Origin of the sequence: [Bacillus] enclensis, assembly GCF_001456935.1 — a bacterium.
GTDB lineage: Bacteria > Bacillota > Bacilli > Bacillales > Bacillaceae_B > Rossellomorea > Rossellomorea enclensis.
Genome location: NZ_KQ758483.1, coordinates 115,344 through 173,014 on the forward strand (window position 1 = coordinate 115,344; position 57,671 = coordinate 173,014).

At 45.7% G+C, this 57,671-nt stretch carries 47 protein-coding genes (2 of these 47 cut by a window edge); 38 read left to right on the top strand and 9 right to left on the bottom strand.

The features are described from left to right. A protein-coding gene (locus AS034_RS08350; protein ID WP_058298187.1) for a hypothetical protein crosses the window boundary here: on the bottom strand, window positions 1–960 show its 5' portion. The gene continues 435 nt to the left of window position 1, outside the view; the window shows 960 of its 1,395 coding nt (coding positions 1–960); its start codon is at window positions 958–960; its stop codon lies off the left edge, out of view. A 229-nt stretch (window positions 961–1,189) separates the two neighbouring features. Here AS034_RS08350 and liaF point away from each other — a divergent pair, with 229 nt between their 5' ends. Genes liaF through AS034_RS08365 form a run of 3 tightly spaced genes read left to right on the top strand, consistent with a single transcriptional unit; the run spans window position 1,190 to window position 3,722 of the window. Continuing rightward, window positions 1,190–1,996 carry a cell wall-active antibiotics response protein LiaF gene (liaF, locus tag AS034_RS08355; RefSeq protein ID WP_058298188.1) on the top strand — a complete coding sequence of 269 codons (807 nt, stop codon included), beginning with the start codon at window positions 1,190–1,192 and terminating at the stop codon, window positions 1,994–1,996. Window positions 1,997–2,031: 35 nt separating this feature from the next. Then, window positions 2,032–3,060: a sensor histidine kinase gene (locus AS034_RS08360; RefSeq protein WP_058298189.1), complete on the top strand. Its 1,029-nt coding sequence runs from the start codon at window positions 2,032–2,034 to the stop codon at window positions 3,058–3,060. Window positions 3,061–3,077: 17 nt separating this feature from the next. Next, window positions 3,078–3,722, top strand: coding sequence for a response regulator transcription factor (locus AS034_RS08365; protein WP_272867399.1), 645 nt, complete (start codon window positions 3,078–3,080; stop codon window positions 3,720–3,722). Between the two features lie 160 nt (window positions 3,723–3,882). Here AS034_RS08365 and AS034_RS08370 read toward each other — a convergent pair whose 3' ends face one another. Then, the gene (locus AS034_RS08370) at window positions 3,883–4,386 is read right to left on the bottom strand and encodes an antibiotic biosynthesis monooxygenase family protein (protein ID WP_058298190.1); all 504 of its coding nucleotides are present in this window, start codon (window positions 4,384–4,386) and stop codon (window positions 3,883–3,885) included. 225 nt (window positions 4,387–4,611) lie between these two features. On the opposite strand from AS034_RS08370, the gene hemE reads away from it, so the two are divergent. The 3 genes from hemE to hemY all read left to right on the top strand — a co-directional run bounded on the left by hemE (window position 4,612) and on the right by hemY (window position 8,222). After that, on the top strand, window positions 4,612–5,643 hold the full coding sequence (hemE, locus tag AS034_RS08375; protein ID WP_058298191.1) for a uroporphyrinogen decarboxylase: 1,032 nt from the start codon (window positions 4,612–4,614) through the stop codon (window positions 5,641–5,643). A gap of 46 nt (window positions 5,644–5,689) precedes the next feature. After that, complete coding sequence (gene hemH / locus AS034_RS08380) at window positions 5,690–6,622, top strand: ferrochelatase (RefSeq protein ID WP_032089258.1); 933 nt, start codon at window positions 5,690–5,692, stop codon at window positions 6,620–6,622. A gap of 178 nt (window positions 6,623–6,800) precedes the next feature. After that, window positions 6,801–8,222, top strand: a complete 1,422-nt coding sequence (gene hemY, locus AS034_RS08385) for a protoporphyrinogen oxidase (protein WP_032089257.1) — start codon at window positions 6,801–6,803, stop codon at window positions 8,220–8,222. 17 nt (window positions 8,223–8,239) lie between these two features. Here hemY and AS034_RS08390 read toward each other — a convergent pair whose 3' ends face one another. Beyond that, window positions 8,240–9,646 carry a LysM peptidoglycan-binding domain-containing protein gene (locus tag AS034_RS08390; protein WP_058298192.1) on the bottom strand — a complete coding sequence of 469 codons (1,407 nt, stop codon included), beginning with the start codon at window positions 9,644–9,646 and terminating at the stop codon, window positions 8,240–8,242. A gap of 339 nt (window positions 9,647–9,985) precedes the next feature. Between AS034_RS08390 and AS034_RS08395 the strand changes: the two genes are divergently transcribed. The 3 genes from AS034_RS08395 (at window position 9,986) to AS034_RS08405 (ending at window position 14,179) form a co-directional block, all read left to right on the top strand. Further along, window positions 9,986–10,561 carry a TetR/AcrR family transcriptional regulator gene (locus tag AS034_RS08395; RefSeq protein WP_032089255.1) on the top strand — a complete coding sequence of 192 codons (576 nt, stop codon included), beginning with the start codon at window positions 9,986–9,988 and terminating at the stop codon, window positions 10,559–10,561. Between the two features lie 124 nt (window positions 10,562–10,685). Continuing rightward, window positions 10,686–12,887 (top strand): YhgE/Pip domain-containing protein, encoded by a 2,202-nt coding sequence (locus AS034_RS08400; protein WP_058298193.1) that lies wholly within the window; start codon window positions 10,686–10,688, stop codon window positions 12,885–12,887. A 551-nt stretch (window positions 12,888–13,438) separates the two neighbouring features. Further along, on the top strand, window positions 13,439–14,179 hold the full coding sequence (locus tag AS034_RS08405) for a FixH family protein (protein ID WP_162266028.1): 741 nt from the start codon (window positions 13,439–13,441) through the stop codon (window positions 14,177–14,179). A gap of 82 nt (window positions 14,180–14,261) precedes the next feature. On the opposite strand, the gene yhfH is transcribed toward AS034_RS08405, so the two are convergent. After that, window positions 14,262–14,396, bottom strand: coding sequence for a protein YhfH (gene yhfH, locus AS034_RS22320; protein ID WP_071616743.1), 135 nt, complete (start codon window positions 14,394–14,396; stop codon window positions 14,262–14,264). A gap of 197 nt (window positions 14,397–14,593) precedes the next feature. Here yhfH and AS034_RS08410 point away from each other — a divergent pair, with 197 nt between their 5' ends. From AS034_RS08410 to AS034_RS08440, 7 genes are all read left to right on the top strand, one after another. Beyond that, window positions 14,594–15,328 carry an MBL fold metallo-hydrolase gene (locus tag AS034_RS08410; protein WP_058298195.1) on the top strand — a complete coding sequence of 245 codons (735 nt, stop codon included), beginning with the start codon at window positions 14,594–14,596 and terminating at the stop codon, window positions 15,326–15,328. A gap of 10 nt (window positions 15,329–15,338) precedes the next feature. Next, a complete protein-coding gene (locus tag AS034_RS08415; protein WP_058298196.1) occupies window positions 15,339–16,325 on the top strand; it encodes a lipoate--protein ligase in 987 nt (328 codons plus the stop codon). Between the two features lie 190 nt (window positions 16,326–16,515). Continuing rightward, complete coding sequence (locus tag AS034_RS08420) at window positions 16,516–18,924, top strand: M14 family zinc carboxypeptidase (protein ID WP_058298197.1); 2,409 nt, start codon at window positions 16,516–16,518, stop codon at window positions 18,922–18,924. Window positions 18,925–19,100: 176 nt separating this feature from the next. Further along, window positions 19,101–20,657, top strand: a complete 1,557-nt coding sequence (locus AS034_RS08425; protein WP_058298198.1) for a fatty acid--CoA ligase family protein — start codon at window positions 19,101–19,103, stop codon at window positions 20,655–20,657. 118 nt (window positions 20,658–20,775) lie between these two features. Continuing rightward, window positions 20,776–21,552, top strand: a complete 777-nt coding sequence (locus AS034_RS08430; protein WP_058298199.1) for an enoyl-CoA hydratase-related protein — start codon at window positions 20,776–20,778, stop codon at window positions 21,550–21,552. Between the two features lie 355 nt (window positions 21,553–21,907). Then, window positions 21,908–22,876, top strand: coding sequence for a nuclease-related domain-containing protein (locus AS034_RS08435; RefSeq protein WP_058298200.1), 969 nt, complete (start codon window positions 21,908–21,910; stop codon window positions 22,874–22,876). A 237-nt stretch (window positions 22,877–23,113) separates the two neighbouring features. After that, window positions 23,114–24,364: a YeeE/YedE family protein gene (locus tag AS034_RS08440; protein ID WP_032089246.1), complete on the top strand. Its 1,251-nt coding sequence runs from the start codon at window positions 23,114–23,116 to the stop codon at window positions 24,362–24,364. A gap of 40 nt (window positions 24,365–24,404) precedes the next feature. Here AS034_RS08440 and AS034_RS08445 read toward each other — a convergent pair whose 3' ends face one another. Continuing rightward, window positions 24,405–24,962: a helix-turn-helix domain-containing protein gene (locus AS034_RS08445; protein WP_032089245.1), complete on the bottom strand. Its 558-nt coding sequence runs from the start codon at window positions 24,960–24,962 to the stop codon at window positions 24,405–24,407. A gap of 104 nt (window positions 24,963–25,066) precedes the next feature. On the opposite strand from AS034_RS08445, the gene AS034_RS08450 reads away from it, so the two are divergent. The 3 genes from AS034_RS08450 to AS034_RS08460 all read left to right on the top strand — a co-directional run bounded on the left by AS034_RS08450 (window position 25,067) and on the right by AS034_RS08460 (window position 27,781). After that, entirely contained in the window at window positions 25,067–25,795 is a 729-nt protein-coding gene (locus tag AS034_RS08450; RefSeq protein ID WP_058298201.1) for an AzlC family ABC transporter permease, read from the top strand. Then, on the top strand, window positions 25,788–26,099 hold the full coding sequence (locus tag AS034_RS08455) for an AzlD domain-containing protein (RefSeq protein ID WP_058298202.1): 312 nt from the start codon (window positions 25,788–25,790) through the stop codon (window positions 26,097–26,099). Before AS034_RS08450 ends, AS034_RS08455 begins: the two co-directional genes overlap by 8 nt. Before the next feature lie 413 nt (window positions 26,100–26,512). Further along, the gene (locus tag AS034_RS08460; RefSeq protein ID WP_058298203.1) at window positions 26,513–27,781 is read left to right on the top strand and encodes a M48 family metallopeptidase; all 1,269 of its coding nucleotides are present in this window, start codon (window positions 26,513–26,515) and stop codon (window positions 27,779–27,781) included. Window positions 27,782–27,802: 21 nt separating this feature from the next. Here the strand turns inward: AS034_RS08460 and AS034_RS08465 are convergent, their stop codons facing one another. Continuing rightward, on the bottom strand, window positions 27,803–28,465 hold the full coding sequence (locus tag AS034_RS08465; RefSeq protein WP_058298204.1) for a DUF421 domain-containing protein: 663 nt from the start codon (window positions 28,463–28,465) through the stop codon (window positions 27,803–27,805). A gap of 108 nt (window positions 28,466–28,573) precedes the next feature. Further along, window positions 28,574–28,813, bottom strand: a complete 240-nt coding sequence (locus tag AS034_RS08470) for an IDEAL domain-containing protein (protein WP_176716087.1) — start codon at window positions 28,811–28,813, stop codon at window positions 28,574–28,576. A gap of 197 nt (window positions 28,814–29,010) precedes the next feature. Here AS034_RS08470 and AS034_RS08475 point away from each other — a divergent pair, with 197 nt between their 5' ends. Continuing rightward, a complete protein-coding gene (locus AS034_RS08475) occupies window positions 29,011–29,544 on the top strand; it encodes a competence protein ComK (RefSeq protein ID WP_058298205.1) in 534 nt (177 codons plus the stop codon). Window positions 29,545–29,580: 36 nt separating this feature from the next. Here the strand turns inward: AS034_RS08475 and AS034_RS08480 are convergent, their stop codons facing one another. Beyond that, window positions 29,581–29,985 carry a YhjD family protein gene (locus AS034_RS08480; RefSeq protein WP_032089238.1) on the bottom strand — a complete coding sequence of 135 codons (405 nt, stop codon included), beginning with the start codon at window positions 29,983–29,985 and terminating at the stop codon, window positions 29,581–29,583. 291 nt (window positions 29,986–30,276) lie between these two features. Here AS034_RS08480 and AS034_RS08485 point away from each other — a divergent pair, with 291 nt between their 5' ends. The 16 genes from AS034_RS08485 (at window position 30,277) to AS034_RS08565 (ending at window position 50,359) form a co-directional block, all read left to right on the top strand. After that, window positions 30,277–32,247: a S9 family peptidase gene (locus AS034_RS08485; protein ID WP_058298206.1), complete on the top strand. Its 1,971-nt coding sequence runs from the start codon at window positions 30,277–30,279 to the stop codon at window positions 32,245–32,247. 232 nt (window positions 32,248–32,479) lie between these two features. Further along, window positions 32,480–33,121 carry a TVP38/TMEM64 family protein gene (locus AS034_RS08490; RefSeq protein WP_058298207.1) on the top strand — a complete coding sequence of 214 codons (642 nt, stop codon included), beginning with the start codon at window positions 32,480–32,482 and terminating at the stop codon, window positions 33,119–33,121. Continuing rightward, window positions 33,118–33,678, top strand: coding sequence for a signal peptidase I (gene lepB / locus AS034_RS08495; protein ID WP_058298208.1), 561 nt, complete (start codon window positions 33,118–33,120; stop codon window positions 33,676–33,678). Before AS034_RS08490 ends, lepB begins: the two co-directional genes overlap by 4 nt. A gap of 143 nt (window positions 33,679–33,821) precedes the next feature. Then, entirely contained in the window at window positions 33,822–37,034 is a 3,213-nt protein-coding gene (locus AS034_RS08500; protein ID WP_058298209.1) for an AfsR/SARP family transcriptional regulator, read from the top strand. 937 nt (window positions 37,035–37,971) lie between these two features. Continuing rightward, window positions 37,972–39,192 carry a substrate-binding domain-containing protein gene (locus tag AS034_RS08510; protein WP_032089232.1) on the top strand — a complete coding sequence of 407 codons (1,221 nt, stop codon included), beginning with the start codon at window positions 37,972–37,974 and terminating at the stop codon, window positions 39,190–39,192. A 103-nt stretch (window positions 39,193–39,295) separates the two neighbouring features. Continuing rightward, window positions 39,296–40,060: an ABC transporter ATP-binding protein gene (locus AS034_RS08515; RefSeq protein WP_411159309.1), complete on the top strand. Its 765-nt coding sequence runs from the start codon at window positions 39,296–39,298 to the stop codon at window positions 40,058–40,060. Further along, a complete protein-coding gene (locus AS034_RS08520; protein ID WP_032089223.1) occupies window positions 40,044–40,751 on the top strand; it encodes an ABC transporter ATP-binding protein in 708 nt (235 codons plus the stop codon). Before AS034_RS08515 ends, AS034_RS08520 begins: the two co-directional genes overlap by 17 nt. Before the next feature lie 13 nt (window positions 40,752–40,764). After that, window positions 40,765–41,625, top strand: coding sequence for a branched-chain amino acid ABC transporter permease (locus tag AS034_RS08525; protein WP_058298211.1), 861 nt, complete (start codon window positions 40,765–40,767; stop codon window positions 41,623–41,625). A gap of 4 nt (window positions 41,626–41,629) precedes the next feature. Further along, window positions 41,630–42,628, top strand: a complete 999-nt coding sequence (locus tag AS034_RS08530) for a branched-chain amino acid ABC transporter permease (protein ID WP_058298212.1) — start codon at window positions 41,630–41,632, stop codon at window positions 42,626–42,628. Window positions 42,629–42,641: 13 nt separating this feature from the next. Beyond that, window positions 42,642–43,652 carry a 3-oxoacyl-ACP synthase gene (locus AS034_RS08535; RefSeq protein WP_058298213.1) on the top strand — a complete coding sequence of 337 codons (1,011 nt, stop codon included), beginning with the start codon at window positions 42,642–42,644 and terminating at the stop codon, window positions 43,650–43,652. A gap of 14 nt (window positions 43,653–43,666) precedes the next feature. Further along, window positions 43,667–44,578, top strand: a complete 912-nt coding sequence (gene phaZ, locus AS034_RS08540; protein WP_032089220.1) for an intracellular short-chain-length polyhydroxyalkanoate depolymerase — start codon at window positions 43,667–43,669, stop codon at window positions 44,576–44,578. Beyond that, window positions 44,575–45,318, top strand: coding sequence for a 3-oxoacyl-ACP reductase FabG (fabG, locus tag AS034_RS08545; RefSeq protein ID WP_058298214.1), 744 nt, complete (start codon window positions 44,575–44,577; stop codon window positions 45,316–45,318). Before phaZ ends, fabG begins: the two co-directional genes overlap by 4 nt. Before the next feature lie 35 nt (window positions 45,319–45,353). Next, entirely contained in the window at window positions 45,354–46,517 is a 1,164-nt protein-coding gene (locus AS034_RS08550) for a thiolase family protein (RefSeq protein ID WP_058298215.1), read from the top strand. A 282-nt stretch (window positions 46,518–46,799) separates the two neighbouring features. Continuing rightward, a complete protein-coding gene (locus tag AS034_RS08555; protein ID WP_244888150.1) occupies window positions 46,800–47,897 on the top strand; it encodes an endonuclease in 1,098 nt (365 codons plus the stop codon). A 380-nt stretch (window positions 47,898–48,277) separates the two neighbouring features. Continuing rightward, window positions 48,278–49,765, top strand: coding sequence for a class I adenylate-forming enzyme family protein (locus AS034_RS08560; protein ID WP_058298217.1), 1,488 nt, complete (start codon window positions 48,278–48,280; stop codon window positions 49,763–49,765). 48 nt (window positions 49,766–49,813) lie between these two features. Continuing rightward, window positions 49,814–50,359 carry a GNAT family N-acetyltransferase gene (locus AS034_RS08565; RefSeq protein ID WP_058298218.1) on the top strand — a complete coding sequence of 182 codons (546 nt, stop codon included), beginning with the start codon at window positions 49,814–49,816 and terminating at the stop codon, window positions 50,357–50,359. A 12-nt stretch (window positions 50,360–50,371) separates the two neighbouring features. On the opposite strand, the gene AS034_RS08570 is transcribed toward AS034_RS08565, so the two are convergent. Then, entirely contained in the window at window positions 50,372–51,547 is a 1,176-nt protein-coding gene (locus AS034_RS08570; protein ID WP_058298219.1) for an MFS transporter, read from the bottom strand. A 170-nt stretch (window positions 51,548–51,717) separates the two neighbouring features. On the opposite strand from AS034_RS08570, the gene addB reads away from it, so the two are divergent. Both addB and addA read left to right on the top strand, forming a co-directional pair. Then, complete coding sequence (gene addB, locus AS034_RS08575; protein WP_058298220.1) at window positions 51,718–55,209, top strand: helicase-exonuclease AddAB subunit AddB; 3,492 nt, start codon at window positions 51,718–51,720, stop codon at window positions 55,207–55,209. Further along, a protein-coding gene (gene addA / locus AS034_RS08580) for a helicase-exonuclease AddAB subunit AddA (RefSeq protein WP_058298719.1) crosses the window boundary here: on the top strand, window positions 55,202–57,671 show its 5' portion. 1,301 nt of this gene lie beyond the right edge of the window; only the first 2,470 of its 3,771 coding nucleotides appear in the window; it begins with the start codon at window positions 55,202–55,204; its stop codon lies off the right edge, out of view. The genes addB and addA overlap by 8 nt, the downstream gene beginning before the upstream one ends.

Genomic DNA, 57,671 nt, shown 5'->3' on the forward strand with positions numbered 1-57,671 from the left:
GGCAATCGGAATGACTGGACCGAAAACCTTAAATCCGAATTGAAATCCGTCTATCAGAAAACTGGTGGAACGCTCCAATCCTTTACCTTTATAAGCAGCCAGGGAAATGATCAACAATATAAAAATGGATGTTCCACCGATTAAAGCTGTCGCATCACCGCCCTGAAGGTCAAACGAAACCATTGCCGCAATGTTCAGTGCGAATAATAGGGGAATCAGAAGGGCAATACCATTTCTCCATCCTGCAGATAGCAGGTTTTTCTCTGATGGCGAGGGTTCATCCTCAAGATAAGTTGATTGATCTACCTTTAAGATTCCTCTTTTCATATCTCTTTTAATAAAGATAAAAGCAGTGATTGTCGTGACAATCCCCATGACGATAACCAGCGGGACACTCGCTGCGATTACATCCCCCACCGGAATCCCCGCAGCATCAGCGGTAAGTTTGGGTGCTGCCTGGATGACATAATCCCCTGATAGGGCAATTCCGTGTCCAAAAAGGTTCATTGCCATTGCGATCCCAAGTGCCGGAAGCCCGACCCTTAGTGCCACAGGAACCAGGACAGCCCCAAGCAGTGCCACTGCAGGCGACGGCCAGAAAAACCAAGAGATAAGCATCATGACAATACCGATCGTCCAATACGCAAGTGCGGGAGTCTTAATGAATTTCGTGAATGGCCGGATCATGACATCATTGACCCCGGTTGCAGTCAGTCCCTTGCTCATAGCCACTATGATCGAAATGACAAGGATTGTCGACAGTAATTCAGTAATGGCAAATATGAAACTGTTAAAAACCGAGCTTATCGATCCGCTCAATGAACCGGTCGCAGTCAGAGCAATACTGAAGATCCCGATTATACATACAATCGTAGTATCCTTCCTGAAAACCATAAATAATATAATCAATCCAATAAACACCAAGTAGATCCAATGAAGAGCCGTTAAGTCGATCCCCAAAAGATTACCCCCTTCGCATATCCTTTCTCAAATTGGGTGAAAGCCCCAATCTGTACTATAGATTATGAAAAATGAATAAAGGTGTGAAACCGCATTTTTCGGTCTTGAGACGGAGAAGGAATCGGGCGGATGCGGCTCTTCTTCACCGTCAATTAGGATTAATATGTAGTCAGGAACAGGATATTTTATCCTTTTCTAGAAACTATATAGTGGTGAAGGTGGTGGAGAAGTGAGCAGCAGAGGAAGAAAGCGATGGTTTTTCTCGCTATTGTTATTAATAACCGGCGTTGTGCTGTTACTGTTGAATCTTGGTGTCATTTCCTTGGAAATAACGATGGATTTTGTCAATATCATCCCAATATTGCTGGTTCTGGTCGGATTGAAATGGCTGGTTGACAGCGTTTCGAATAAAAGTTTCGGTAAATTGCTCTTCGGCTTGTTCAGCCTTGTCTACGGCTCACTTATCCTTCTTGATAAATGGAATAAAGTGAACTTTGACTATGGGGAATGGTGGAAGCTTTGGCCGTTATTCATCATTGCAATGGCCATTCGTGTGGCAATGAATAAGTCTATGAATCTGACTGTTACGGTTGACCGCTCTTCAGATAGTGTTGAAGATACGGCTTTGAAGGGACGGAAGGAAGGCGGTTCAAAAACCCTCAAAAAAAACCATAGGAAAAATTTCATCATAGGGGAAATCAAATACTCTGAACCGAATTGGCCGTTGGAACCGATGAATTTTCAAAACGTGGTAGGCGATTATTATTTCGATTTCAGTAAGGCATTTATCCCGGAAGGTGAAACCCCGATCGTCATTAAGGGTTGGGTTGGAGATGTAAAAGTCATCATTCCGGAAGATATTCCGGTCGACATCGAGATTGATGTGAAAGTCGGGGAAGTGAAACTGTTTGATCAAAAGTCTGCTGAAATCAGATCTGATTTCTATTACCGGTCTCCGGGATATGAAGAATCAAGTAAGAAAATTAAACTGCTTATTGACGTTAAAGTGGCTTCGATCCGAGTGAGTGAAGTATAAGAGATGGATTCGTGCATTTAGAAGGGAGTGGGAAGATGGACCATACATCTGCTATCAGAAATATGATCTTTAAAAGTTTTTTTATGATGGCTGTCATGGCAAGCCTGACTTCATTTGTCTCCCTTCAAGTCTATTTGTTGTTATCACATAATGACGGGGTTTCATTAAGTCTTTCAATTTACCTGACTCTTGCATTGTTGCTGATCCTCCTGTTGCTGAGTGTGTATTTCGGATTTCGTACAAGCTATTCACTTAAAGGACGGATTGATGATCTGTCTACGTTTGTCACGCTGCTTAGAAGCGGAAAGCTCTCCGCAAGGGTGAAATCGGATGAACGTGATGAGCTTGGGGTGCTTGCAGAAGAAATGAATCATCTTGCCACCTATATTCAGGAACAAGTGAAGTCTTTGCAGCGCCTGGCAGATGAAAAATCCGAGCTGGCCGAAAAAGCTCACGGGGCAGCCGTCATGGAAGAACGCCAGAGACTGGCCAGGGATTTACATGATTCGGTCAGTCAGCAGCTGTTTGCACTCAATATGCTTTCCTCCGCAGCCCTTAAAAGCATTGCGCACGATTCAGGCAAAGCGGAAGGGATCATGAAGCAGGTGGCAGAAATTGCTTCCAAGGCACAGGGAGAAATGAGGGCGCTGCTTCTTCATTTAAGACCGGTGGACTTAAAGGGTGAAGATATTCGTGAAGCTTTAATCACTCTCATCAGGGAATTGAAGGAAAAGACGCAGCTTGAAATCGAATCAAGATTCGAGGGAATGGAAAATCTCACAAAAGGGACAGAAACACATCTGTTCAGGATCATCCAGGAAAGCCTTTCAAATATCCTAAGGCACTCAAAAGCAACCAGGGTTGTAATCACGACGGAGAAAAAAGAGGGCTTCCTGACGCTTTATATAAGTGATAACGGTATAGGGTTCAATCCTGTAGAAAGTAAAATGACTTCTTATGGACTACAAACGATGAAAGAAAGAGCTGAAGAAATAGGGGGACACTTTCAAATCAGGTCGAAAGAAAGCGAAGGTACATATATCAATTTGAGAATCCCGGTCTGATGAAGGGGGAGAGCATGGTGGAAAAAATTAAAGTAATGATTGTCGATGACCACGAGATGGTCAGGTTAGGGATGAAAACCTATCTGCTCATGGAAGAACGAATCGATTTCCTTGGGGAGGCAAAGAGCGGAAATGAAGCAGTCCGTCTTGCTAAAATCTATCAGCCTGACGTGATTTTAATGGACCTGTTGATGGAGGATGGCAACGGAATCGAAGCGACAGAAAAAATATTAACCTACCTAAATGGATGCAAAATCATCATTCTCACAAGCTATTATGATGATGAGAAAGTTTTCCCGGCCATAGAGGCCGGCGCACACAGTTATCTGCTCAAAACAGCTAGTGCAGAGGAAGTCACTTCTGCTATTTATAAAGCTGCAAAAGGGGAATCCGTCATCGCCTCCAAGGTTGCTGATAAAATGATGACACGATTCAGGCCGCAGGAGAGAAAACCCCATGAAGATTTGACGGTACGGGAATTAGAAGTATTGGAATGCCTCGGGGAAGGGATGACCAACCAGGAAATATCGGATACTTTATTCATAGGGATCAAAACGGTGAAGACGCATGTCAGTAATATCCTGAGTAAATTGGGAGTGGCTGACCGGACACAGGCGGCGATTTATGCAAACCGGAACGGGATTGTGTATAAGAAAGGGTAGCGCGGAAAAGAGCCGGTACACAATAATTGTTGAGTTCTATAAAAATTAATAACCCCCGCACTGACACCTGTTTCCAGAGTGTGCGGGGGTTATTTGAATTTCCTTGCTTTTATCTCAATCTGCATTGGAGGTCGTACCTCCACTTCCGAGTGGAGAAGACTTATTCTTCACTCACCATATATTCTGTTACATAGGATGCACGGGGGAACAGATCTTTCTTGGCATCGATTCCTTCTTCTGTTCCCCGTTTTTCGTGGGCTTTTTGATATTGTTTGGAGTCCTGCCAGCCTAAAAAGCTTTTACGGTCCTCCCAGATAGTCATGATTACATATGTATCACTGTCTAGCGGGCGCAGCACGCGGATGGCGATAAAGCCGGGGACTTCTTCAATCAGGCCGGCACGATTTTTGAAACGGTATTCGAATAATGGGCGCCCTTCATCGGAAACGGGGATATTGTTGAAAACGGCATATCCTTTCTTCTCCAGTGAGCCCGATTGGTCGACAATTTCATAGCTCCTTGGTGATTCGAACACTGTTTCACCTTCAGTCTCATGGACGAGAAGAGCATCCCCTTCATGCATGAGTACCATCTTTTCATCAGGGTGCTGTTTTTCGATCTTCTTCAGGAATTCAAGAGTGCCTGTTGTCATATACATCTTCATCTTATTCACCTCGTAAAAGTAATCTATATGTTATCTTCCCTGTTTATGTACTTCTGTAACCTGATTTTCGGCAAATTTATGACATTTACTGTTGATAACTATACATTTTATCCATAAAAGTCTATAGTTTATAAGGGTTACAGTTTGTACGGTTAAACAATTTTAGAATTTTATTCTTTTATAATACAATAGAACCAATGGATGAGTGAAAGGTGGCCGTTAGGTATGAAACAATTAAATGATACATTTTTAAGAGCTGCGAGAGGTGAAAAGACTGATTATACACCGGTATGGTTTATGAGACAGGCCGGCCGTTCACAGCCTGAATATAGAAAGATCAAGGAAAAGTATTCCCTGTTCGAAATTACGCACCAGCCTGAACTCTGTGCGTATGTAACAAGACTTCCGGTCGAACAATATGACGTGGATGCAGCGATCCTTTATAAAGATATTATGTCGCCACTGCCGTCAATCGGAGTGGACGTGGAGATCAAGTCCGGCATCGGTCCTGTAATCGATAACCCGATCCGTTCTGCGTCAGACGTTGAAAAACTCGGGGAGATCGATCCTGAAAGCGACGTTCCGTATGTTCTGGATACGATTAAACTCCTCACACAGGAACAGCTTACAGTGCCGCTGATCGGGTTTGCAGGAGCTCCTTTTACAATGGCAAGCTATATGATCGAGGGAGGACCTTCCAAGAACTATAACAAAACAAAATCATTCATGTATTCAGAACCGAAAGCCTGGTTTGCATTGATGGATAAGCTTGCCGATATGACCATCACGTACGGGAAAGCCCAGATCAAAGCCGGTGCTTCTGCATTCCAGATTTTTGACTCCTGGGTTGGAGCATTGAATGTACAGGATTACAGAACGTTCATTAAACCGGTAATGGAAAAAATCTTTACTGAACTCAAGGAAGAGAATGTACCCTTGATCATGTTTGGTGTGGGGGCGAGCCATCTGGCGAAAGAATGGCATGAACTTCCACTTGATGTAGTGGGTCTCGACTGGCGTCTGCAGATTAATGAAGCACGTGCAATGGGAATCTCGAAAACGGTTATGGGGAATCTTGATCCCGCTATCCTTCTGGCACCTTGGGAAGTGATCGAGGAAAGAGCGAAAGCCATACTGGATCAGGGAATGGAACTGCCTGGCTATATCTTTAACCTGGGACACGGTGTCTTTCCGTCAGTCAATCCCGACACCCTTAAACGCTTGACTGCTTTTGTTCATGAATACAGTGCGAAGTAATGAATACACGGTGTAACATAACCGACCACTATAAGAGGTGAATAGAATGACTAAAAAGAAGATGGGTCTGTTGGTCATGGCTTACGGGACCCCATATAAAGAAGAAGATATCGAACGATACTATACTCATATCCGTCATGGCAGAACACCTTCCGAGGAAATGCTTGAAGACCTTCGGGGAAGGTATGAAGCAATCGGAGGCATTTCACCGCTTGCCAAGATTACGATGGATCAGGCAAAGAGCCTGGAAGAGCATCTGAATTCCATTCAGGATGAAATTGAATTTCATATGTACCTGGGATTGAAGCATATTGAACCATTCGTAGAAGATGCAGTGGAACAAATGCACAAAGATGGTATAGAAGAAGCGGTTTCCATCGTCCTCGCCCCTCACTTCTCGACGTTCAGTGTTAAATCCTATAATGGACGGGCGAAAGAAACTGCCGAGAAATTGGGCGGACCGGCGATTACATCAGTGGAAAGCTGGTATGAGGAACCTAAATTCATCAATTACTGGGTTGAAAAAGTAAAAGATACATTTGTACGCATGAGTGAAGAAGAACGCAAAAATGCTGTCCTCATCGTTTCTGCCCATAGTCTTCCTGAGCGGATTCTTCAGTATGGAGATCCTTATCCTCAGCAGCTTGAAGAAACCGCAAAGATGATCGCGGAAGGTGCAGACGTAGAGCATTATGCAGTCGGCTGGCAAAGTGAAGGGAACACCCCGGATCCATGGCTTGGTCCCGACGTACAGGACCTGACACGGGAACTCCATGAGAAGAAAGGTTATACAACATTTGTCTACACTCCTGTAGGTTTTGTTGCTGATCATTTGGAGGTATTATATGATAATGACTATGAATGTAAAGTAGTCACGGACGAAATTGGTGCAAGCTATTATCGTCCTGAAATGCCGAATGCCAAGCCTGAATTCATTGACGCAATGGCGGATGTCATTTTAAAGCATTTGAATAAGTAAATCATCCCTGCTGTCGTTTGTCAGGGATGTGAAGGACTGCAGCTGATGAGGGCATACTCAGGAGCTCAGTCCTTCTATTTATTGAAACGGGATGACATGGTGCATGATCATTTTTCTGAATAATAAGCAAACTGTGGAAATAGAAGAGGATACTATTTAGACAAAGAAGGCGATGTTTATGAGGGGACAGCAAGTTAAAAAGGTTGTGGTCATCGGCGGGGGGATTACGGGTCTCACCGCCGCTTACTACTTGCAAAAAGAAATCAAAGAAAAGAACCTTCCCATTCAATTGACATTAGCAGAGGGATCCCACCGCATGGGCGGCAAAATCCAAACGCTCATTAAGGACGGGTATGTCATTGAAAGAGGCCCTGATTCTTTTGTACCGCGTAAGGCAGGGCCTCTCAATCTGGCAAAAGAAATCGGAATCGATGGTAAGCTTGTCAGCAGTACTTGGGGGAAATCATATGTCATTGCCGGCGGAGAATTATATCCCATGCCTGGGGGCTCCATAATCGGTATTCCGACTCAGATTGCTCCTTTCATTACCACGAACTTATTTTCAATCACCGGTAAAATGAGGGCGGCCGCCGACTTCATTCTTCCACGTTCAGCTGTTGCCGATGATCAATCACTAGGCAGGTTTTTCAGGAGAAGGATGGGGGATGAAGTAGTGGATAACCTCATTGAACCATTATTGACTGGGATTTATGCGGGGGACATCGATCAAATGAGTCTCATGTCGACCTTCCCTGAACTGCATCAAATTGAACAAAAACACCGCAGCCTCATCGCCGGCATCAAAAAAGCCGCTGCCGAGACAGAAGGTGAACAAAAGAATGGCAGATTCATGACGTTTACCAAGGGACTACAAACGCTTGTCGACGGAGTGGAGGCCGCCTTGGAACCCGAAACCATCCATAAAGGGATGAAGGTTTCACGGATCAATAAAGAAGCCGGCCGGGGTTATACGATTGAGTTTACAAACGGAAATGTGCTGGATGCCGACAGTATCGTTATCACTACGCCGCACCACTCCCTTCAATCCATGTTCCCCTCCCATTCATTCATGGATTATTTAAAAGAGATGCCTGCCACTTCAGTCGCTACCGTCGCTATGGGCTTTGATCAGTCAGCAATAAAGAAAAATGTGGACGGCAATGAATTTATCGTCTCGAGAAACAGCGATTATTCAATAACCGCATGTACATGGACTCATAAAAAGTGGCCTCACAGTGCCCCGGAAGGCAAGGTGCTGATGCGTGTTTACCTGGGTAAATCAGGTGATGAAACGATTGTGGATTTATCCGATGATCAGATTGAACAGATTGTGCTCGAAGACCTGGAAAAAATCGTTGAGCTTGAAGGCAAACCGGAATTCACAGTCGTTACCCGCTATAAGGATTCAATGCCACAATATACAGTGGGGCATAAGAAGCGGACAGAAGCTCTTTACCGTAACCTGGAAGAGAGGCTCCCAGGGGTGTTTGTCGCGGGCAGTTCATATGAAGGCCTCGGAATTCCCGAATGCATAGAGCAGGGTGAAAAAGTGGTTAAAAAAACTCTTGAATATGTAAAAGATGAAGAAAGGACCTCCTGAAAAAAGGGGTCCTTCTTCTATTTCTCGACTCGGTATCTGGCGTGCTGCAAGACCCAATTTTGAGGAAAGGCGCTCCCGAGCACCCAATAACTCATTCCTCTCAGTTTATAATCATCCAATACAGTCTGTTTGGCCAGTATGCTTCTGGCATCCTCAAACCAGACTTCGTGCTGCTGACCGGATTCATCCCAATATTTGAAAAAGGGAGCCTGATATTCATTGTTATACTGGATCCGGACTCCGTATCTTCCTGCTAAGTCCACTGCAGCAACGGGTGAAACGGTCTTTGCGAAAGTCCCTTCCTCCCAAGGTATTTTCCAGTCCCGGCCGTAAAGAGGCACACCCATGATAATTTTGCTGCGGGGTATAACTGTAACGGCATAATCGAGCACTTTTTTTACTTCATTGACTGGGGCGATCGCCCACGGTCTTCCGCCTGCCCAGCCCCATTCATAGGTCATGATCACAACAAAATCGACTATCTCCCCGTGTGCTTTATAATCATGGGCCTCGTACAACAATCCTTTTTGGTCGCCCTTTATTTTAGGTGCCAGCGCAGTGGACACTGAATAACCCTTTGGCTTTAATTCCGAGGTTACTTTCCGTAGAAACTGATTATAATTTTCCCGGTCTTCCGGGTACACATATTCGAAGTCGAAATTCACACCCTTGTATCCTTTGGTTTCCATCGTATTTGTCAGGTTTGAAATAAGCTTATTTTGAAGTGTTTCATTCCGCAGAAGATCAGCTGCCAGATCAGAATCAAACATTGAGCCTGAATAGTTCGTCAAGACCAGCAGAGGGTCGACGTTTGTATCATAAGCAGCAGCTATCAACCCTTCGTCATTCAGGGACGTGAGGGTTCCTTCTTTTGTGATGGAATAAGTAAACGGAGACAAATAAGTAAAGTAATTCCCGAGTCCCCTTACTTCTCCGACCCCTTCGCTTCCGGTTTGTGTGATATAGGCATTAATTTCTGTGGTCTTTCTTTTGTTTGGGATGAGGATCTTCTGGCCTGGATAAATGAGAGAAGGGTTGGGTATTTGGTTTGCATTTAAAATATCCTGTAAAGCCACTTTATAGTTATAGGAAATGGTGTATAAAGTATCCCCTGCTTTTACTGTATGAATGAATGAGGGGAGGACGATCAATTGGCCGATGTAAAGCTGGGAAGGGTTTGATATCTGGTTGAAGTCAATCAGTTCGCGCAGACTGACATTGACCTTGGTGCTGATTGTATTGAGTGTATCACCCGGCTGTACGATATATTCTTTATTCGACTCAGGGATGAGGAGACTCTGTCCGATAATGAGTATGTCATTATTTTTCAACTGATTTGCATAAGAGATCTGAGACATGTCAACAAAGAATTGCTTAGATATCGACCAAAGCGTATCCCCGCTTTTGACAACATAGATATTCATTGGGCACCTCCTTGTCAGGGTGTTCTATATAGCTTATTCTTCAGGGCTTATCTAATATGTAAGCTCTTTTCGCAAATTTTGTTGCTTTGCACGCAAGAAAATACCGGAACTTGGGTATTTTCGGCTTGTCCGTCCTTTTGTTATATGAACTGGAGTTCGAAAAGAGCACGGCTACAAGCTTTTTTCAAGCTGCAAGCGCTTTGCGATAAGCAGCAATCTTTTAGAAAACAGCATGTAAAAAGAAAAGAGTTGTTTATTTTTTATGGATATGATAAATTAATAAATGTGATTTTGACTAAAATTCATTTTCGGTCATTCAGTCAAGAGAGGAGTGAGGCAATGGCGGTTAATCGGAAACAACAAATCGTGGAGGCGGCCTCCAAGTCATTTTCTTTATTTGGATATAAAGCCACCACCATGGACCAGGTCGCAAAGCTTGCGAATGTAGGAAAAGGGACGATTTATACGTTCTTTAAAAACAAAGAAGAACTATTTGATGAAATTGTCACTTCCTTGCTTAATGAAATGAAAAAGGAAGCTGAGGAAGTGATTGACCCCCAGGAATCTTTTTCAACAAATGTTCATCGGGCCCTGTTCCGCCTGCTTGAATTCCGGAAAGAGCATCAGCTGACAATCAAGCTCTATCAAGAGGCAAGGGAAATGGGAACGCCTGCTGTTTCGGAAGTAATCGACCGTATGGAAAAAGTGGTCGTCGAATTTTTAAGTCACCGCATTGAAAAAGCGATTGCTTCTGGCGCAATCAAGCCATGCAACCCGGAAATGACTGCTTTTATCATGCTGAAGCTTTATGTCTCATTGATTTTTGATTGGGAACGTCTTCACGGTCCATTGGAAAAAGATGAGATTGCCAATTTGTTCGAGCTCTATCTTATTAAAGGGTTATCTGCCGGATAGTCCTTCATTTTTGGCCGAGAATGACCAATAGAACAAAATGGTCATTTATTTTTTGAAGGTTATTGACCAATTGAGATATTTGGTCAATTATTCTGCATCAAGCAATCTAACGTAGGAGGATAATATGAAGAAATCATTTACAGGTTCAGAATTCAAAGCGATTTTCCGAAATAAAAAACTACTTATTCCGATCCTTGCTGTTCTTTTCATCCCTGTATTATACAGCGGAATGTTTCTTTGGGCGTTCTGGGACCCTTATGAACAGCTTTCCGATTTACCAGTGGCGGTTGTAAACAGTGACCAGGGAGCGGAGTTTGACGGAGATAATCTCCACATAGGGGACGAACTCGTGGAAAAGCTGAAAGAAAGCGAACAATTCGACTTTCACTTTGTAGACAAGGAAGAAGGGTATAAGAACCTTGAGAAGCAGGACTATTATATGCTGGTCGAGATTCCAGGGGATTTCTCGGAAAACGGCACCACCCTTCTTGCGGAACACCCGAAAAAGCTTGCATTGAAATATGTGCCGAATGAAAGTTTCAACTTCCTGTCGGCACAGATTGGTGACACTGCCATGAAAGGAATCAAGTCAAGCCTTTCTAAATCAGTCTCAGAAACATATGCCGAAACGATGTTCGATAAAATCCAGGAAATGGGTGACGGCTATGAGACAGCAAGTGAAAAAGCCGGGGAAATCAACAATGGAGCCCTTGACTTATCCAAAGGGGCTAAGACACTGAAAGATAACTTAACAGTCCTCGCGGAGAAAAATGTTGAAATGACAGACGGCGTTGCGAAAACGAAAGCCGGTGCTGCGGAACTGGCATCCGGTTCTAAGGAACTCTCTGACGGTGTAGGCGTCATGACGGATAAAACAAACCAATTGTATAAAGGCACACAAGATGTTCAATCAGGTGTGGACGCCCTTGCCGGAGGGATTGACAAAAGCAGGGCTGGCCTTGAAGAAGTCGATGCAGGGCTTGACAGTGCTGTTGACAATACAGCTAAATTGTACGCCGGTTCTCAAACACTTGCAGAGAAAATCGGAGAGCTTCAGGCTGGGGCAGATCGTACCCAGGCCGGGGCCAAAGCGATTGGAAGCGGAGCCGCTGAACTGGAAGAACAACTGGCGCCGTTCATGGGCAGTCTTCCTGAAGAAAAGCAGGCACAGCTGCAGGCCGCCATCAATCAGATCAAGCAAGGAGCATCAGGCCTTGAGACAGGCACAGGCTCGCTGAGTGCCGGTGCAGGAGAACTGCAGAAAGGCGCCGGTACACTGGCCGGAGGTATCGGCCAATTGAATGAGGGCCAGAAAAAACTGCAGGGCGGTGTCGACCAGCTTGTTGCCGGTTCAGTCCAGCTTGACGAAGGATCCAATAAGCTCCAGGCTGGCCAGGCTGAAATCGTCAAAAACTTCGGCCTGTTAACTGAAAAAATGGGGGAAGTCCATCAAGGAACGGTCCGCCTAGCATCAGGGGCCGGTGAATTAAATTCAGGCCTCAACAAAGTGTATGACGGATCGGCTCAATTGACGGACGGATCCAAGAAGCTTGCAGACGGTTCAGTCCAATTAGCTGATGGTTCCACAAAACTGGCTGATGGAACAACCGAATATGAGCAGAAGTTAAAGGATGCAGCAAAAGAAGCAAACAGTGTGGATCCAAATGACGAAACATATGATATGATGGCCGGTCCGGTCGACGTGAAGAATGAGAAAATCAACCATGTGCCGAACTACGGAACCGGGTTTGCCCCGTACTTCCTGTCCCTTGGATTGTTCGTGGGTGCACTGTTGATTTCAATCGTCTACCCGCTAAAAGAACCTGCAGATCGCCCGTCCAGCGGAATGAGCTGGTTCATGGGTAAATTCGCAGTACTGACAACAGTGGGGATCATTCAATCCCTCATCGCAGCAGCGATCCTGCTGTTCGGATTGGGACTAGAGGTGGAAAGTGTACCATTATTCCTGCTTTCAACCATCATCACCAGTCTCACGTTCCTTGCATTGATTCAAATGCTCGTTACGATCCTTGGTGATCCTGGACGATTCGTTGCCATCATCATCTTGATCCTGCAGCTGACAACAAGTGCGGGTACATTCCCTCTGGAATTGATTCCGAGTGCCCTGCAGCCGATCAGCGCCCTGCTGCCGATGACATACTCAGTATCAGCTTTCAAAGCGGTCATCTCAAGCGGAGACTTCGGTTTCATGTGGCAGAATCTATTCATCCTGCTGGGATATTTCCTTGTATTCATCGTCCTCACATCCATTTTCTTTGTGGGGCTGTTCAAGAAGCAATATTCAAAAACAGCAGAAGCAGCTTGATAGAAGAAAGGCTATAACATTAGGATTTTTGTTTGAATTAACCCGAACTAATTTGTGTTATTAAATGCAAATTAGTTCGGGTATTTTATTTTATGGTACTGATAATAAGTTTTAGCTTTTTCCAGCGGTTGATTGGAGTGCAAGATGAAGACTCCTGCGGGAAGAGTAGCTTATAAGAAAAGCGGAAGGGCTTCGAATAGAGGCGTGTGGCATAAGACGAATCGACCACGAAGGCGTTCTTTGCCTTCTTGGCCGGTTTGACTTATGACATGTGCCTCTAAGCCCTGCAGCTGGACATGTGAGACCCCGCAGGAGCGCAGCTTCGAGGAGGCTCACGGGCTACCCGCGGAAAGAGAAGTCTTGCACGGAAATCAATAGCGGTGATTTGACTCTACCCCAAGTTTTTCGTCTTTAAAGGAATAGTTTTTAAGTTTTGTCCCGAGATTGTTTTCATTCATAAATTGGACAAACCATTATAGGGTGAGAGGGTGTATACTATGTGGTGAGAAGTTCATAATGGTTAGTAATCAGGAGATTGAAGGAGAATGGTAATGAAAAAGACTCTGTTATTTTTAACAATGGGCATAATTGCACTATTTATCTCGGCTTGCGGAAATTCAAACGGTGATGAGCCAGCTGAAAAAGACAACAACATGGAACCGATCGAAGCAAAGCTTGATGTACCAGAAAAGAGTGGTAAAGGACAAGCCGTGGCGCTGTCCACAAAAGTCACTCAAGGTGACGAAAACGTTGATGATGCAGATGAAGTGAAATATGAAATATGGAAAAGCGGCCACAAAGACGAAAGTGAAATGATCGAGGCAAAACATGAGAAAGACGGCGTGTATACAGCAGAAAAGACTTTTGATAAAGACGGGATAAACACCGTACAGGTCCATGTGACAGCACGGGACATGCATACGATGCCCAAAGCTGAAATTGCAGTCGGCAATACAGAAGGAGAGGATCAGGATCACGGGGGAGACGACGGAAATGACCATCAAGGACATCATGAAAGTACAGTCTCCATTCATCTGAAGAAGCCTGATACTGTAAAAGCGGAAGAAAAAGCCGATTGGAAGGTTCACGTGGAAAATGAAGGTGAAGCACTTGAAGGCGCCGAGCTGCGGCTGGAAATCTACAAAGAAGGCCAGGAAAAGCACGAATGGGTGGATATGACACCCGGCGAACCTGGTGAATACAGTGTAACATACGCCTTCCCGGAGAAAGGTTCATATAACGTCCAGGTGCATGTCACCAAAGGGGAAGAAATCCACGAACACACGATGTAGACAGTGGAAGTCGAATAATATAAAAAAGGATGCTCTCAGTTTAAATAGAGAGCATCCTTTTTATTACCCCTTAATGAACCCATTAATATTCATGATCAGTCGTACATTTTTCGCAATAGATACCGTAGCATTCATGCTGCTCTTCAATGACTTCCCCACATTGTGCACAAGACTTAGGCGGCAAATTTCGAAAGAATTCCATAATATTTTTTACCATGTTCATCACCCTCCGTAATTTTAATTTCACCCGTCATTTGTTCGTGTTATATAACTGGTGTGTTAATTTATTTTATTGTATTATAACAGTATGGAGTTCGTCAACGATTTATTCAAAACTAGGCTCAAAAAATGAAAAAATAGGCAGAATGAAGTATAGTAAGGTTGTAATCATACATTTTCACGGGGAGGTTCAATATGAAGCTGACCATCATCGGTCATTGGGGTGGATACCCTAAGGCAGGCGAAGCCAGTACAGGTTATCTGCTGGAACACAATGGCTTTACATTATTAGTGGATTGCGGGAGCGGGGTCCTCTCCCAATTACAAAAATATATTGATCCCACTGAATTGGACGCCGTACTAATTTCCCATTACCATCCAGATCATATTGCTGACGTCGGGGTGCTGCAGCATGCTTTATTAATACAGTATTTCTTAGGAAACTCAAAAGGGACTCTGCCGGTTTATGCCCATAACGAAGATACACATGGTTTCAAATCGCTTACATATAAGGACTTAGTGAAAGCTCATGCTTACAACGAGCAGTCCAAATTAACAATCGGTCCATTTTCGGTTACTTTTGTAAAGACAAAGCATCCGGTTCCGTGTTACGGAATGAGGATTGAAGCCGATGGGAAATCCATATTTTACACAGCGGATTCAGCCTACAAAGAATCTTTTGTGCCGTTTGGGAAAGATGCAGACCTGCTGCTTTGTGAATGCAATTTCTATGGGGACATGGATGCATCGGGAGCCGGGCATATGACAAGCCTGGATGCTGGGAGGCTTGCGGAAGGAACGGGAGCAAAGAAACTGATACTCACCCATCTCCCTCATTTTGGAAATCTTGACCAGCTGGTTTCTGAAGCAAACACTTTCTTTAAAGGAGAAACGGAGCTTGCAAGACAGGGAATGGAAATCATCATTTAGGAGGAACACGATGTTATTTATTGATAATAAAGGGATCACAGATCCAAGGATCAACCTGGCAATCGAAGAATATGCATTGAAGAATTTTGACATCAACGAAAGTTATTTACTGTTCTATATCAATGAACCATCCATCATTATCGGAAAGAATCAAAATACAATAGAAGAAATCAATACAGAATATGTTGAAAAAGAAGGCCTTCACGTCGTAAGGCGTCTTTCAGGGGGCGGGGCGGTTTACCACGACCTGGGAAACCTGAACTTCAGTTTCATCACAAAGGACGACGGCGAAAGTTTTCATAACTTCAAGAAATTCACTGAACCCGTCGTCAAAGCCCTGAACAAGCTTGGTGTCAATGCTGAACTTAGCGGGCGTAATGACTTGATGGCAGAAGGAAGAAAAATCTCGGGTAATGCTCAGTTCTCCACAAAAGGACGCATGTTCAGCCACGGTACATTATTGTTCGATTCTGAAATGGAAAACGTCGTTTCAGCTCTTAAAGTGAAGAAGGACAAGATTGAATCAAAGGGAATCAAATCCATCCGCAGCCGCGTCGCAAACATATCTGAATTCCTCTCTGAAAAAATGACGATCGAGGAATTCCGCTCCACACTTCTGGACTATATTTTTGATGGAAGCGACGTTGAAGAATATGTTCTGACTGGAGAGGACTGGAAAAACATTAACGAGCTATCCAAAGAGCGTTATCAGAACTGGGACTGGAATTACGGGAAATCCCCGAAATTCAATCTCCAGCACTCGCACAGATTCCCGGTCGGCGGGATCGATGTTCGATTGGAAGTGAATAAAGGTGTGATTGAAAACTGCAAGATATACGGAGACTTCTTCGGCGTCGGCAATGTAGAGGACGTAGAGGAGAAACTCACCGGCACCCGCTATGAAAGAAAAGAGATTGCACAGGCATTGGAAGGTATAGAGATACAGCATTATTTTGGCAAGATTACAAAAGAAGAATTTGTTGATTTGGTGTATTAATGCATATAAAGGAGCACTCCCGTATTATGGGAGTGTTTTCTTATGTGCAGGATTTTTGTACGACCTGCCGTCCCGCTCAGATGCAGTATTTGGTAGTATTCTACCAGTATGAATTTAGAACTAAATATTTATGTACCATTATGAATTATTATTCTATCATTATAGTATTACATAATTTGGAGGTACATACATGAAAAACAAGTTACTTGCAGGAATTGCCAGTTTCACACTGCTTGCTTCCACCCCTCTCAACGTATTGGCCGATTCTCCTCAAACGGTCATCCAAAACACTCAATTAGAGGAAAAAGATAAGAGCTTATTCAATAGTGAGCACTATGATTTTGTGAAGTACTCACAAATAGAAGGGAAACTGAATGCTCTTGCTAAAGAAAGCAGCCGGATTTCCGTCGAAAAGAGTGAAACGAAGTCTGCCCTGGGCCAGGACATGTATGTCGTGACAGTGTCCGATCCTTCTGCAAAAGGAAAGTTTGGATATTATAAGGGTCTCCGCAAAAAGATGATCAAATCTCCCGAGAAAGCCCAGGATTTCATTGAAAAGCACCCTGATTTAAAAGTACCGGTCATGATAAATGGTTCGATACACGGTACTGAGTTTGTAGGAACGGACGCCGTTCTTCAATTAATAGAACGATTTGCAACCGACAATGACGAACAGACAAAAACCATTTTAGAAGACCACATATTAATTTTTAACGTTACAGCGAACCCGGATGGGCGTATTGGTGCAACCCGATTCAATGGCAACGGAATCGATCTCAATCGTGACTTCATCACTCAATCGCAGCCTGAAACTGAACATATGGTAGATTTGATCACTGAATGGAATCCGATGGTGTTTCTTGATCTTCATGGATATGTGAAGGGGTACGGCGGTCCTTCAAAACCTGGACTCATTGAACCATGCACTCCTCCTCATAACCCAAACTATGAATACGATTTGTATTCCAAGTGGGCCATGAATCAAGCCGAGGCAATGGAAGCAAGCATTGTAAGCAATAAGGCTGATTATGAAAATACGAATACAGAAACGTCCAAGGTGGATTATCAAAATATGGAGGGTACATATATCCCGCAGCGTGATGATTCAGCAGGGTGGGACGATTATCCGCCGATCTTCACGCCGATGTATGCAATGTATCACGGGGCATACGGCTATACGCTTGAAGCACCAACAAATGATTGGGATGGCGTCCAGTGGACATATGATGCTGTGATGGGTGCATTGAGCTTTGCGAGTGAAAACAAGGCAGAAATGGTAAAGGATCAAATCGAAGTGTTCAAACGCGGCGTTCAATTCGATCATCCATTCCATACAGAAGGTCATTTCCCGTCAGCGTATATAATACCGCGTGACGACCAAGATCAGACTGCCACTCAAAAAGCTGTCGCACACCTTCAAGATAATGATATTACCGTGGAAGAAGCTAAAAAAGAATTTACTTATGAGGGAGTGACGTATCCGAAAGGCACCTATATTGTACCTTTGGATCAAGCAAAAGCGGGGCTTGCCAATACGATGCTTTGGGATGGTGAAGACATAACGGAAGACACGCCGAGCATGTATGACATTTCCGCATGGAACCTTCCGGAATTATGGGGATTCGAAGCCGTTGAGGTAAGCAGCGAAGACCAGCTGAATGTCAAATCCAATGAAGTGCGGATGCTTGATTCGAAAGGTGAAGTGATTGGTGACGGGCCTTATGCCATCCCGAATACTTCAGTGGAATCTGTCTTTTTGGCAAATCAGCTGATAAATGAAGGCCACACCCTGTACAGGGGGAGTGATGGCACATTTTATGCCAACAGTTCAGCTAAGTCTGAACTTCAAACCCTTGTAAAAGATTCAGCTGTAACCATTACTACTGAATCCATACCTGAGGAGGCAAAACAACTATCCTCCCAAAAAGTGACAATACTAAAAGATGGCGGAATCAATAAAGCTCAATCTCATTCCGGAACAAAATTGGCGTTGGAGCGCCTAGGGTTCCAAGTTGTTGAGAAAACTCCAGTACAGGTAGCCGAAGAAGGATTGGGAGAAAGTGACGTATTCATCTATAATGGAAGATCAAACTTGATTTCTTATGAAAACAGTACGGCAAATAAGGAGTTCGGACTGCAGGACGCCGCTCAATATGAAGCGTTTAAGGCAAACGTGAAAAGCTTTATTGAAGAAGGCGGAAACTATCTGGCCATCGGTGCTGGCGCTTCCCAGGCATCGGTCAAACTCGGCCTGAGTGATGTAGAAGTGAAAACGGGCGGCTCAAACAGCAACGGAATCGTCCAGGTGGCACACGGTGATTCCCCTTATACAGCCGGTTATGACGCCGCGGATATCGGATTTGTCTACCAGCCGGCCTGGTACTCCAATACCGAAAACAAGGAAGTGTTATCAAGCTATAAAAATAGTGAAGATTTCTTTATGGCCGGTCACTGGAAAGATAGAGGGCAGGCACAGGGGAAACCGGTCATGGTGAAGGACGGGAATATCTTGTTCATTGGATTGGAACCAACCTTCCGGGATCACACGGATTATCTGTTCAGACTGATCTCAAACGCCATTTTTGCCGGATTAAAATGATTCCCATAAAAAGAAAGACTGTCCTCGATAAGGGCAGTCTTTCTCTTATTCTATCAAACGTTTTTCTGAAGCGGGGGACTTGTATTAATACTATTCTTTATATAAAATATATTTTGAATACTTTTAATAGTTAGATGAATGACCATTCATTCATTTTACAAAGGGGAGGGATTTCAATGAATATTTCAAAGCGGCTGGAGCAAATCGCTTCTGAAAAAGCAGACAAGACAGCCTATCATTTCCTGGATCAATCGAGTACATATGGAGAGTTGAATGGTGCCGTCTCTAAATTTGCCAGTGGATTAGAACAGCTTGGATTGAAAAAAGGGGATCATATCGCACTCGTTCTGGGAAATTCACCGCATTTCATCATTGGATTATACGGGGCAATGCGCCTTGGATTGAAGGTCATCCCGGTGAATCCGATTTATACACCAGACGAAATCGGCTACATCCTGCGGAACGGGGATGTAAAGGCAATTGTTACACTGGACCTGCTTCTTCCGTTGATTGAAAAGATGCACCACTTACTGCCTGATGTGCAGCATTTCATTCTTTGTGAATCAGGTGACGAGCGGGCAAAAGGGGTAAATGTAGAAAAACTCGCTGAGGCAAACCCAAAATTGAAATCGTTTACAGGGGTTTTGACGAAAGGGGAGGTGAACTTCAGCGGTCCGGAAATCGATGAAGAAGAAGTCGCCATCATCCTTTACACATCAGGGACCACCGGAAAACCGAAAGGAGCGATGCTGACCCATAAGAATATTTACTCGAACGCACATGATGTCGGCAGCTACTTAAAGATGAACGAAGAGGACAGGGTCATCACCGCGCTTCCGATGTTCCATGTTTTCTGCCTGACCGTCGTACTGAATGCGCCATTGCTAACCGGTGCGACGCTCTTGATCGTCCCGCGCTTCAGTCCGAAGGAGATTTTTACCTTGTCAAAAGAATTTCAGCCGACTGTGTTTGCGGGCGTTCCGACGATGTACAATTTTCTCTATCAGTATCCGGAAGGAAATCCGGAAGATTTATCTTCACTGCGCCTTTGTATCTCAGGTGGTGCCTCCTTACCGGTTGCCCTCTTGAAAAACTTCGAAAAGAAGTTCAACGTCATGATTTCAGAAGGATACGGTTTATCCGAAGCATCACCTGTCACGTGTTTCAACCCGCTTGACCGTCCAAGAAAACCCGGTTCGATCGGAACTTCCATCATGAATATCGAGAATAAAGTAGTCGATGAGCTTGGAGATGAGGTTCCTGTCGGACAGGTAGGGGAACTCATCGTCAGGGGACCGAATGTCATGAAGGGCTATTACAAAATGGAAGAAGAAACAGCGGCAGCCATCCGTGACGGCTGGCTGTATACAGGGGATCTTGCAAGAATGGATGAAGAGGGCTACTTTTTTATCGTAGACCGCAAAAAAGAATTGATTATCGTCGGCGGCTACAATGTGTATCCGCGTGAAGTGGAAGAAGTGCTCTATAATCACCCTCAAATCATTGAAGCTGCCGTCATCGGCGTGCCTGACCCCGAAATGGGCGAAGCGGTGAGCTGTTATGTGGTCAAAAATGATCCAGCACTCACGGAGGATGCAGTAAAAGAGTATTGTAAAAAACACCTGGCCAAATATAAGCTTCCTTCTCATATCGAATTCCTGGAGGAGCTGCCAAAGAATACAACAGGGAAAATACTGAGACGCGCATTGAAAGAGCAAGTCCTGCAGTCTTGATTTTCTGGTGTCCAGTGGTGTTCACTGGGCATCTTTTTTAATTGTTGGAAGGGTTTTCACGGTATTTGTCGAATGATACTTATTGAGAAACTATACACAAACAAAGGGGAGAACCATCTTGGAATCGATTCTTTTAGAACAAAAAGGACACGCTGCCCTGGTCACGATCAACCGGCCTGAGGCAATGAACGCCTTTAATTATGATACGCTGAACGAATTGCAGCAGGTAGTGGATTCACTCCGCCTGAACCCTGACATCCGTGTCGTGATATTCACAGGGAGCGGCGAAAAAGCCTTCAGCGTCGGAGCTGACTTGAAGGAGCGCAAAACATTGACTGAAGCCCAGGTGCTCCGCAATGTGTATAAAATCGGCGAAGTCTTTCAATCAGTTGCCACACTTCCGCAGCCGACGATTGCTGCGATGAACGGTTACGCATTCGGCGGCGGGATGGAGCTTGCCCTTGCCTGCGATTTTAGACTGGCGGCAGCAGGCACATCCATGGGCCTCACCGAAACGAGCCTTGCCATCATCCCGGGAGCAGGAGGCACCCAGCGCCTGCCGCGTCTGGTTGGGGAATCCAAGGCCCTAGAACTGATCCTCACAGCCAAACGGCTGACTTCGGAGGAAGCCCATGAAATCGGCCTGGTGACAAAGGTCGTGAGTAAAGACAACTTCCTTGAAGAAGTGCATGCCTTTGTTGAGCCTATGCTTTCAAACGGACCGGTTGCCCTGCAGCAGGCAAAATTCGCCGTGAAGAACGGCATGAACGTCGACCTCCAAACCGGCCTGCAAATCGAACGAAAAGCATACGAAATCACCATCCCGACCGAGGACCGCGTGGAAGCACTGATGGCATTCAGTGAGAAGCGGAAGCCGGAGTTTAAGGGGAGATAGGTTTTTATTTTGTTGAGGAGGACCCGCTTGGGATGGCGGGTTCTTTTTTTGTGGGGAGGTTTTGTGGGAGGTGAGGGGGTTAGTTTGGAAAATGGGTTTTGACAAATTAGGGGTTTGGGGGTGGGGAGCGATGAAGGAAATTCGACATGAAGGGCACAATTATTAAATTTAAAGGTAGAATTAATTGTTTCAGAGGCAGAATAAATAATTAAGGGGCACAATTATTTAAATGAGAGGCAGAATTCTTTTTTTAAAGGGGCTAATTAACTTCACAACCGGAATTCTCATTAAAAAAAGGAGGATTTTAACAATTTTTGTGGAAGTATAAATAGACAAATCTTAAAGGAGTGATCGATTGATAGTAAAAGAGAGAGAAATACCCTTAAAAATAGAACAAATTGACGCCTTATTGAGGAACTTAGTTCCAAACCATTTTAAAGTATCTGTTGTTCAGCATGATTTAAAGAAAAGGTCAGCCGGTTATAACGGTGAAAAGGCGATTGATTACCACCTTAGCTTTCTGTCAGGTAAAAAGTATATGATTTTTAATGATCTAAGACTCCCGCTGCCCCCTTATCACTTTCAAATTGATTCCTTGCTTGTTACCCCCTATTACTGTTTAATCCTTGAAATAAAAAATATCTCGGGTACATTAACTATTGATCCCGAATTTAACCAGCTGACCAAGTATTATGATGGTGTAGAGACTGGATTTTCTGATCCAATTTCACAGGCACAGCGCCAGAGCCTTCTCCTGCAGCGCTTTTTTTATGAAAACAAATTGGTTATGCCTCCGATTGTATACCTTGTTGTTATTAGCAACCCTAAAACAATATTGAAAATAGCAAATGGCCAAAAGCTTACCCCTCCGTATACAAAAATTATCCATGCACAAAATCTAATTGATGAAATCAGTAAACTAAATAGCAAGTTTACAAAAGAAACAGCTAGTAAAAAGGATATCAGTAAGATTAAGAGAGTCCTTTTAAATAGTCATACACCGTTATACACAAATATTTTAACCAACTATGGATTAGAAAAATCTGATCTTATTCTAGGAGTCCGGTGTGAAATTTGTTCTGGGAAAATGGAGAGACAGCATCGGACATGGTATTGTCATTCATGCAAGTTTACATCAAATACTGCACATGAAAGGATAATAGAAGATTACTTTTTGTTAATAAAGCCATCCATAACTAATAAAGAACTTCGAACTCTGCTTGGAATTCAATCACCCAAAACCGCCCGCCTCTTATTAAACGCACTCAACCTAAAAACCACGGGCTCCACCAAAGGCACTATCTACCACAAAGAATTCCACTAACCAACATTCAGCCCCTAATAATCCTCCGCCCAGCACACCCTCATCCCGAACCCAACCGCAACCGCAACTGCAACCGTCCCAATCCAATGATCCAACCGCCTGCCCCAATCCCGGCCAAATCCCTACCAAAAAACACAACCCCACTCTGCCAAACCATTCCTTTGACATCCACCTCCAAATCAATTACTATATGAAAATGAATTCCAACTAAATCAATCAGATTAAGGAGGGTTTGGCATGGGAAGCTATGTTCAACCTATAGATGAAACAAAAGGTCCCAAGAAGGGCAGCACTGATTTGAACCCGCCCCAGACATCATTGGTGGCCGGGGGCTCGGTGGTTGCGGCGATTCTCGGTATCTATTTATTATTTACGCAGGACATTTCGCAAACGGTACTTCTTGTGCTTGGTTTGCTTTTGGGATATACATTATTTCACGCACGTTTCGGCTTCACTTCGGCGTTCCGCAGGGTGATGTCAGTGGGGAATGGCCAGGCGCTTAGAGCGCATATGCTCATGCTGGCTGTTGCTGTCACGCTGTTTGCACCGATCTTGGCAACCGGTTATACCTTTTTTGGCGGTGAGGCAGCAGGTTATGTGTCACCGGTCGGTGTGAGCTTGATTGTTGGTGCCTTTATGTTCGGAGTCGGTATGCAGCTTGGCGGCGGATGTGCTTCCGGTACGCTGTACGCAATCGGCGGCGGACGCTCAGTTATGTTCATCACCCTGTTGTTCTTCATCGTTGGAGCGACAATCGGCGCGGCTCATCTTCCATTCTGGACAGAAGAATTGCCATCATTTGAACCGATTTCACTTGCAACTTCTACCGGTCTCGGTTATTTCGGGGCGTGGGCTGTTTCCATTGCATTCTTTGGCTTCATTGCGTGGCTCACGCTAAGAATTGAGAAAAAGAAAAACCCGCCAAGAATGGCGCCGCTTCCGTCAACAAAAGGATGGAAAAGGATTTTGCGAGGCTCCTGGCCGATGCTGGCAGCTGCGGTTGTCCTTGCGGTTCTGAATGCACTGACTCTGATGACGAGGGGAAATCCTTGGGGAATCACTTCCGCTTTTGCGCTGTGGGGTTCAAAAACCGCGGCAGTCTTCGGTGTGGATGTGGCAAGCTGGGGATACTGGTCAGGAGCGAATGCTGAAGCTCTGCAGGCTTCCATTTTTGCAGATTCCACAACGATCCTGAACTTTGGCGTCATACTTGGGGCGTTCCTTGCTTCAGCAGCGGGCGGACTGTTCCGTTTTAACAAGGTCACCGGCAAAAACGCAGCGGCATCGGTCATCGGCGGTCTGCTGATGGGGTATGGTGCGCGGCTGGCATTCGGATGTAATATCGGTGCTTACTTCGGAGGCATCGCTTCATTCAGCCTTCATGGCTACCTCTGGGGGATTCTTGCATTGGCGGGTACATTCCTGGCTCTTTTCCTCAGACCGATGTTTGGTTTGTCCGTACCAAAGCCTAAGGACACATTCTGTTAGATCACATAAAAACTCCTGCCCTAAAACGGCAGGAGTTTTTTTATTCATTTCCATAGTAAATCACCATATGGCAGACGGCCTGTCCGTCAGATGAATTTACATATTGGTGCCCCGAATCCGCGGCAAAGCGGATGGAACTGCCTTCTTGTAATTCATAGGTTTCGTCTGCGATCTGCAGGGCGATCTTCCCTGAGATTACAGAGATATATTCCTCCACACCCGGGGGATGACCGTCATTTTTATAGGAGCAGCCCGGCTTCATCTCGACACGGTAGCTTTCCCATTTTTTAAAAGGGTCAAAAGGGAATATCGGATAAACAATGTAATTCCCATCATCTTCGAGAACGGGCTGTACATCCTTGTAATGAGTGATGGACACCTGGTGCCGGGGTTTTTCTATAAGTGATGAAAATGAGACTTTTAATCCATTCGCGATTTTCCACAGGATGGCCACAGTCGGATTCGAATCACCGCGTTCGATCTGGCCGATCATGGCTTTACTCACACCGGTCGCCTCTGCCATCTGCTCCAGGCTAAATCCGCGCTCCCTGCGGATCTTTCGTATGTTCTCACCAATTTGAATCGGGAAATTTTCCATAATCAAAAACCTCTCTTGTATACTATAACGTCTGTATGTATAATATAATAAATTATCAAATTATTAAAATAGTTTATTATCTTTATTATAAAGGAAGTGAAGAGATGGAGGCACTGCTTTCTACAAAAAAAGCAAGTGATTTTCGTCAGGGACTTCAGGGCGGGGTCAGCATAGCCATCGGATATATGCCTGTCGCACTTACATTTGGGTTACTGGCAAAGACTACCGGCCTGACTGTCACCGAGACCGTTTTGATGAGTATGCTTGTATTTGCAGGGGCCGCTCAATACATATCGCTGAGTTTGATTGCAGTCGGGACGGGAATCCTTGAAATCATCCTTACGACGTTCATCGTGAATATCCGGCACTTCTTGATGTCTGCATCGCTGAGTGAGAAGCTGGATGATGATGAGCTGTATAAAAAACTGGGCTACGCATTCGGGATCACTGATGAGACATTCACAGTCATCAGTGTGAAAGAGGGAAGAGTAAAGACGGGTTTCGCCTTCGGTGTCATTTTGATTTCGTATGGCAGCTGGGTGGTCAACTCAGGGATCGGATACTTTATAGGTGAGATCCTTCCCGGGTTCCTGCAGGCAAGTATGACCATCGCCCTTTATGCCATGTTCGTCGGCCTCCTTGTCCCGTCAATGAAAAAAAGCGTCAAGGTGACTTTTCTGGCATTGACCGCGGGGGCTATGAACAGTGTACTCCTATTTACCACGAATTTATCGAACGGCTGGTCTATTGTACTGGCAACGATTGTTTCAGCCATCCTTGTGGAGGCGGTTGTCGTATTGAAACGGAAAGGGGGAGGAGTCGGGGATGAATAATGCTGTGATCTGGATGATCATCGGGATGGCAGTGGTCACCTATATTCCGAGGATGCTCCCTTTTATCGTTTTTAAAGGAAAAGAGCTTCCTCCTTTTTTGCAGGGTGTCTTGAAAAATGTACCGTTTGCGGTTTTGGGTGCATTGATATTCCCCGGCATTTTATTGATTCAAGAGGGCAATCTTTTATTCGGCCTTGTCGGGACAGCCGCCGCCTTCCTCCTTGCTTTCCTCGGAGCGAATGTGATTGTGGTCGTCATCGGTGCAATTTCCATTTTATCTCTTTATTCGGTATTCTTAATGTAAGGAAAAAAGTCACGTGTTCCCGTGGCTTTTTTGTTTGGACATTCCGGGGACCGGCTGGATATTATGCTTGTCGCCTATAAACGGGCCGCCTCCACTTTTCTTTTGTCCAGCTGCAGGGCTTAGAGGCCCATGTCATAAGCCAAACCGGCCAAGAAGGCAAAGACCCGCCTTCATGTCTGATTCGTCTTATGCCCCCCGCCTCTGACCAAAGCCCTTTCGCTTTTATGTTGTCCAGTTCCGGCGGCTAGAGGCTCGAGACATAAGTCATGCCATCCAAAAAGGCAAAGAGCGCCTTTATGGCTGCCCTGCCTTATGCTTGTCGCCTCTAAACGAGCCGCCTCCACTTTTCTTGTTCTATTTAAAAGGACAAGATATTACATATAGTAAGAGAGGTAGGAAGGGAGGAAGGTAATTTGGTAAGAAAGTGGGCTTTCCGGGCGGTGCTTGGTTATTTGCTGCTGGGATTATTTTTATATGTGTATTTGTTTATTCTGGCGGATTCCTCGCTGCCTGACAGCTTTAAAGGGAGCAGTGCAGATCCTGCCACATTCATGAATGCCAGGGAGATCATGCTGAGTGAGGAATTTTCGAAAATCAAGAATCTGCTGTTTTTCCTGTCGACTCCTTATGAGTGGTTGTTTTATTTCCTGATCCTGATTTTAGGTGTATCAAGAGGGTTTGAAAAATGGGCGAGGGGCACGGCGAAAAACCAATTCATCCAGACGGCGGTTTACTTGTTCTGGTTGTCGCTTGCTTCATTCATTGCCATTTTCCCTTTGCAGTTCATCTCTTATAAAATTTCAAGGACGTATAATATTTCCACACAGAATTTTTCGATGTGGATGAAGGATGAATTGACGGATTTCTGGGTGAACTATTTGATTATGTTCATCATTGTTTCTGTCCTGTATGGTCTTATGAAGAAGTTTAAGAACCGATGGTGGCTGGCGGCATGGGCATTGTCCGTTCCGTTTACGATTTTCATGATGTTCATCCAGCCGGTTGTGATCGATCCTTTGTATAATGATTTCTATCCCCTTAAGGATAAAGCCCTTGAACAAAAGATCCTGACGCTGGCGGATAAAGCGGAAATCCCTGCTGATCATGTGTTCGAGGTGGATATGTCCGAAAAGACAAATTCGCTCAATGCCTATGTGAATGGGGTGGGGTCGAATTCCCGGATCGTTCTTTGGGATACGACACTAGAGCAACTGACAGACAAAGAAATTCTGTTTGTCATGGCTCATGAAATGGCTCACTATGTAGAAAAACATATCTATATCGGAATTGCGATTTATCTGGTGCTTTCATTCTTCGGTTTGTTCCTGGCTTCGAAGCTGATGAGGGGGATCGTGGCCAATTATAAGGACGATATCAAGGTTTCGAGTGTATCGAGTCTCAGCTCCCTGCCTTTATTCCTCCTGCTCACAAGCATGCTGATGTTTGCGGTCAGTCCGTTTTCGAACTGGATTTCCCGATATCAGGAAACACGTGCGGACCGGTATGCAATCGAGATGACAGAGGATAAACAGGCAGCCATCACTTCGTTTCAGAAGCTTTCCAAGGTCGGCCTCTCGCAGGTGAACCCTCCGATCCTGGTGAAAATTTTCAGATACGGGCACCCGACGATGATGGAGCGTTTAATCATGCTTGAGCAATATGAACAAGAAGAGAAGGAATAAAGAAAAAGCCTGGTCGATTGACTAGGCTTTTTCCCTTTTACTGATGACGAGATTTTTCTTCTTCTCTGTCATATACGCATAGATGACGTCTTTAGGGTGGAGACCTTCCTCAGTTAATTGAGCCATCAGCCAATCCCTGTTTTTCCCGAGCAGGTGCAAGTTGCGTTTTTGGATTTTCCCATCGACAATGACCGAGATGGGGAGGCCTTCGTCATCAATCTTTAAATTCAGGTGCTGAACCGTGACAGGTGTGTTTTCTACCTTGGGGATGACGCTGACTTCCCCGATCGGCTCCAGCATGGCATAATCCACGTCGGAGATTTTCGGATAGCCGTTTGCCCTCAGGATGGAAGCAAGCTGGATTAGGGAAATCTTTGATTTTTCCAGATTGTCTTCAAGGATTTCTCCGTTTTTAATCAGGAGTGTCGGCTCACCCAAGAAGAATTTGTTTCCCCATTGCCATAACGTAAGATGTGAAAAAAGGACATGAAGGGCCACCAATATGACCAGTGCGGTGAAGGTCGGCCAGAACTCTGTACTGATTAACGGCTCTGAAGCGATTGTCCCTACAATGATGATGGCGACGAGATCATAGGGCGTCATCTGGACGATGGTCGATTTCCCCATGAGCCTCATGGCCGCGATGGTGACTAAATAAAGGATAAGTATCTTGATGAAAATCATGGCGATCGCTCCATGTAAAGGTTTTGCGTTTAGCTTTTACTTTTATGGTCAAAGTCATTCTTCAGGCAAAAAGGAAGGCCGGCTCGTTCGTGAGAGCCGGCCTTTCTTTTATGATCCGTATCGAATATTGATTTCCTTTAATTCTTCGGTGAGTTTTAAAAATAACGATTCATCTCTATGATCCAGGGCTGCATCGATGTCTTCTAACAACTTTGTCTTTTGGGACGTGAGAATGATTTCGTTAAGCAGCATATCAACGTAGATTTCCATGACATTTTTTTCGCCATTTCGTTTCCGGGTCATCGCAGAAGCTTTCATCATTTCTGTATAGGACTTTTTATTTTCCAATACGACCACCTCTGAATTCTTTTTATTAGTATATGGAAGGAGAGACAAAAATTCAACCAAAATATTAAATATTCTGATAATTTTTATCGAGGGGGCCAGGCTCAATGAAATAATATCTGAATTTTTTAAAAATAATGGAGACACCTGTTGGTATTTGTGGTATTATTTTGGAGAAATATGTAAAAGGAGGAGAAAATATGAAGGGTAAATCGCGAATTTTGGAAGAATATGAAGTGAATCCTCATACTTTGATGTTAAAGCCTGTAGAATATGGTGCCAAGACATTTACTGAAATCATTGAAATGGAGGATGTCATACTTTCTCCGTTTAAGCCGATGGACATTTTGAAGAAAAGCTGTGAATTCTTCGGTTCTTCGTACCAGGGAAGGAAGGACGGCACGAAAGAGCTGATTGGTATTTCATATAAGGCTCCAATCATGTTAAATCCTCATATGTCGATGTTTTTCTTTCCGACGGTTTCTCCTGTGAAGAGTGATTGTATGTGGATATCTCATTCCCACGTAACGAGTTATGCTGCTGCCGAGAACGGTCAAACCTCCGTGACCTTTCAAAATCGGGAATCCCACCTGATCCCCATTTCATACAGCTCATTTGAAAATCAAATGCTTCGTACTTCCAGCCTTCGAATCGCCTATTCCCAGCGGGTTTCAGAGATGGAAAGTAAATACACGATGAAATCATTCTACCTGAAAAATAAAACAAATGCGTGAGAAGCCTTGATCACGCTTTTTTTATTTGAGTGGAAGTCAGGCCTGGCGGGGGCTCTCCGGTTTTTCCGAAGGGGCTTTTGTTTCCAGGAACCGGCGGAATAAATAATGACGCAATAATTCTTCCACTCTGTTTCGGAGCCGCGGGTTAAAGTAATTGTGATGCTCCTCGTATCCTTTGTATAAAAACATATACATCGTGAATGCATCGTCCGATTGGAGCCTTTCCACCTTCATCTTATTTACCCTCATATACTTTTTCACATATGCAAGCTCGCCCTGGATGACTTTCATGGTTTCTTCAATCAGTTCAAGATAAGGGCGCTTGAGTTTAAACGGGCTTTTATCTACAATTTGCAAGTCTCGATTTAAAATTGTCAGCACCATGGGCAGGTAAATGGCCTGTTCTAAAATGTTACGGTCATTCTCCGGGATTCGTGTCATATGAAAAGACCTCTTTTCATTCTCTGTTATCGAACTTATGTTCGTGTTTCTATTTTAAATTGAAATGGATTTACTTTCAATAGCGAAAAATGGAGAATCGGGGATTTGTTGTTAGTATGAAGGAGAAGTGCCTTTCCTATCCGTTTAATACCGCTGCCTGATTTTTGTGAAGTCTACACTTTCCGCGGGCGGCTGGTGGGCCTCTGGAAGGAACTGCCCAGCTGCTAAAGGAAATAAACTTTCCCTGTCGAACTAAATATTCAGGACGTAATAAAAAAGGAGTTAGTAAATATGAATTCCAATGCAATCAACATAAAAGATTTATATCAGATAAAGGCCCTTTCAGATCCGCGGTTATCGCCGGATGGAAAAGCGGTGGTTTTTGTGCAGACCGTCATGGATGAAGAAAAGGATGATTATCTTTCTTGCTTATTCTGTCTTGAGCCGGGCACTGGCAAAACGGCTCAATGGACTTTCGGGAAGGAGAAAGTGTCTTCGCCAAGATGGTCGCCGGATGGAGGACGCATTGCCTTTATATCCAACCGCACCGGGAACCCGGAGCTTTATGTGATGAACAGGAATGGCGGGGAAGCGGAGCAGGTGACAACTGCAGGAAGGGGAATTTCCAATCCTGTCTGGTCGCCGTGCGGAACAAAAATCGCATGTGTGATCCGTTTGGAAAAAGGCGAATCTCTTCAAGGGGACAATGAGGAAAAAGAAGATAAGATTAAGCCTTTTGTTGCTTCCTCCATGAAATATAAATCCGATGACCGCGGATTTCATGATGATCGTTATGCCCAGATTGTGTTGATCGATCTCGCACAAAATGAGATGAAAAGGCTGACGGATGACGAACATGATTATGCACTTCATACATGGCATGGCAGCAATATCGCCTATTCAGCTGACTTTGAAGAGAATAAGGATTTTTCATTTACTTCGGCCCTTTACTTATTTGATTTAAAATCGAAGACATCGAGAAGAGTATCGGAAGAAGAGGGGTATTATGTAGGGGCCAGTTTTTCCCCTGACGGAAGATACCTTGCCTACATAGGTCATAACCGGGAATATGAAAATGCCACACAGAACAAGATTCATTTATACAATATGGAATCGGGTATCTCCCTGTCGCTTATCGAAGCGATGGATCTCCCGGTGGGGGACTATCTTAATAGTGACAGCATACAAGGGTCTTCGCAGTCGGGTATCGTCTGGTCGAAGGATAATGAAAGCTTTTATTTCATCGCATCCGACCGCGGCAATACAATCCTCTATTATGCTCACATAGAGGGTGCGGTTTATCCTGCCCTGTTTGAAGAAGAGCAGCATATTTATGGTTTCGACTTTCACTCGGAAGGACAGAAAGCGGTCCTCGCCATGAGTAAACCGGAACAACCGGGTGAGCTTTATACGCTGCACGTTCCGACAGGGAAGATAGAAAAAATGACCGATGTGAATGCAGGATGGTTGAATGGCAGACAGCTGTCGTCCCCGGAGATGTTCATGATTGACGGCGGGGATGGCCTGCCCCTTCAAGGGTGGATCATGAAGCCTGTAAACTTCAGTGAAGGAAATAAATATCCTTTGATCGTAGAAATTCATGGCGGCCCCCACACCATGTATGGCAATACTTTCTTTCATGAACTGCAGCTTCTCGCCGGCAGCGGCTATGGCGTCTTATACATAAAGCCGCGTGGGAGTCATGGATATGGACAGGCCTTTGTTGATGCAGTAAGGGGGGACTATGGCGGAGGGGACTACCGCGATATCATGGCGGCAGTGGACTATGTCCTTGAGGAATATAAGTGGATTGACGATTCCAGGCTCGGGGTTACCGGAGGGAGTTATGGCGGGTTCATGACCAATTGGATCATCTCTCATTCCGACAGGTTCAAAGCAGCCGTTACCCAGAGGTCGATCAGTAATTGGATCAGTTTTTATGGTGTGAGCGATATCGGATATTACTTCTCGGAATGGCAGATGAAGTGTGAACTGCATGATATCGAGACGTTATGGAAGCACTCTCCGCTTGCCTATGTGAAGAACATCCATACTCCGCTCTTGATCCTCCACAGTGAAAAAGATTACCGCTGCCCGATCGAACAGGCTGAACAATTGTACATAGCCTTAAAGAGGGACGGGAAACAGTCAAGGTTTGTACGATTCCCCGAATCGAACCATAATCTGTCCCGGACCGGAAGACCGTCTTTGCGGGAAGCAAGGCTTCAGGAAATCATCGATTGGTTTGACAGGTATCTGTAATTAAGTACGTACCGTCATTTCTTTATGGAATGGCGGTTTATTTTTGATAGGAAACAGCATGGGATTCACTGGCACCAGAAAGAAATGCAGACCTGTTTAAATTTCCTTTATTTTGGCAAAGGTTTAAGTACGGAGTATGGAAATCTCAAAGTGATATGATATGATAAAGTGAGCAAGCCAATGTGATAACGAATGAGAATCGTTCATCGTCGTATAAGGGGAAACATATACTATGGATATTAATGCAATAAAAGATTGGTTTACCCTCGAAAATATAATGGAATTGATTCAGCAGTATAAAGCACTGGGGCCATTCGCGGGAATTCTCCTGCCTATGCTGGAGGCCTTTCTCCCATTCCTGCCGCTGTTTGTGTTTGTGATGGCGAATGCCAACGCTTTCGGCCTGTGGTTCGGGTTCCTTTTCTCCTGGATCGGTGCAGCCGGGGGAGCCCTGCTAGTGTTTGTGCTTGTCAGGAGATATGGGGAGGCACGGGTGTTTCAATTTCTGCGGAACAACCGTCAAGTGAAGAGGCTGACCCGCTGGGTGGACAAACATGGTTTTGGACCATTGTTCCTGCTCTTATGTTTCCCGTTTACCCCTTCAGCGCTTGTAAACGTCGTTGCTGGATTATCCAGCATCAGCATCGCACAGTATATGCTTGCTGTCCTGACGGGAAAAATGGTGATGATTTTTACCATAAGTTTCATCGGATATGATATCATATCTTTAGTGAAACAGCCTGTTCGCACAGTGATTGTAGGCGTTATCATCTTTGTGTTGTGGCTGGTTGGAAAACAAATTGAAATTCGTTTAAATAAAAAGCTCGATATCGATCAAAAGATTGAACGGAAAAAGCAGGAGGAATCAAATTGAGAGAAGAGGTAAAAAGAGAAGGTCTTGAATGGATCAAAGCCCTGGGAATAGGATTAATTATTTTTATCGTCATTCGAACTTTTCTTTTCTCAAATTATGTGGTGGAAGGCGAATCGATGATGCCCACATTGGAAGATGGAAACAAGCTTGTCGTCAACAAAATCGGCTATCAGCTTGGTGAGCTGAAGCGGTTCGACGTCGTTGTCTTCCATGCAAACGAAAAAGAAGATTACGTAAAGAGAATCATCGGCCTGCCTGGTGATAAAGTAGTCTATAAAGATGATAAATTATATGTCAACGGAGAATATTATCCGGAACCTTACCTTGATAAATTCAAGGAAGAATATGCAGGGAATAAATTGACCGGGGACTTCACGATTGAAGAAATCACCGGTGAAAAGACAGTGCCTGAGGGGAAAGTGTTCGTTCTCGGCGACAACCGCAGAGGCAGCATGGACAGCAGATACTTCGGGTTCGTCGATCAAGAGCAGGTAGTCGGGAAAGTCGACCTCAGATACTGGCCGCTCGATGAATGGGATATGCAATTCAAGAACTGATAAACAGGAAGAATTTTGTTCGGGCAGATGAACAGAATTCTTTTTTTTTGCTGCTTAAATGGAATTAAGCTGTATCCATCCGTTCAAATTGCAGGATATATGGTAAAATAGTAAGAAAATTCGTTCGTTTTGAGGGTGATCGTGTGGGAACGGAAATTCCTATTATTGAAACGAAATTTGTTCCGCCAGTCGTCAAAGAGTCGTATATTCGGCGTCCTGAGTTAATGAAAAAAATGAGAACGATTACAAACTATAAACTATTGATCGTCCATTCCGGGGCGGGGTATGGAAAAAGCACAGCAGTCAGTCAATTCTTGCAGGATGAGAATCTGGATTATTGCTGGTATTCTATCACGGCCAATGACGATGGATTAGTGCCATTTGTTACGAATATTTTATACAGCATGAAGAAGCAGGTGCCTGGATTTGGCGGCGAATTAAAGGAAACGCTGGAATCAATCGGCCAGTATATCAAAGAAGAAGAGCTTTATAAATTAAGTGCGGTCTTTATCAATGAATGTATGAAGATCCCACATTCTCTGACCATCATCCTGGATGACTATCATCTGATCGATCATTCCTTCCTTATCAACCAGTGGATGGAAAAGGTAGTGGAATACCTCCCGAATCACATGCACTTCCTTCTCTCAACCCGGACCAAACCATCATGGAGTTCTTTCATTCAACTGAAGATTTCCCGCCACCTGCTCGAGATAACAGAAGCCGATTTATGCCTGAATGATGATGAAGTGGAAATGCTTCTTACTGACTTCTATGATAAGGCGATTCCAGAAGAGGAGATCCGGGCAATATGCAAATTGACGGAAGGATGGGTGATCGCTGTCAGTATGATTCACTCCCAGTTTCAGGAAAACCCGGACATCCTGATGGTGGATAAGCATTATTCTTCCTTGACAGAACTATTTCAATATTTGGCACATGAAGTCTTTTCGAAGCAATCTCCCATCGTACAGCAATTTTTAAAGCAAATCTCCATTCTCGAGGAAATCAATGGCGACACATGCGTTGCGGTGTTCGATGTGCCGGGATCTCATCAGATGCTGAAGCAGCTTTCAGAGAAAAATGCTCTGCTCCAGGAAATGAAAGGAGCAGCCCATTATCGTCTTCATGCTTTATTCAAGACCTATCTTGAAAGGAAATTGGCAGATGAAAATCCTCCACTGTATAATGAGCTGCAGTTGAAATGCGCTTACTATTTTGAACGGAAAGGGCAGTGGGAAAAAGCGGTCCATCATTACTTTAAAATGGGAAACATGGAGGCAGTCGCCTCGATATTGACGAGGGAAGCCGAGGGCATGATCAAGAGCGGGCACCTTGAGACACTGGGTGACTATCTTCGGCAGCTTCCTGAAGAAATCAAGGATCGCTATTATTCCCTTTGGGTATATCAGGGAGAATTCTTTCGCTACCGGTCATTTTATGAAAAGGCTGAGAAAGCATATACAAGCGGGATTAGGCAAGCCCGTGATAAACAGGATGCATTGATCTTAAGCCGCGCGTATGGAGGAGTGGGAAGTATATACCTCGATACGATCCAGCCAGGCAAAGCTCAGAGATATCTATTAAAAGCGATTGAGTCACTGGAAGGTGAAGAGGATGGTTTCAGCAACGAAAAAAATCAGCTCTACTATATGATATCGGAAAACCTGGTCAATTCCGGCAAAGCGGTACAGGCGAAAATCTGGTATGAAAAAGGCAGGGAAAATGGAGTCATGATGGAAGAAGGGAATCTTTTAGCAAGGATGCTTCTCCGGACCGGGAAGCTTCATGAAGCAAAGGGGCTCCTTATGGAAAAAGAAGACCATGAACAGCTTCCTCAGTCTCACCGTGAAAAAGAACTGCTGCTCTCATTGATTGAGTCATTCATGGGAAATGGCAGTAAAGCCAAAGTCCTTGCACAGCAGGGAATAAGCCAGGGAATCAAAACAAAATCCCCATTTGTGGAAGCGTGCGGCTGGATACGCATGGGGCACGCCGTTCAATTGATCAATAAATATGAAAGCGACCTGGCGAAAAACTGCTACGAAACCTCTTTGGAATTAATGAGTCAAATGAATATTTCCAGAGGAAAAGCAGAGCCGTTCATGGGTCTGTCGATTTTATACAGCAGAATGGGTGATCATCAAAAGGCAAAAGAATATGCGAAGGAAGCACTGCATGAAACAGAAAAAGTGGAGGATTCCTGGCTTTCTTCCTTGATCCTGCTGAGCGCGGGGATAAATGATTATTACCGAGGGGAAATAGACGAATCTTACAAACAGATCATCAAGGCCGGCAGATTATTTGATGCCTGCGGGGACGGCTACGGGAGAATGCTTACGAATCTATGGAAGAGCGCAGTCGCCTACAAACGGGAAAAACAGATAGAATTCAAGGAGTATATGACCGCCTTTCTGAATGAAGTGCAAATAGGGAATTATGAGTTCATATTCTTCAGGCAGACCACTTTCGGGCCAAAAGATCTGCAGAGCATCATCCCTTACTTGGTAAAAGCCCATCAGGAAGGGATCCATACAGCTTATTGCCTCGAACTACTTGCGAAAATGGGATATGAATCCCTTGCCTCCCATCCTGGCTATACCTTGAAAGTCCACACGCTGGGGAGCTTCGAAATATGGCTCGGAGATGAGAGGGTTACCGAAAAACAATGGCAAAGAGAGAAAGCCAAGGAATTATTTCAGTATCTCCTCATCCACCGTAACAGCATAAAGCGAAAGGAAGAAGTCATCGAAGAGCTCTGGCCGGAAGGGGGAGGTGCCGACAGGGATTTCAAAGTGGCCCTCAACACATTGAATAATGTACTGGAACCGAACCGGCCGGCGAGAGGGAAGGCATTCTTCATCAGCAGGGTGCAGGAAGGATACAAACTGAATGGACTGGCAGGGATCGAGTATGACAGTGACCAATTTACAAATTGGGTATCACAGGGCTTAAAGGAAGCCGATGCAGATCAATCCCTTCAATACCTGAAAAGGGGAATGAACTTCTATAAAGGCTCCTTTCTGCCTGACCGTAAAGGAACGTGGTGGACAGAAAAAGAAAGGGAAAGGCTGCAGCATCTGTACCTGAGGGGAATGGAGAAAATGGCGCAGCTCGCTGTACGTAAAGAAAGCTATGAAGATGCCATCGATTCCTGCCTCGTCATTATCGAACACGATCCGTTATGGGAAGAAGCTTACAGGATCCTGATGTATTGTTACTATCAAAAGAATAACCGTCCCCAAGCAGTGAAGTGGTTTCAAAGGTGCAAAAAACTCCTGGACAGCGAACTGGGAGTCGCCCCGATGGAGGCCACACAAAGAATGTATGAAATGGTGATAGGGGCGGGGAAATAGAGAAATAGGAAATAGAAAAATAGAGAAATAGAGAATGGTTAAATAGGAGAAACAGGTCCGGGTTGTGGGGGCCTGTTTTTTTATGCGGACCTGGGGCAGCTTTTAATAGAAGAAGGCTGGAAAACGACTGGATTAAGATGAAAAATCGTATTTTCATGCTTGAATGCTTGGGGAAATTATCATATTCATGGGTAAAAACGTCTTTTGTTCGATGTAAAAAACAAAAAAGGAGGCGGTGGCAGACGTTTCAAGCCCCTTTCCACAATTTACGTGCCACTTTTGAAAAATACAAGCCAGATTTCAAATTTACGTGCCACATTTTGAAAATACGAGCCACTTTCATAGAAATACGAGCCACTTGTCGAAAAATCTTTAAGCAGCTCATGCTGTTATAACGTCCCTCATCCCTCGGACTCCCAGGCCCCCTGATGTTCCAGCCTTATGCCCCTTCCTCTGAACGAGCCGCCTCCGCTTTTCGTTTTGTCCAGCTCCAGGGCTTAGAAGCACTTGTCATAAGTCAAACCGGCCAAGAAAGCAAAAAACGCCTTCGTGGCCGATTTGCCTTATGCCCCACGCTTCTGGGCAAAGCCCTTTCGCTTTTCGTTTTGTCCAGCTCCAGGGCTTAGAAGCACTTGTCATAAGTCAAACCGGCCAAGAAAGCAAAAAACGCCTTCGTGGCCGATTTGCCTTATGCCCCACGCTTCTGGGCAAAGCCCTTTCGCTTTTCGTTTTGTCCAGCTCCAGGGCTTAGAAGCACATGTCATAAGTCAAACCGGCCAAGAAGGCAAAGAACGCCTTCGTGACCGATTTGCCTTATGCCCCACGCTTCTGACCAAACCCCTTCCGCTTTTCGGTTTTGTAACTCATTTGTAACTCCCATTCCCTACGATGGTGTCAAAGCTATTTTGCTTTAGTTTTTAAACAAGGGGGAGTAAAGATGAAGAAATCGATGAAGTGGCCGGCTTTGGTGATGGTGCTGTCAGGTATGCTGGTTATGTCAACGGCCTGTAACTCGGAGTCCAGCAGCGGGTCAGGCGGCGGATCCTCAGATAAGGAAACGGTGAAGGTCGGGGTGCTTGCTTCGTTGACCGGGGCTTTGGAGTCTTACGGGAAGCAGACGCAAAGGGGATTTGAACTGGGCTTGGAATATGCCACGGACGGTACGATGGAAGTGGCCGGTAAGAAAATAGAAGTCGTATTTGAAGATACGGAAACAAAACCGGAAGTGGCGGTTCAAAAGGCAACAAAATTATTGGAAGAGGATGAAGTGGATTTCCTGGTGGGATCCTCAAGTTCAGGGGATACCCTGGCGGTGCTTCCGCTGGCCGAAGAATATGAAAAGATCATGGTTGTAGAACCTGCGGTAGCTGACAGTATTACAGGTTCAGAGTTTAATCCATATATATTCAGAACGGCACGGAACTCGTCACAGGACGCAGTGGCAGGAGCGGCCGCCATTGCTAAAGATGGGGTGAAGATTGCGACACTGGCGCCTGACTATTCGTTTGGCCGTGATGGGGTGGCTGCGTTCAAGGGAGCGGCAGAGAAGCTGGGAGCGGAAATTGTCCATGAAGAGTATGCAGATCCTGCAGCGACGGACTTCACATCCAATATCCAAAAAGTGATTGAAGCAAAGCCTGATTATTTATTTGTCATTTGGGCGGGTGCGAATTCACCCTGGAATCAAATTGCTGATATGAAGCTTCAGGACAAAGGAATAAAGATTTCGACCGGTGCACCGGATATCGCTGCCCTGTCGGCGATGGAACCGCTTGTCGGTATGGAAGGCTTCTCGGTTTATTATCATGAGCTGCCTGATAATGAAATCAATGACTGGCTAGTGGAAGAGCATAAGAAGAAATATGACGGAGAGGTTCCTGATTTGTTCACTCCGGGAGGCATGAGTGCTGCGATTTCGATTGTGGAAGCCATCAAAAAGACAGAAGGGGATCTAGACCCGGATACATTGATCGAAACGATGGAAGGGATGAGCTTCGAGACGCCTAAAGGGAAAATGACGTTCCGTGAAGAGGATCATCAGGCATTGCAGACTCTTTATGCAATCAGGCTGGAAAAGAAAGAAGGGGTGCCGTATCCGGTTCCTGTGTTGATCAGAGAGCTTTCACCTGAAGAAACTGCTCCTCCAATCATGAATTAAGGCAGGGCTGACCGGCTTTCCTTGCTCCCGTCCCGGCGGAACAGGGCATGGAAGCGGTCAGCCTTTTCCTGAATATCAATCCTTAAAAGAATGGGTGATAGATGTGGCGATTTTAGAAACGAAAGATTTAACGATAAAATTCGGCGGCCATACAGCGGTTGATAACGTTTCCTTTACTGTTCCGGAAAAGGAATTCAAATCGATCATCGGCCCGAATGGTGCGGGGAAGACGACCCTGTTTAACTTATTGAGCGGCCAGTTGAAACCGACGGGCGGGGATGTGTATCTGAAAGGCAGGAATGTGACGAAGTTGTCCCCTGCGAAGAGGGCACGGCTCGGTATCGGCAGGTCCTTTCAGATAACGAATGTATTCCCGAATCTGACAGTTTTAGAGAATGTAAGACTGGCAGTCCAGTCCAAGAGGGGGATCCGGTATATCATGCACCGGAATAAAAGCAGCTTCAGGGAGATCATGGATGAAGCCCACCGTTTGATCGGGCTGGTGATGCTCACGAAGAAAACCGATTTCCTTGCCGTGAATCTTGCACACGGAGAAAAGAGAAAACTTGAGATTGCGATGCTGCTCGCGCTCGATACAGAGATCCTGCTGCTTGATGAACCGACGGCAGGCATGTCTTTGGAAGAGGTTCCCGCGATTTTGGATGTGATCCGGAAGATCAAAGAGCAGGAAAGCAAAACGATTGTACTGATCGAACACAAAATGGACATGATCATGGATCTTTCCGATTCCATCATGGTGTTATTCAACGGACGTCTCCTTGCCGATGATCACCCCAAGGAAATCATGAAGAATGAACAAGTGCAATCGGCTTATCTGGGAGGGCTATACGATGAGCACACTGCTTAAAGTGGAGAATATCGAAACGTATATAGGTCAGTATCATATCCTTCAGGGCGTCTCGTTTGAAGTGAAGAAGGGAGAGGTCACCGTACTTCTTGGAAGGAACGGTGCAGGGAAAACCACGAGTCTCAGGAGCATCATGGGCCTGACGCCTCCTTCATCGGGGAAAATCATATATAAAGGGGAGGAGATCCAGGGGCTGCCGACGTTTAAGACTGCTGACAAAGGGATCGGGTATGTGCCTGAAGATCAGGGGATATTCGGGGACCTGACTGTAGAGGAAAATATGAAAGTGGCGATGCGGAAACAGGACGTGGAAACAAAGGACAGGATGAATTGGATCATCGATCTTTTCCCGGATCTAAAGAAATTCTGGAAGAAGGCCGGGGGGAATTTGAGCGGGGGACAAAAGCAAATGCTGTCAATCGCGAGAGCTTATCTGAATGATAACGATTTGATTCTCATTGACGAACCGAGTAAGGGGCTTGCTCCGATCGTTGTGGAAAAAGTGATGGAATCCATCGTTGAAATGAAAGAAAGGACAACAATCCTTCTCGTGGAGCAGAATTTCATCATGGCGAGCAAGATAGGGGACCGGTTCTATATCATCGACGATGGAAAGACGGTCCATGACGGGCAGATGGAGATGCTTGTGAAAGATGACGATATGAAGAAGAAATATCTGGGGATTGCATAAAGGAGGCGGTCATATGGACCTCATCATCAATTTAGCGCTGAACGGCCTGGCGACAGGGATGCTGATTTTTCTGCTGGCAGCCGGTTTGACTTTGATTTTTGGGTTGATGGATGTTTTGAATTTTGCCCATGGAGGATTATTTGCGTGGGGGGCTTACAGCGGTGTGTGGCTCTATGCTTTGACGGACAGTTTTGTCCTGGGGATCATCGGGGCCGTAGTGACGGGGTTGATTCTGGGGATGGTGACCGAAAAGTTCATCATTCAGCCTGTTTACGGGAATCACGTGCAGCAGATTCTGATCACGTTAGGGTTCATGCTCGTTCTCTCGGAATTATTGAAAGTGGTATGGGGCCCGAATCAATTATCAGCAAGAGCTCCTGATTACCTTGCGGGCAGCTGGGTGATAGGAGATGTCATCATCATTAAATACAGGCTCTTTATCATTGCAACAGGTCTCTTCATCTTTGGCGTTGTCCAGCTCATTTTGAAGAAAACAAAAGTAGGATTGGTCGTGCGTGCAGGCGTCATGAACAAGGAAATGGTAGAGGCATTTGGAATCAATATCAAAAAAGTTTTCATGTATGTATTTATGGTGGGCTCTGCACTTGCGGCACTGGGCGGGATTTTACTTGCTCCTTATTCAGGTGTGATTTATGCCGAAATGGGAATGGAATTTGCGATCCTTGCGTTCATCGTCGTGGTGATCGGGGGGATGGGAAGCTTTCCAGGATCCCTGTTTGCAGCCATTTTGGTAGGGATGACAGGTTCGTTTATGACCTATTACGTCCCTGAGTTATCACTCGCCGTCAACATGATACTGATGGCGCTCGTACTCATTTTCAGGCCGCAGGGATTATTTACAGTAAAGGGGTGAGGTAATGAAAATCCTTCAGAGCCGTTCAAATATGTTTATGGGGATCGCACTTCTTATTTTGGTGCTGTTTCCTTTGTTTAATGATTCAAGAAGCATGATGATCCTGCTGACTCAAATCTTCATTTTCGGGATCTTTGCGATGAGTTATGATCTTCTGCTGGGATACACAGGCATCGTTTCATTCGGGCATGCCATGTTTTTCGGAATTGGGGCGTATTCTACAGGGATCTTTTTGGACCGGATGGAACCTACCATGATGTGGTTTTTCATTTCCCTGCTGGCTGGTTTCGCTGTTGCGGGAATCGTCAGCTATATTGTCGGTCTCCTGACCCTGCGCCTCAAAAGCCACTTTTACGCCATGCTGACCCTGGCTTTTGCAGGATTGTTCCTGGTTTTGGCAGAGAAATGGAGGACACTTACATTTGGGAATGATGGATTTACATTCCGGACACCGGATTTCATGAAAGACAGGATGACCTTTTATTTTGCGTGCCTTGCAGTGATGGCCGCGGTGTATTTTATCCTCAAAAGGTTTACACAATCCCCCGCAGGTTCGGTTCTTCAGGCTATAAGGGAAAACGAGCAAAGAGCTGAATCCCTGGGCTTTCACGTCCTTCATTACAAAATCATCGCAAGTGTCATCGCAGGGGTGCTGGCTAGTCTTGCAGGATCGCTTTATGCCATTTCCTTACGCTTTGTGAACACGAGCGTCTTTACAATGGATATCACGCTTGATGCGCTGCTGATGACCATCATAGGCGGGGTCGGCACACTGATCGGTGCAATCATCGGGGCAGGGTTGATTGAGTTTGCCCACCACTGGCTGACGGAACTTGCTGGCACGTATCCGATATTTGAAAGGTGGATCATTTTTTTCGGGATTCTTTACATCCTTGCAGTCATGTTCTTCCCTGCCGGCATTGTTGGATCGCTGCGGAAAATAGGCAGTAAGAAGAAAACAGTGAAGAAACAGCGGCCAGAGGAAAAGAAAATAGCAGGATGAGGAGGGGAGCGCCATGACAGTCGGTATACTGAGTACGGGGATTTATTTGCCGGAAAAAACCATGACGGGCCAGGAAATTGCCGAGAAAGCAGGACTTCCGGCAGAAGTTGTCGAAAACAAAATGGGAATAAGAAAGAAAACGGTTCCAGGACCGGGGGACCATACTTGTGCCATGGGAATCAAAGCAGCAAAGTCTGCCATTGAAAAAGCTGGACTGGATCCTAAAGAGATAGATGTTGTCATTTACGTGGGGGAAGAACATAAGGAATATCCTTTATGGACGGCAGCCATCAAGCTGCAGGAAGAGATCGGAGCCTACCGTGCATGGGCGTTCGACACCTCTCTGCGGTGCGGGACGACGATTATGGCGATGAAACTTGCCAAAAGTCTTATGGAAACCGACCCCGACATCAGAACGGTGCTTCTTGCCGGAGGATATCGAAACAGTGATTTCATCAATTATAAAAACGAGAGTACTCGTTTCATGTTTAATCTTGCAGCCGGTGGAGGTGCGATGATCCTTCAAAAAGGATTGAAAAAAAACCTGCTGATGGAGACGGCGATTGTGACAGATGGTTCTTTTTCAGAAGATGTCATTGTCCCGGTAGGCGGCACGGTGGAGCCCCTGACTTCCACCATACTTGCGGAGGATCGTTATTTCCTTGATGTACCGGATCCCGGTGGAATGAAAAAAAGACTGGAACAAAAATCGATGGATAACTTTTTGAAGGTGATCCGGGAATCTCTTTATAAAAGCGGCTATGAAGAAGGTGACATTGGGTATGCAGCGATTCTTCATATGAAGAAATCTGCTCACCATTATGTGCTTAAGGAATTGGGATTGAATGATGAGCAATCGATCTATCTTGAGGACTATGGTCATATCGGTCAATTTGATCAGATTCTTTCACTTGAGCTTGCGGCACAAAGGGGCATATTGAAAGAAGGCGATGTCGTCGTATTTGTAAGTGCCGGTATCGGTTACGCATGGGGCGCAGCGACAATCATTTGGGGCGAATCCTAAAGGAGGGACTGAAAATGGCAGAGGTTGAAATGAAAAAAGTGCTGCTCGCGAATGGGGAAACAATGGCTTACCGTGAAAGAAATGGAGGTCATCTGCCTGTAGTGCTGGTACATGGGAATATGACTTCTTCAAAACACTGGGATCTGCTGATGGAACGAATGGACCAACGATACAAACTTTATGCGATCGATATGAGGGGATTCGGCGAATCCAGTTATTCACAACCGATTACAGGCATTAAAGATTTATCCCTCGATTTAAAAGACTGGGTTGATGAATTGGGGCTGGAAGAATTTTGCCTCGTCGGGTGGTCGACAGGGGGGGCAGTGGCCATGCAATTCGCCGCGGATCATCCGGGATATTGCGATAAGCTGATATTATTAGCCTCGGCTTCAACCAGGGGATATCCATTTTTCGGTACAAAAGAGGATGGCTCCCCAGATTTAGGAAATCGGTTGACAACGTTGGATGAAGTGAAAAGGGATAAAGGGAAGACCCTTCCGGTGCAGAGGGCGTATGACGAAAATGACAGGGAATTCCTGCGCACATTATGGAATGCACTGATTTATACGGACTCGCAGCCGGATCCGGTTCTCTATGAGGAATATATCGATGACATGAGGACTCAGCGTAACCTCGCAGAAATCTATCATGCTTTAAATACCTTCAACATCAGTGAGCGTCATAACGGACTGGTGGAAGGAACAGCTCAGGCCGGCTCGATAAAGATACCCGCTCTTGTATTGAGAGGTGACCGGGATTATGTGATAACGAATGCGATGGCCAGTGAGATTGTGGAAGACATTGGTGAGAATGCGCGATTTAAAGAGTTGAAGAATAGCGGTCATTCTCCTTTGGTGGATGACCTGGACCAACTGCTTGAGGCAATCACATCGTTTATGCAGCAAAAGGAGGAAATATCATGAGGCTGGAAAGTAAAGTGGCTCTTATTACGGGAGCTGCAAATGGAATCGGATATGCAGCAGCTGAAGTTTTCATAAAAGAAGGCTGTCATGTTGCTCTCGTAGATTTTGATGAAGAAACAGGGAGAGATAAAGAACGCTCATTGAATGAGGTTGGTGCTGGAAAGGCGGTATTCTTCCAAGGGGATGTGGCGGACCGGCATTCTGTGGACAGTTTCGTCTCAGCAGCCAAAGAACATTTCGGAAAGATTGATATTCTCATTAATAACGCAGGTATCACAAGAGATGGGATGCTTCACAAGCTTTCTGAAGAAAACTTCCAAAAAGTGATCGATGTCAACTTGACCGGTGTGTTCAACTGTACGCAAGCTGTCCTTCCCCACCTGGTGGAAAACGGAAAGGGGAAAATCATCAATACTTCTTCGGTAAGCGGAGTATACGGTAATGTGGGACAGACAAATTATGCTGCAGCAAAAGCAGCTGTGGTAGGAATGACGAAAACGTGGGCAAAGGAGCTGGGCCGCAAAGGAATCAATGTCAATGCGGTCGCACCGGGATTCACTGAAACCGGCATGGTTGCAAGCGTTCCTGAGAAGGTAATCGAGGGGATGAAATCGATGATTCCGCTCGGGAGGCTCGGCAAGCCAGAAGATATCGCAAAAGCTTATCTTTATCTGGCATCTGATGACAGTGATTATGTGAATGGGACCGTCCTTCATGTGGACGGCGGAATCATGATGTAAAAAAATCGTACAACAATGAAAGGGGAAGAGTAATTATGAGAAACGTAGTCATCACATCGGCCCTTCGTACACCGGTTGGAGCATTCAAAGATTTACTGCCGACAGATTTGATTGTACCTGTCATGAAGGAAGCGGCGAAACAAAGCAAACTGGATTCGAATGAGATCGATGAAGTGATCCTCGGCCATTGTATCCAGCGCACCGATCAGCCGAATACGGCCAGGACGGCAGCGCTGCTTGCAGGCTTTGCCGATACGACAACAGGCTTCACGGTTCAGAGGCAGTGTGCAAGCGGGATGCAGGCCATCATCTCGGCCGCCATGCAGATCCAGACAGGGTTGTCGGATATTGTTTTGGCAGGGGGAGTGGAAGCCATGAGCTCCAGTCCGTATATATTAAAACAGCACCGTTTCGGCCAAAGGTTACAGCATGGTGAGATCCGTGATTCGGTATGGGAAGTGCTAGAGGATCCAATTCACGGCATCATGATGGGGGAAACAGCAGAAAACCTTGCAGAATCTCATGATATTTCACGTGAAGAACAGGATCAATTCGCCATGCTGAGCCACCAAAGAGCGGTGAATGCCATCGAAAAGGGACATTTTGACTCGCAAATCGTTCCGGTTACGGTAAAGGAACGAAAAGGGGAAAAGGTTATCGATACGGATGAAGGTCCGCGTCCGGGACTGTCTGCTGACAAACTTGCTAAATTGAAGCCTGCATTCAGGGAAGGCGGGACTGTGACAGCAGGCAACTCTTCCAGTTTGAACGACGGAGGAGCAGCACTGATCCTGATGAGCGAAGAGGAAGCAGAAAAAAGAGGGCTGGAGCCGCTTGCACGGATTACGGGATACTCTGTTGCGGGTGTTGATCCTAAGATCATGGGCATCGGCCCTGTACCGGCTGTTCAAAAGGGTTTACATAAAGGGGACTGGACATTGGATGAAATTGATTTGTTCGAAATCAATGAGGCATTCGCCGCACAGTATCTCGCTGTTGAGAAGGAGCTGGGCCTTGACCGTAATAAGGTGAATGTGAATGGAAGCGGCATCAGTATCGGGCATCCAGTCGGATGCACCGGTGCACGCCTCGCCGTCTCGCTTGTACATGAACTGAAGAGGCAGGATCTCAAGAAGGGAATTGCTTCTTTGTGTGTAGGCGGAGGCATGGGGGCATCTGTTTTGATTGAACGTTTATAAGTCTACTATGGGGAAGCGCCGTCGAAGAACAGGACGGCGCTTTTATTTGTGTGATAACACCCAATTCCCTCCAACCAGGAGTGCTTTTATCCTAACCCGGCATGGTCGGTTTTACTTATTTTTGAAAATTTACATTCATTTTACCCTTTTTCAAAATTTTATATTGTACGCTAAAGGTATACCAGCATTAAGGAGGCGTTACGTTTGAAAAAAGTTTCAGGCAAGCTGATCAGTATCCTTACCTTGTCCGTCCTCGTTTTATTAAGCTGCAGCGGCGTACAAGTGGACAAAACAGATGCAGCAGGAAGCGGTACGTGGGATTCACCTTATTCTGTAAGCCAGGCAATCGGAAATCAGACAGGTTCAGTCCATTCAGTCGAGGGCTACGTTGTTGGGCAGCCAACCTCGGAGTCATCTGTCGTGACAGAGAACTTCCCGAATGATTATGCACTGGCTCTGGCTGATACGCCATCGGAAACGAATGTCAATGAAATGATTTATGTACAGATCCCTTCTTCATTCCGTTCGAACTACGGTCTCAGAAGCAATCCGTCACTCATGGGGGAAAAGCTGAAAGTTACGGGAAGCCTGACAGATTACTTCTCTCATCCAGGTGTGAAGTCGACTTCTGCTTTTGAAGAAGCAGCAGGGGGAACCGACCCGGAAGATCCGGCCGACCCTTCTGATCCGCCAGCCTATGAAGAATACTATTCAGCTGCAGATGGAAAAACAGGATCCGCCCTTAAAACGGCGCTGCACGAGATCATCGATGATCATACCACGCTATCCTATAGTGAAGTGTGGACAGCGCTTCGGAACACAGACGAAGATCCGGCCAACTCAAACAATGTCCTTCTGCTATACTCCGGCCGCTCACAATCAAAGACGACGAACGGCGGCGGTGTGGACGACTGGAACCGGGAACACGTCTGGGCGAAGTCACACGGTGACTTTGGCACTGCCCAGGGACCGGGAACAGACCTTCACCATCTCCGCCCCACCGACGTGACGGTCAATTCCACCAGGGGGAATCTCGACTTTGACAATGGAGGCACCGAACATAGTGAAGCTGCCGGAAATTACTATGACGGAGACTCCTGGGAGCCCCGTGACGAAGTAAAGGGCGACGTTGCCCGCATGATTTTCTACATGGCAGTCCGCTATGAAGGAGACAGCGGTGAAGTGGATCTGGAGTTAAATGAAAATGTGAATAACGGAAGTGCACCCTATCACGGGAAAATGTCCGTTCTACTAGAGTGGAACGAGGAAGACCCGGTAGATTCCAGGGAAATCCGCCGCAATAATATTATTTATAAAGACTATCAAGGAAACCGGAACCCATTCATCGATCATCCGGAATGGGCGGAGATGATTTGGTAATAGTTCAGATTGAAGTTTGGCACCCGGGGGAGGAAGATGTCCCCCGGGTTTTTTTATCGGAAAATGGTAGTTTATGAGGGGGAAAGTCTATTTTTTACTGATCATTTAATCCCTGTGGAACTCCCGCTCAGATGATTGAAGGGCGGCAGCCTGAGCCGGCTCGTCCCTTCCTTAATTGTGCTGCTTTCAGGATTATCGTGCTTGAATCCATATTATGGTGCCAATTCCCCGCTAATTGTGCCTGCTGTCGAAAAGTATCCATCCCATTATCTCTGCAGTACCCTGAATCCCTTCCATTATTGAGCGCCTGAAAAACCTGTAACTCATTTGTAACTCCCCTTCCCTAAAATAAATCCTATCCAAACCAAGGAGGAGATGACATGGGAATGGTGACGGATTGGCTGCAGAAGCGATCGATCATTTCTCCTGACAGAGTGGCGCTTGTAAATGGAGCCACCAATGAAATGATTACGTACCGCTCACTTGATGCAAGAGCTGCAAAGTGGGCTTACTATATGAAAGAAAAAGGAATAAAAAAAGGCGACCGCGTTGTCTTTATATGTAAAAATCATCCTGTCTGTTTTGAATTGCTGTTTGCCTGCAGTAAAATAGGCGCGATCTTTGTCCCGTTAAACTGGAGATTGTCAGCTGCTGAGATCGAATCGCTCATCGGGGACTGTTCGCCTGATCTGGTTTTCTATCAAGCTGACTTTGAGCATGGGTTCAATGCGGTGCTGAAAGGGCACCGGGCGGAAAGAATAGACGAAGCGGCAGAAGAAGCGTACAACGGAGTGGAACTGGTTTCTGAAATCATTCGGGATAAAGATGATCCGTGGGTCATGATTTATACCGGAGGGACGACCGGCAAGTCGAAGGGTGTCATCCTTTCCTATAGATCAATTAACGCGAATGCCCTGAATACGGTAATCAGCTGGAATCTGACTGAAGAGGATGCGACAATCACGTATCTCCCGACCTTTCATACCGGAGGGCTCAATGCCCTGTCACTGCCTATTCTCATGGTCGGCGGGAAAGTGGTGACTTCTGAACGATTTGTGCCGCAGCAGGCAATCGATATGCTGAACCATCATGTATGTACGATTGTACTGCTGGTGCCCACGATGTATCACGATCTCTTGGAAGAAGAGGACTTCGAATATGCTTCTTTTCCGAAGATGAAGGTGTTTTTATCGGGGGGAGCACCATGTCCGGGAAAGGTCTATGATGCCTTCAAAGCAAAAGGAATCCATTTTAAAGAAGGGTACGGACTGACCGAAGCGGGACCGAATAATTTCTATATCGACCCCGGTAAAATGAAGAAGGGATCGATTGGGAAATCGATGATGCTCAATGAAGTGAAGGTTGTGGACCAAGAGGGGAAATGTGTGAAATATGGAGACGTAGGCGAGCTCCTTCTCGGTGGAGACCATCTTTTTAAAGAATACTGGAATATGCCGGAAGAAACAGCTGCGGTGCTTAAGGACGGCTGGCTACACACTGGGGATTTGGCAAGAATCGATCATGAGGGTGATTATTATATCGTCGGCCGAAAAAAAGATATGATCATTTCAGGGGGGGAAAATATTTATCCACAGGAAATCGAACACTGGTTATGTGAACACCCGTCCATTTCAGAGTGTGCCGTCGTAGGGATGCCGCATGAAAAATGGGGAGAGGTCGTGACCGCCTTTATGAAAATCCGTGAAGGCAGAATGATGACGGGCAGTGAAGCAAAGGCTTATTGTCTTGAAAAATTCGGGGCATTCAAGATACCCAAGCAGTACCACTTTATCGATGACATACCTAAAACAGATGTAGGGAAAGTGAATAAAAAACGTTTAGTGGAAGGTTTTTTACGCACCCAATAAAGGAAAAACGCATACTCTCTCGAATATTGTTAACTCGAGGTGATCACAATGAAATCATTACTTACTGGCCAACACATTCATTTGACAAGTTTGAGCGAAGACGATGCGGGTCTCCTGATGAAGTGGAGCAGAAATGAAAAGCTTCAACGGCTCTTGGACGCCATTCCATACAAACCGAAGTCTGAGGATGAAGTGAAGAAATGGATAGGGGGAGAAGATCAAAGTACCCGCCTGTTCGCTATCCGGTTAAAAGACAGCGGGCGCTTGATCGGATATGCCGAACTTGACGGGATACTCTGGGCGCACCGGGTCGGCGGGCTATCGATACTAATCGGTGAGGAAGAATATCAGGGCAGGGGATTAGGCAGGGAAGCGCTGGAATGTCTGCTGGATTTTTCATTCCATGAACTCAATTTGCATCGTCTCCAGTTGACTGTGTTTTCTTATAATACACATGCCATCCGTTTGTACGAAAATCTAGGGTTCACAAAAGAAGGCAGTTTCCGCGAATTTTTGCAGAGGGACGGAAAACGCCATGATATGTATTTATACGGAATGCTGGCAGATGAATGGCAAAATAAAAAAGAAGGATGAACTCCTTCTTTTTTATTTTGCCCCTCCGCTATCTTCTTTAAATCGGCCGCCGCCCCTGATAGTCAGAAGGCTCCCCAGGAGAATATTCACTGTGTAACACAAGACCAGCAATGCCAATGACTGTAAATACCCCAATTTCATCGCCGCGAGAGGAGCAAGACTGGTCCCGCCCAGTAAGATGAACGAGTATAGGCTCAGTGCCTGGCTCCTTTCACCCTTGCTGATATCCCCGATCAGGGTGATGACTGTCGGGATCAATAGGGAGATCGAAGAGACAAATAGAATGGAAGAAGTCATCAAAAAAAGCGGATGGACCGTATAGTAGTAGAAATATGATATGACAAAAGACAGAATGGCAATTGCAAATCCAATAAATAATGTTTTATAGGCTCCAAGCTTTTCGAGCAGCCTTCCTGTATAGAGAGAGAGTACAACACCGATCAGACCTGTAAGTCGTGTTTGTAAAAGGAGGTCGTCTTTTCCAGAAAGGAACCTTGTCAAACTGTCATAATACACGACAAAAGAAGAGAGAAGAGTAAATACAATACCATAAAGCATAAGAAGCTTCCTGTTTTGCAGGAGCCTGAAAAGGATAATTGCCGGCTGCCTGTCGTAATTGTATGCAGAAACAGGAGTCCCCGGCAATATTTTCTTCCCCATGAGGAAAAGGAAGAGATACATAATGGAAAAGAATATGAATACAGCCGTCCAATGGCTGATGCCCGTGATCCACTCGCTTACTAACTGACCAAGGATGCCCGCGAAAAGAAACCCCGAATTGATCAAGGCGAGGAGAAGTGTCCTCCTTTTTCCTTCAAAAAGGTCGTACGTATAAGAGAAAGCCACCGGTGCAAAGCTTCCCAGACAAAACCCCTGCAGCCCCCGAGTAAAGGATAAACTCCAGGAATCGAAGGAAAACATGACCAGTGCAGTTGAGAGGGCTGAAACAAGCATGCCTAGCACTAATATTTCCTTCTTCCCGAACCGGTCAGCTATATTGGCGAATGTCAATAAACCGCAAGCGTAAAAAAAAGTAAACGAACTGCCGGCAACAACGACTGATTCTGAAGGGATTCCTAATGAGGAGGCTATCTCACCGTAAATAGGGATGAATGTATAGATATTGCATGCAACCATGATGCCCATGCTGACAAGTAAAATAGAAATCAATTTAAAAGAGATCTGCATAATCACGCTCACCTGCCTTCTTTACTCTATGCGGAAGCTCCCAAATATTTTCATGATAGAATGAAGCAGGATGGATTTGCTCAGAGAGAGAATGGTTTATAATGGACCTATACAAAAATTCAAGCAACCTGTTGGTTATCATAGAAATACATAATTAAAGGAGTGAGAGCATGACTGTCAGATTTATACTGGGACGGGCAGGTACCGGCAAGAGCCACGGAATGCTGTCAGAGATAAAAGAAAAGCTGCGCGGGCAGCCGAACGGAAAGCCGATCATTTATCTGGTGCCCGACCAGATGTCGTTTATATCAGAATATGAATTGGTCAACACTCCCGGATTGAACGGGATGATACGTGCGCAGGTCTTCAGTTTTACGAGGCTGGCATGGAAAATCCTCCAGGAAACAGGGGGGATGAGCCGTTATCATCTCTCGAGCGTCGGTTTGAATATGCTGATCAGGAAAATTATCGAAGAGAAGAAGGATGATCTCCGCATCTTTTCGAAGGCGTCTGAGAAAACGGGTTTCATTGATCATGTTGAGACGATGCTGACAGAATTCAAGCGGTATTGCGTGAAGCCCCAGGAGCTTGAGGCTTTCAACCGGGAAGAAGGCCAATCCAAGGTTTTAAGGGATAAACTTCATGACCTTGAACTGATCTATGAGAATTTCGAAGAGAAGCTCATGGGTAAATATATAGATTCAGAGGATTATTTCCAGCTCCTTGCGGATAATGTGAAGAACTCTGAGCTTCTTAAAGATGCAGAAATCTATATTGACGGCTTTCACAGCTTTACGCCGCAGGAATATCTCATCATTGAACAGCTGATCACACACAGCAGGGAGGTCACAATCGCCCTGACTGCTGATTCAAGTCAGCAGTTCGGACCGATGAATGAGCTGAGCCTGTTCAGGATGACGAACGAGACGTATGATACCCTTCAGGAAATCTGCAAAAGAACCCGCCAGCCGGTCGAAGAGCAGGAGTATATAAAGCCTATACGCTTCAGGAGCGGCTCTATGCTGCACATCGAAAGACATTTTGAGGAACGCCCTGCTGTTGTTTATACCGGCGGGGATGCACGTGATTCCATTCAGTTCCTCGAGGCGGCCAACCGCCGTGCGGAAATCGAGGGGATTGCGAGGGAAATCAGGAAGCTTGCACGGACTGAAGGTTACAGGTACAAGGATATAGCGGTACTCGTCAGGAACAGTGCGGATTACCGCGATAAGATTGAAACGATATTCCAAGATTTCGAGATTCCTTTTTTCCTTGATCAGAAAAGGACAATGCTAAATCATCCATTGATTGAACTGATCCGGTCGACACTCGAGATCATGAATTCCAACTGGAGATATGAACCAGTATTCAGGGCTGTTAAAACGGATTTGTTATTTCCCTATCAGAAGGACCCATCCGAACTGCGCGAGCAGATGGACCGTCTCGAGAATTATGTTCTTGCCTACGGGATACAGGGGGAACGATGGACGGGTAAAGAACGTTGGAAATACCGCCGCTTCAGGGGCCTGGAGCACGTCGATGCCCCTCAGACAGACAGGGAGAGGGAGCTTGAGCATGAAATCAATGAGCTCAGACTGTTCATCTCGGCACCGATTGTCCGGCTGGGCAAAAGGCTGAAGAAGCAGCGGACCGGAAGGGGATTCTGCGAGACGCTTTATCTTTATCTTGAAGAACTTGATATTCCTGCAAAGCTTGAACGCTTGAGGATACAGGCTGAAGAACGCGGGGATCTCGTTGCTGCCAGGGAACATGATCAGGCATGGAGTGCGGTCATTGAATTGCTTGACCAGTATGTGGAGATGCTCGGGGATGAGGAAACGACTGTTAAGAAATTCGCCTCCATTCTGGACGCGGGTATGGAATCGATGAAGTTCTCGCTTGTGCCGCCGGCGATCGATCAGGTCATCATAGCCGATCTGGAAAAGTCCAGGCTTGCTGATATCAGGGCTGCGTTCATGATCGGCATCAATGACGGGGTCCTTCCAGCAAAGATGGGCGAGGAAGGCGTTTTATCGGACGAAGACAGGGAGGCAATGCTCCAAAGGGGATTCAAGATTGCACCGACGAATCGGACAAAGCTGCTGGATGAAGAATTCGTCGCGTATAAAGCATTCACAACCCCGAGTGAAAGGCTGTATATCAGCTATCCGATAGCAAATGAAGAAGGAAAGGCACTCCTTCCTTCATCGCATATTAAAAGACTGAAAGAGATGTACCCGGAAGCGGCTGAGAAAATGCTGGTCAATGAGCCTTCAGAACTCCCGGAAGAAGAGCAGCTGCATTATGTATGCCACCCGAATGTCACGATATCGCACCTGACTTCCCAGCTTCAGCTGAAAAAAAGGGAGTATCCGATATATGATTTCTGGTGGGATGTGTATAACTTTTATGCCGGCTCTGCAGAGTGGAAGTGGCAGGCACAGCATATCCTGACCAGCTTGTTCTATGAAAATAAAGCGGAGAGACTGACTGAAGAAACGAGCAGGGACCTTTACGGCGAGCAGATCCTTGCGAGTGTATCCAGGATGGAGCTCTTCAACAGCTGTCCTTTCTCCCACTTCGCCAGTCACGGACTGAAGCTCAGGGAAAGGGAATTCTTCAAGCTTGAGGCGCCTGATATCGGCGAGATGTTCCATTCCGCCCTAAAATGGATATCGGATGAAGTGGAGAAACACGGGCTTACTTGGGCAGGACTCACGAAAGCCCAATGCCTGCAGCTGGCCAGGGACGCAGTGAGGATGCTGGCTCCCAAGCTGCAGCATCAAATCCTGCTAAGTTCAAACCGCCTTCATTATATTGCAAAGAAGCTTGAACACATCATCGGCCGTGCAAGCCTCATCCTGAGTGAGCATGCGAAGGCGAGCGGATTCGTTCCAGTCGGGGTGGAACTTGGATTTGGACCGAATGCAGAACTGCCGCCGTTTCAATTCCAATTGAAAAATGGCACGAAGATGGAATTGCAGGGACGGATTGACCGGGTGGACAAGGCTGAAGATGAAAGCGGGGTGTATCTCCGCATCGTGGACTATAAATCGAGTGCAAGGGACCTTGATGTAACCGAGGTGTATTATGGACTTGCCCTTCAGATGCTGACGTATCTCGATATCGTATTATCACATTCGAAGCAATTCGTCGGTAAGGAAGCTAAGCCTGCAGGAGTATTATATTTCCATGTCCATAATCCGATGATCAACAGTAAAAAGATATTGACTCTGGATCAGATAGAGAATGAAATCTTCAAGAGCTTCAAGATGAAAGGGCTCGTACTCGGGGACTCCGACATCATCCGTTTGATGGACAGGACCCTTGAATCAGGTAATTCCGATATCATTTCAGCAGGAATTAAAAAAGACGGGACTCTTTCATCAAGGTCCAAGGCGGCTTCGAACGAAGATTTCCATTATATGCGCAAGCATGTACGTAAAGTGTATGAAGATGCAGGCAATCAGATCGTCACCGGCGCGGTGGATATAACACCTTATAAACTTAAGGACAGGACACCGTGCCAATTTTGTTCATACCGTCCTGTCTGTCAATTCGATCAGGCCCTCGAGGAGAATGAATACAGGGTTCTCCGGGCGGCTAAAGCAGATGATCTGCTTGCAAAATTAAGAGAGGAGGGAAAGGATGAAAATGAGTAATAGCAACATTCCGGTAAAACCCGAGGATGTCACCTGGACGGACGATCAGTGGAAAGCAATCTGGGCCAAGGGGCAGGATATACTCGTTGCTGCAGCTGCCGGTTCCGGTAAAACGGCGGTTCTTGTGGAACGAATCATACAACGCATCCTTTCTGAAGAAGACAGGCTGGATGTCGATGAGCTACTAGTCGTAACGTTTACAAACGCATCCGCTGCTGAAATGAGGCACCGTATCGGCCAGGCGATCGAAAAGGCAATCGATGAAGATCCCCACTCCACACATCTCAGAAAGCAGCTCAGCCTGTTGAATCGTGCTTCGATTTCGACATTGCACTCTTTTTGTCTTGAAGTGATCCAGAAATATTATTATCTGATCGATGTCGATCCCGGGTTCAGGATCGCAGATGAAACAGAGGGTGATCTGCTCCGTGACGAAGTGGTTGATGAATTATTTGAAGATGAGTATGGAAAAGAAGACAATACGGCATTTTTCAGGCTTGTGGATACCTATACTAATGACCGCAGTGATGGTGCCCTTCAGGAGATGATAGGAAAACTGTACGACTTTTCACGATCCCACCCGAATCCTGAAAGATGGCTGAGGGATCTGACGGAGATGTATGACATCAGTGAGGAAGCAGACATCGATTCACTATCTATCGCAGATCCGCTGAAAGTCGATATCGGTTTACAGCTTCAAGGTGCGCGCACTCTATTTCAACGGGCGCTTGATTTAACGAAAGTCCCGGGAGGTCCGTCACCAAGGGCCGTGAATTTCGAAGATGACCTCGAGGTAGTGAATGGTCTTATACTGGCAGCTGAGGATTCATGGAATGCCCTCTATGAGAAAATGCAGACCCTTCATTTTACGAAACTTAAGCCGTGCAGAGGTGATGAATTCGATAAAGATCTTGCAGATGATGCGAAAAAACTCCGTGATCAGGGGAAGAAAATGCTTGAGAAACTGCAGGAAGAATTTTTCATGAGAAACCCGCAGTCTTTTTTGGCGGACATGAGGAAAATGAAAGACTCCATCCAGACTCTCTCCGAACTCGTCATTGAGTTCGGGCGCCGCTTCAAGGCTGTAAAAGAAGAGCGTGGCCTTGTTGACTTTGCAGACCTGGAGCATTTCTGCCTGGATATCCTGAGGGATCCGGCTGAAAGCGGGAAGATTCAGCCGTCGGAAGCAGCACTGCAATACAAACAAAAATTCAAAGAGGTCCTCGTGGATGAGTATCAGGATACCAATATGGTTCAGGAATCCATTCTCCTTCTAATAACAGGTGAAGAAGAACATTCGGGAAACAGATTTATGGTTGGGGATGTCAAGCAGTCGATCTACCGTTTCCGTCTGGCAGAACCGAATTTGTTCCTGACCAAGTATAACCGCTTCCTTCCTGAGACGGGTGAAGCAGGATTGAGGATTGATTTGTCGCAAAACTTCAGGAGCCGTAAAGAGGTTCTTGATGGCACAAACTTTTTATTCAAACAGATCATGGGCATTTCAGTGGGTGAAATGGAGTATAACAAAGAAGCGGAACTCGTGAAGGGGGCACCTTATCCGGAAGATAGGGGATATCCTGTCGAGGTGGCCCTGATCGATCAGGAAACCCCTGAAAAAACCCCTTCCCAGGCTGAAGATGAGTCTTTATCTGTTTTTGATGAAGAAGATATTGAAAAATCTGTTCTTGAAGCAAGATATATGGCCGGGAAAGTGAAAGAGATGATTGAAGGAAGAAGCCCTGTATTTGATCCGAAAACAAAAACAGAGCGTCCGATACAATACAAGGACATCGTGATCCTGCTTCGGTCTATGCCGTGGGCAGCTGAGATCATGGAAGAATTCAAACGCCAGGGCATCCCGATTTATGCGAATCTTTCCACGGGATATTTCGACGCAACGGAAATTTCCATTATGCTCTCGCTCCTTAAAGTGATCGATAATCCATACCAGGACATCCCGCTTGCATCGGTCCTCCGTTCCCCGATCGCAGGCCTGGATGAAGAGGGGCTCGCAAGCATCCGTATTCACTCAAAGGCGGGCAGCTATTATGAAGCGTTAAAGAAATTTTCCGAAGAGAAGCCTTCACGGTCCAGAGAGGAAGAGACTTTTGAGAAAGTGAAGCTCTTCCTTTATCAGCTGGACGGCTGGAGAACAAGGGCGAGACAGGGATCGGTGACAGAGCTGATTTGGCAGCTGTACCGCGATACCAGGTTTTACGACTATGTCGGCGGCATGGCGGGAGGTAAGCAGCGTCAAGCCAATCTCCGCGCGCTGTATGACAGGGCACGCCAGTATGAATCGACAAGCTTCCGCGGGTTATTCCGTTTCCTGAGGTTCATTGACCGCATGAGGGAACGGGGAGATGACCTCGGGGTGGCAAGGGCGCTGAGCGAGCAGGAAGATGTGGTCCGATTGATGACCATCCACTCCAGTAAAGGGCTGGAATTTCCGGTCGTTT

Coding starts and splice junctions, on each gene's coding strand:
- AS034_RS08455 (WP_058298202.1), top strand. CDS start 25,788: ATGAATAATGCTGTGATCTGGATGATCATCGGGATGGCAGTGGTCACC.
- AS034_RS08395 (WP_032089255.1), top strand. CDS start 9,986: ATGGCGGTTAATCGGAAACAACAAATCGTGGAGGCGGCCTCCAAGTCA.
- AS034_RS08440 (WP_032089246.1), top strand. CDS start 23,114: ATGGGAAGCTATGTTCAACCTATAGATGAAACAAAAGGTCCCAAGAAG.
- AS034_RS08450 (WP_058298201.1), top strand. CDS start 25,067: ATGGAGGCACTGCTTTCTACAAAAAAAGCAAGTGATTTTCGTCAGGGA.
- AS034_RS08565 (WP_058298218.1), top strand. CDS start 49,814: ATGAAATCATTACTTACTGGCCAACACATTCATTTGACAAGTTTGAGC.
- AS034_RS08405 (WP_162266028.1), top strand. CDS start 13,439: ATGAAAAAGACTCTGTTATTTTTAACAATGGGCATAATTGCACTATTT.
- AS034_RS08490 (WP_058298207.1), top strand. CDS start 32,480: ATGGATATTAATGCAATAAAAGATTGGTTTACCCTCGAAAATATAATG.
- AS034_RS08570 (WP_058298219.1), bottom strand. CDS start 51,547: ATGCAGATCTCTTTTAAATTGATTTCTATTTTACTTGTCAGCATGGGC.
- yhfH (WP_071616743.1), bottom strand. CDS start 14,396: ATGGTAAAAAATATTATGGAATTCTTTCGAAATTTGCCGCCTAAGTCT.
- addB (WP_058298220.1), top strand. CDS start 51,718: ATGACTGTCAGATTTATACTGGGACGGGCAGGTACCGGCAAGAGCCAC.
- phaZ (WP_032089220.1), top strand. CDS start 43,667: ATGGCAGAGGTTGAAATGAAAAAAGTGCTGCTCGCGAATGGGGAAACA.
- AS034_RS08390 (WP_058298192.1), bottom strand. CDS start 9,646: ATGAATATCTATGTTGTCAAAAGCGGGGATACGCTTTGGTCGATATCT.
- hemH (WP_032089258.1), top strand. CDS start 5,690: ATGACTAAAAAGAAGATGGGTCTGTTGGTCATGGCTTACGGGACCCCA.
- AS034_RS08550 (WP_058298215.1), top strand. CDS start 45,354: ATGAGAAACGTAGTCATCACATCGGCCCTTCGTACACCGGTTGGAGCA.
- AS034_RS08520 (WP_032089223.1), top strand. CDS start 40,044: ATGAGCACACTGCTTAAAGTGGAGAATATCGAAACGTATATAGGTCAG.
- AS034_RS08370 (WP_058298190.1), bottom strand. CDS start 4,386: ATGAAGATGTATATGACAACAGGCACTCTTGAATTCCTGAAGAAGATC.
- AS034_RS08420 (WP_058298197.1), top strand. CDS start 16,516: ATGAAAAACAAGTTACTTGCAGGAATTGCCAGTTTCACACTGCTTGCT.
- AS034_RS08465 (WP_058298204.1), bottom strand. CDS start 28,465: ATGATTTTCATCAAGATACTTATCCTTTATTTAGTCACCATCGCGGCC.
- AS034_RS08535 (WP_058298213.1), top strand. CDS start 42,642: ATGACAGTCGGTATACTGAGTACGGGGATTTATTTGCCGGAAAAAACC.
- AS034_RS08445 (WP_032089245.1), bottom strand. CDS start 24,962: ATGGAAAATTTCCCGATTCAAATTGGTGAGAACATACGAAAGATCCGC.
- AS034_RS08410 (WP_058298195.1), top strand. CDS start 14,594: ATGAAGCTGACCATCATCGGTCATTGGGGTGGATACCCTAAGGCAGGC.
- AS034_RS08510 (WP_032089232.1), top strand. CDS start 37,972: ATGAAGAAATCGATGAAGTGGCCGGCTTTGGTGATGGTGCTGTCAGGT.
- hemE (WP_058298191.1), top strand. CDS start 4,612: ATGAAACAATTAAATGATACATTTTTAAGAGCTGCGAGAGGTGAAAAG.
- AS034_RS08425 (WP_058298198.1), top strand. CDS start 19,101: ATGAATATTTCAAAGCGGCTGGAGCAAATCGCTTCTGAAAAAGCAGAC.
- AS034_RS08415 (WP_058298196.1), top strand. CDS start 15,339: ATGTTATTTATTGATAATAAAGGGATCACAGATCCAAGGATCAACCTG.
- fabG (WP_058298214.1), top strand. CDS start 44,575: ATGAGGCTGGAAAGTAAAGTGGCTCTTATTACGGGAGCTGCAAATGGA.
- AS034_RS08475 (WP_058298205.1), top strand. CDS start 29,011: ATGAAGGGTAAATCGCGAATTTTGGAAGAATATGAAGTGAATCCTCAT.
- AS034_RS08560 (WP_058298217.1), top strand. CDS start 48,278: ATGGGAATGGTGACGGATTGGCTGCAGAAGCGATCGATCATTTCTCCT.
- AS034_RS08480 (WP_032089238.1), bottom strand. CDS start 29,985: ATGACACGAATCCCGGAGAATGACCGTAACATTTTAGAACAGGCCATT.
- hemY (WP_032089257.1), top strand. CDS start 6,801: ATGAGGGGACAGCAAGTTAAAAAGGTTGTGGTCATCGGCGGGGGGATT.
- AS034_RS08360 (WP_058298189.1), top strand. CDS start 2,032: ATGGACCATACATCTGCTATCAGAAATATGATCTTTAAAAGTTTTTTT.
- AS034_RS08400 (WP_058298193.1), top strand. CDS start 10,686: ATGAAGAAATCATTTACAGGTTCAGAATTCAAAGCGATTTTCCGAAAT.
- AS034_RS08485 (WP_058298206.1), top strand. CDS start 30,277: ATGAATTCCAATGCAATCAACATAAAAGATTTATATCAGATAAAGGCC.
- AS034_RS08525 (WP_058298211.1), top strand. CDS start 40,765: ATGGACCTCATCATCAATTTAGCGCTGAACGGCCTGGCGACAGGGATG.
- AS034_RS08530 (WP_058298212.1), top strand. CDS start 41,630: ATGAAAATCCTTCAGAGCCGTTCAAATATGTTTATGGGGATCGCACTT.